The organism is Mycobacterium sp. E2327 (assembly GCF_001672675.1).
GTDB lineage: Bacteria > Actinomycetota > Actinomycetes > Mycobacteriales > Mycobacteriaceae > Mycobacterium.
In genome coordinates, this window is the sequence record NZ_LZKE01000222.1 from 1 (window position 1) to 57,671 (window position 57,671).

Consider the following 57,671-nt stretch of genomic DNA (forward strand, 5'->3'; position numbering starts at 1 on the left):
TCAGGGGAACGCTTTTCGAGCCGCGAGCGAGTCGCCGAGCGTCCACAGCGCAACGCCGATCAAAACGAGATCCTTGAGCAGGAATTGACCTGGCAGCGCGGACAGCACCGGAATGCCGGCGGCGTGGGTCGAGACAACCCCCGGCGTGGTGAACAAGAAGCTCAGCGTTCCCATGAATAGCACCACGGCAAGCGCGCTGCCGACCACCGATGCCCGCGGCCACACGGGTCGCAGCGCAATGAGAAGCGCCGCAACGATTTCCATCGTCCCCAGCCCACGTGCCACCGTGGTCACCGAGGCCACGTGATAGATCCAGCTCATCAGCGGGTTGTGCTCGATGAGCACCCGGGATTCCATCTTCACGTACTTGCCGAACCCGATCCAGGCCAGGACGATCACCAGCCCGTAACGGCTGATCAGCTGTCCCGCGCGGGTCAGCAACTCGGCCACCCGATCCGGCGTGAGGGCGGGCGACGGGGCGTGGTCGATCATCGAGAGGGATCCTTTCGCCGAGCGGGTCGGTGGGCGGGCAATCGTTCCCGAAAGACCACGGTCGGCGACACGTTTGGGTTCACTGACCCAAACGCTCGGACCCGGAAATTTACCGTCCCGCGTAACGGTCGCGCAGTTTGGCCAGCGTCGCCTCGATGCCTTCGGCGTTGGCTTTGCGGAAACCCATCAGCTCGTAGTACTTCAGCGCGTTCTTGATCGCGCCGGCCTCCCGGTAGTCGAACGTCTCGGTGACCCGCGTCCTCGTCGGTGACAGCGGTTCGAACTCCCAGCGCCAGCGGTGTCCCACGGGGTGGCGCCATTCGATCAGCTCGTTCGGTTTGAGGGCCGTCACCCTGCTGGTGATGCGATACGGCACGCCATACATCTTCATCTTGGTGGAAAACTTCGATCCCACAGCCATTTCCGCGGGGACACTGATGTTGTCGCCCACCGTGCCCGATCCGTCCAGTTCGTGGTGCCGCCGCGGATCGACGGCCATCGCATACAGCTCGGCGGCCGGGGCCTCCACTTCGACCGAGCGGCTCACCTGTCGGGGACCCGAGTCGACAAGGTTGACGGTCATGACGGTCTCCTTCCGGGTATCCGGCAGCGCGGACTCGACGCTACGCTTCGCCGGATTGAACCTTTACAACACTGTTGTTCAAACAACGACGTTCAGCGGGGAGGCGTTCGGTGAGCCAGTCGATTCCGGGACGGGTGGCGTTGATTACCGGCGCCGCGCGGGGACAAGGGCGGGCGCATGCGGCGCGGCTCAGTGCCGAAGGCGCCGACATCATCGCGGTCGACATCGCCGGGCCGTTGCCGCCCAGCGTTCCCTACGATTCAGCGACACCCGACGATCTGGCCGAGACGGCGCGACTCGTGAGCGCCAACGGCCGAAGGGCCATCACTTCGGCGGTCGACATCCGTGACCTCGAGGCGCTCACGGCGGCCGTCGACGCGGACGTCGCGGAATTCGGCCGCCTGGACATCATCGTCGCCAACGCGGGGATCTGCAGTCCCGCGCCGTGGGACCAAATCACCCCGCAAGCGTTTCGCGACACCATCGACACCAACGTGATCGGCACCTGGAACACGGTGATGGCCGGCGCTCGCCACATCATCGACGGCGGTCGCGGCGGCTCGATCATCCTCATCGGATCCGCCGCCGGCATCAACATGCAGTCGTTCATGATCCACTACACGGCGAGCAAACATGCGGTCGTCGGGATGGCGCGCGCCTTCGCCGCCGAACTCGGCCGCTACAACATCCGGGTCAACAGTTTGAACCCGGGAGCGGTCGCCACCCCGATGGGCACCGGCCGGATGCGCGACGCGCTTCGATCGGCCGCCGACAGCTACCCACACCTGCGGGGCATGCACAAACCGCTGCTGCCCGACGGCATCGCCCAGCCCGAAGACATTTCCGACGCGGTCGCGTGGCTGGTCTCGGACCAGTCCAGGTTGGTCACCGCCAGTCAGGTGTCGGTCGACATCGGCGTGGGCTACGTCTGATCGCATTCCGCCCCCGGTCCGCGCACTCCCACGCCCCGCCGACCAGGCACAATCGTTCGGCCTCATACCGTGTATCGGTGATGCCTATTCCGCAGGGGCGTAGGGAAAGGAGCGTCGTGACCACGCGCGAGTATCAGGTGAGCGGGATGAGCTGCGGGCACTGCGAGGCCGCCGTGAAGGACGAGGTGGGCCGGATCCCCGGTGTGGACGGCGTGGACGTCGACGCCGGCACGGGCAGGCTCGTCGTGCGGAGCACCCTTCCGGTCGACGCGAGCGCGGTGCTGCAAGCGGTCGACGAGGCCGGCTATCGGGCGGTCCTGGTCGCGTGACGGCGGACGCTAACACGGCCAACACCGTCGAGCTGGACATCGGGGGCATGAGCTGCGCCTCGTGCGCGGCGCGCATCGAAAAGAAACTGAACAGGCTGGACGGCGTCAGCGCCCAGGTCAACTACGCCACCGAGAAGGCCGCCGTCAGTCTCCCCCTCGGATACGACCCGCGGGAGCTGATCGCGGAGGTCGAAAGTGCCGGCTTCACCGCCGCGCTCCCGCAACCGGGACCCGCCGCCGAGACGCCCGCTCCTGCGGACGACGACGAGCTGGCGGCGCTGCGCACCCGCCTGCTCGGCGCGATCGTGCTCGCCGTCCCCGTGATCGCGCTGGCGATGCTGCCCGCCATGCAGTTCCGCGGCTGGCAATGGGTGTCGCTGGCCCTCGCGGCCCCGGTCGTCGGGTGGGCGGGCCGCCCGTTTCACGCGGGCGCGTGGGCCAGCCTCAAGCACCGCGCCGCCACGATGGACACACTGGTTTCGGTCGGGACGCTCTCGGCCTTCCTGGGCTCGCTGTACGCCTTGCTCCTCGGGACGGGACACGTCTACCTCGAAGTTGCCGCGGGCGTCACGATGTTCGTCCTGGCCGGACGCTACTTCGAGAAGCGCGCCAAGCGGCGCGCGGGAGCGGCGCTGCGGGCCCTGGTCGAGCTCGGCGCCAAGGACGTCGCCGTGCTGCGGGACGGGTCGGAGACCCGGCTGCCCGTCAACCAGCTGGCGGTGGGCGACGTGTTCGTGGTGCGCCCGGGCGAAAAGATCGCCACCGACGGAATCGTCGTCTCGGGCTCCTCCGCCGTCGATGCCTCGATGCTCACCGGTGAGTCGATCCCCGTCGAGGTAGGCGAGGGCGGCGCCGTCACCGGCGCCACCGTCAACGCCGGGGGGCGCCTGGTCGTGCGAGCCACCCGCGTGGGCGATGACACCCAGCTGGCGCAAATGGCCAGGCTCGTCGAAGCGGTGCAATCGGGCAAGGCCCGGGTGCAACGGCTCGCCGACCGTGTCTCCGGCGCGTTCGTCCCGGCCGTCATCGTCGTCGCGATGGTTACCCTCGCGACGTGGCTGGCTGGGGGCGCTTCCGTCACCGACGCGGTGACCGCGGCGCTCGCGGTGCTGATCATCGCCTGCCCGTGCGCGCTCGGGTTGGCGACGCCGACCGCCCTGCTGGTCGGCGCCGGCCGCGCGGCCCAGCTCGGCGTGCTGATCAGGGGACCCGAGGTGTTGGAGTCGACGCGCAAGGTCGACACGATCGTGCTCGACAAGACCGGCACCGTCACCACCGGCAGGATGACCCTGGTCGACGTGATTGCCGGGCCGCAAACGGACCGCGAAACGCTGCTGCGCTATGCCGGGGCCGTGGAGGACGCCTCGGAACATCCCGTCGCGCAGGCGATCGCCACCGCCGCCAGGGCGGAACTCGGCGCCCTGCCCGCGGCCCGGGATTTCGTGGCGGTGGGCGGGCAAGGCGTGCACGCGATGGTGGACGGCCATGCCGTCGTCGTCGGGCGGGAAGACCTGCTGGTCGACCGGGCCCAACGGCTCGACGCGGAACTGTCGGGAGCCAAAGCCCGCGCCGCGGCCGAAGGCAAAATCGCCGTCGCCATCGGGTGGGACGGCCGCGCGCGCGGCATCCTGGTGGTCGCCGATTCCGTCCGGCCCACCAGCGCCGAGGCGGTCCGGCACTTCAAGGCCCTGGGACTCACGCCCGTGCTGCTGACCGGCGACGACGAGACGGTCGCCCGGCGCGTCGCGGAGCAGGTCGGCATCGCGCACGTCGTCGCCGGGGTGACGCCCGCCGGCAAGGTGGCCGCCGTCGAACGGCTGCAATCCGAGGGCCGGGTGGTCGCCATGGTCGGCGACGGCGTCAACGACGCCGCGGCCCTGACACGCGCCGATCTGGGGCTCGCCATGGGGACGGGCACCGACGTGGCGATCGAAGCCGCGGATCTGACCCTGGTGCGCGGCGATCTGTGCGCCGCGGTGGACGCGATCCGGCTGTCCCGGCGGACCCTGCGCACCATCAAGGCGAACCTGTTCTGGGCCTTCGGCTACAACGTCGCCGCGATCCCGCTGGCGGCACTCGGCCTGCTCAATCCGATGCTGGCGGGCGCCGCGATGGCGTTCTCCAGCGCGTTCGTCGTCGGCAACAGCCTGCGACTGCGCACCTTCGCGGGCACGATGCGCACGGATCCTGTGGGATAGTTGTTCTGGCCTACCGCGTTCTTCAAGCCTTGGCCGGTGGGTTATTCGCAACCAGATTTGATTTAGCGAAGGTCACCGCCGTTGCCCCCATTCGTCGAACAGCTGTCCTTGCTGCATGGCTGGCTGCCGGTGGCGGTGCAAGCGCTCGCGCTGCTGGTCGTCGTCGGCGCGATCGGCGTGACGAGGCGCCGTTGGCGCGGCTGGGCGCTTCCGGTGGCGCTGGGCGTCGCGGGCCTGGCCACCGCGCTGTCGTATTGGTACATCACGTCGATCGGTGTGGCCGGGGACCCGGCCCCGGTGACGCTGTGGCTGTGGATCGCGACGAGCGGGCTCGCGGTCGCGGTACTGGCTCTCGGCTGGCCGGGCGCCCGCTGGTGGCGACGCGGCCTGGCGGTGGTTTCGGTGCCGCTGTGCGCGCTGTGCGCGGCCCTCGCGTTGAACGGCTGGGTCGGCTACTTCCCCACCGTGTCGGCGGCCTGGGACCAGCTGACCTCGCAGCCCCTGCCCGATCAAATCGATCGGCTCAGGGTCACCGCAATGCAGCTCGAGGGGACCAAGCCCGCCAAGGGCGTCGTGGTGCCCGTGACGACCAGCGCCGACGCGTCGCACTTCCCGCACCGCCAGGAACTGGTCTATCTGCCCCCGGCCTGGTTCAACAGCAATCCGCCGCCCCGGCTGCCGGCGGTGATGATGATCAGCTCGGCGTTCAACACCCCCGCCGACTGGCTACGCCCCGGCGGCGCATTCACCGCCATCGACGACTTCGCGGCCCAGCATCACGGCTTCGCCCCGGTGCTGGTGTTCGTCGATCCCACCGGCACGTTCGACAACGACACCGAATGCGTGAACGGCACCCGCGGCAACGCCGCCGATCACCTGACGAAGGACGTGGTGCCCTTCGTCGTCTCGAATTTCGGGGTGAGCGGCGACCGAGCCAACTGGGGCGTCGCCGGATGGTCGATGGGCGGCACCTGCGCGGTCGATTTGGCGGTCATGCATCCGGAGCTGTTCAGCGCGTTCGTCGACATCGCCGGCGACCGCAGCCCCAGCATCGGGACGAAGGACCAGACGATCGCCCGATTGTTCGGCGGCGACGGCGCCGCCTGGGCCGCCTTTGATCCCACCACTGTCATGACCCGACACGGCCACTACACCGGGCTGTCGGGGTGGTTCGACGTTCCCTCCTCGCCCGGTCCGCACGCCGTCGCCGAGGAAGCCAACTCCGCCATCGCCGGTCCCAGCGCCGACCCGGCCGCCAACCCCGAAGGCCAGGACGCCGCCGCCAACGCGCTGTGCGACGTCGCGACCACCAACGGGATCAGCTGCGCGGTGGTCACCCAGCCCGGCAGGCACGACTGGCCGTTTGCCGCCCAGGCGTTCGCCGCGTCGTTGCCCTGGCTGGCCGGGGCGCTGGGAACTCCCGGCACGGATCCCGTCGAGCTGCCGCGGCGCGGCGGCGGCGCGCCGCATTGACGCCAGCTATGCAAGACCGTTACCTTTTCGAGCCCCAATTCACAGCTGAACCTCCTGTAACGAACCCGGCGTATTGAAACCGGCACTGGTACCGTTCGCTGCTGTGGCGGCGGAGTTTGGCAACACAGGTACCCGGGGTACCGGGTCGCGTGTGCCGACATCCCACCGCAAAAGACCCGAGAGGCGCGTGACGTTCGCCGTCCCGAGTATCGGCGGCGGCTCCGCGCCGGAGCTGAGCCGGCGCCGTTTCCTTGGGGCCCTGGCGGCGGCGACCGTGGCCGGCGTGGGCGCGGCTCGCCTGGTGGTCGACCCGCAACCCCGGACGTTCGCCCAGGCGCCGCCAGCGAACGTCGCGACTTCCGGCCCGACTGCCCCGTCGGCCCTGTTGCCACCCCCGCCGGCGAGCGCCCGCATCCCGCTGCCGGGCGGCGGCGCGCTGACCAAGATCCCCGGCGAGGGCGATCTGCTCGCGCTGACCGTCGATGACGGCGTCAACAGCGAAGTGGTGCGCGCCTACACACAGTTCGCCAAGGACACCGGTATCCGGCTGACGTTCTTCGTCAACGGGGTTTACGACTCCTGGACCGAGAACCTGGACCTGCTCCGGCCGCTGGTCGACTCCGGGCAGATCCAACTTGGCAATCACACGTGGTCGCACCCGGACCTGACCACGCTGCCCAAGGACCAGATCGCCCAGCAGCTCACCCGCAACGACCAATTCTTGAAGAAGACCTACGGCATCGGCGCAAAACCGTACTGGCGGCCGCCGTACGCGAAGCGCAACGCCGCCGTAGACGCGGTGGCCGCCGACCTCGGCTACACCGTGCCGACCTTGTGGTCGGGGTCGCTGTCGGATTCGACGCTGATCCACGAGGACTACATCGTGAAGATGGCCGACGAGTACTTCACCCCGCAGTCCATCGTGATCGGCCACCTCAACCACCCGCCGGTCACGCACGTCTATCCGCAACTCGTCGACATCATCCGCGACCGAGACCTGCGCACGGTCACCCTCAACGACGTCTTCCTCAAAACGCCGTAGCAGTGCAGGGGCCGGATCCGCAGCGGCTTGGCGGCCTTGCCTGGGTCCGTCGCACCGGTGGTCGGCTGTCGCCCGCCGAGCGGCGCCGGCTTTTCGTCGCAATCGCGGTCGGTCAGTGGCAGAACGCGGTGGGCCGGGCCAAGCTCGCGCTGGGCCGGCTCCCGGCCGCGGCGGAGCGCGTCGATGTGGCCGCCTTCCCGATCCCCGATACCCGGTTCGCGCGCGAGGCCGAGCAGGCGTGCGCGGAATTGCCGCCGGGCCTTCAGGGGCACTCCTACCGGACATGGTTGTTCGGTCGGGCGCTTGCGAGTCTCGACGGGCGCGAGTTGGACAACGAGCTCTTCTATTGCGGCGCGCTCCTGCACGACTACGGCATCGTGAATCCAACGCCCGACCGCGATTTCACGCTCGGCAGCGTCGAGCGGCTGCTCTCGTGCGCCACCGCCGCCGGGCTGAACGACGAACGCGCGCAATTGCTCGCGGATGGCATCTGCGTGCACACGACGCCGGGCGTCAAGGTCGACACGGACGGCGCGATCGGCTGCTATCTGCAATGGGGCGCGATGGTCGACGGCGCCGGATTGCGGATATGGGACGTCGCTCCCCGCAACGTCGAGGCGGTGTTGCGGCGTTATCCGCGAGGCGATTTCAAGAGCGAGCTGATCGGCATGGCGCGCGCGGAGGCGGCCGCGGTGCCGCGGGGGCGCTTCGGGCTTCTGGTTCGTTGTGGACTGCCGTTGGCCGTGCGGATGGCGCCGTTCGACTCCTAGCGGGCCATGGCGGCAAGGCGCTCGTCGAGCGTGGCGTGAAAGTGCCCGATCGCGCTCTCGTGCCGGCCGAACTCGACGAATTCGTTGGCGCCCGAACGTAACCCGCGCTGGACGCCCTCGGACATCTCGTTGTCCTCGGCGAGACCCTGCTCGATGAGGCTGCCCGCGCCCACCAATCGTTTGGAAGGGTCAAGAGGCGCCCGCTCGGCGACTTCGGGTTTCACCATCGAATATGTGCTCACCGTGGTGCGATCGACGTCCACCGGGTCGATCACGACCACGGAAACCACGTCGGGAAATGTCGCCACCATGACGTTCGGGAACAACTGATAGACGTAGGTGATCCGCGCGTCGACGTTCCAGGTCGACTCCGGGCGGTCCCGGAGCCGCTCGATATTGCGGTACGGGAAGGTGAGTCGGCTGTTGGGGCCGAACGTCTCCACGACATTGAGGTCGTCGTATTGGACCGGGTAGAAGGTGTCACGGTGCGTTGAGCGCAGGTGATAGCCCTCCAGGAATTGTTCGACGAGCACCTTCCAGTTCATCGCCCGCACAGTCGAGTCCACATGCACGAGCCGCTGCGCGGGCAGCAATTTGTCGCGCCACGGGCTCCCCTCGGTCAGCGCGGCCATCAACTCGGCGTCGTCGAGGCCCGACGGTTCAAGCGAACCGATCACGATAAGCCCGTGCACCTCACGGCTCTCGACCTCGACCAACCCGCGGGTCGACGGGTCCAGGCCGGGGAACGCCTCGGCGTTGGGCACGTGTGAGAGCGAACCGTCCAGGCGGTAAGTCCAGCCGTGGTAGCGACACACCAGGGCGTGCGAGCAGCCGGCCTCCTCGACAAGCGCGAAACCGCGATGCCGGCACGCGTTGCGGAACACCCGCGCCCGGCGGTCGCGCCCCCGGACGGCGAACAGGGGGACGCCGAAGGCGGTCCGTTCGACGTGGTCGCCCGGGTTGGGGATCGCCGCCGAGGGAACGAAGACGCTCGGCATCGCGCGCAGCAACCGGAGTTCCTCGGCGAATCGACTTGGGTTCAAATAGTTTTCGACCGGCTCGCGCCAGGCGTCACCCTCGTCGGTGGTACCGGCGTCGATATGGGCGAGGACGCGCCGGACGATCTCCACATCGTCGGCGAGCACCGACTTGGTCGGCAAGCTCATGCGTGCCAGTATCACACTATGAACGTCACGCGTCAATGATTCAGTGATACCGTTGACAGCCGTGCCCGCACTCCCCCGGTCGCGAGCGAGCGACCTGATCGACCGCCGGCCGCTGAGCGCCCGTTCCGTGCTGGCGTCCGCGCTGCTGGGGTCCGACCGGGGCCGCCTCACGGTGGCGGAACTGGTGGCCGTTGCGTCGCTATTCGGCATCAGCCCCGGCGCGGCCCGCACCTGCCTGTGGCGGATGGTGTCCGCGGGTGAACTGACGGCCGACGACGGCAGTTACGCGCTCGCGGGCCGGCTGTCGGAGCGCCGCCAGCGCGTCGACGAGGCGGCCCGGATCGACGACACGGCCCCCCACCGTTGGGACGGAACGTGGGAACTCGCGATCGTCGCGCTGGAGCGCAGATCGGCGACCGATCGCCTGGACTTGAGAAAGGCCGCGACGGCCCTGCACCTGGCCGAGCTGCGGGAGGGCGTCTGGATCCGCCCGGACAACCTTGATCCGCAACGGTTTCCGGCGCTCACGGCCGTCCTGGACCAACAGTGCACCCGCTTTCACGGCGCCGTCACCGGCATCACAACCGCGCACGTGCGAGCGCTGTTCTCCCTAAACGAATGGGCCGACAACGCGCGGGCGCTCATCGAGGCCATGGATGCCACGCTCGACGCCGACCCGCGTGACGATTCGACCGAAAGCTTCACCTACGAGTTCGCGCTGTCGATCGCGGTGGTGCGCCATCTTCAGCTCGACCCGCTGCTGCCCGTCGAACTTGCAGGGGACGACTGGCCGGGCCACGACTTGCGCCGCGGCTACCGGCGTTTCGATCGCGCCTTCAAGCGGCGGATGAACGGTGCTTTTCGCCGGCAGTAGCCGACCTACAGGTTGTCGACGATGTCCTTCGCCTCGCGCAACCCCGCGCCGGTCAGCTCGCGGTACAGCTTGATCGCGGCAATGGCGTTCCCGGAGCGGGCGAGGGCGACGACTTCCGAGGGCACACCGTTCTCCAGCACACCCGATGTCGCGCCCACGTCGCTGCCGAACGTCGGGCACGGAACCCCGAGCCGATCCGAGAGCAGGCGCACCTGCTGTTCGAGCAGCGCGAGGCGGCGGTAGATATGGGGATCTTCCATCACCCGATGATTATGGACGCCGACCCCCGCCGGTGCCTGTTTCGCCGTTCCGACGCCTAAGCGGTGCCAAGCGACCCGGCCGGCAGGATGTTCTGGTTGATGTGGAACACGTTGGCCGGATCGTATACGGCCTTGATCTCGCTGAGCCGCTGGTAATTCGGGCCGTAGGTGGCGCGGACCCGGTCCTGGCCCTCGTCCATCATGAAGTTGACGTAGGCGCCGCCGGCCGAGTACGGGTGGATGGCTTCCCAGTAGTCCTTCGTCCAGCGCTTCAACGCCTCGGCGTTGGCCGGATCGGGGTCGACGCCCGCGATGACCTGAGAGAAGTTCACGTCCCGGTAGGCCCAGGGGGTGTCGGTCTGACCGACCCGGTGCACCGCACCGTCGATCGGATAGAGGTGCATCGTGGAGTGCATCGTCGGCAGCTCTTCGGTGAAGCGGGCGTGGGCCGCGACGGCGGCGTCGGGGATCGTGCGGATGAAGTCGCCGCGCCAATACCACTGCAGCCCTTTGGGATACAGCGCATCGAAGGTGGAGTTCAGCGCGGGATAGGGCGCCGCCATGAGGCCCTCGAAGGCCGGCCGCATCTGGCGGACCGGCGCGAACGCCTCGTCGGCCCCGGCGGGATCGCCGGTGTAGCACCAGATCACCGCGCACGCCTTCTGCAGGTGGAACGCCTCGGGGAACGGCGGCGCCGGCGGGACGGTCATGGTCGCGAAGAAGCCGTAGAGGTCCTCGTCCTGGGCGGGCAGGAAGTCCCGGTACCAGCTGAGGATGTCGGCGGTGGCCGATGCGGGCCACGCCGTCGGGCCGCACAGCACGGTGTGCTCCCGGTGCAGGCGGAACGTGAACGAGCTGACCACGCCGAAGTTTCCGCCGCCACCGCGCAGCGCCCAGAACAGGTCGGGGTGCTCGGATTCGGACGCCGTCACCACCCGGCCGTCGGCCAGCACGACCTCGGCCTCCAGCAGGTTGTCGATGGTCAGGCCGTACTTGCGGGTCAGGTAGCCGTGGCCGCCACCCAGGGTCAGCCCACCGACGCCGGTGCTCGAGATGATGCCCGACGGCGTCGCGAGGCCGTGCGCGTAGGTCGCGGCGTCCACCTGCGCCCACGTCGCCCCGCCCTGGACGCGGGCGGTCCGCCGATCGGGGTCCACGTGGACGCGGTTCATCGGCGACAGGTCGATGACGAGGCCGCCCTCGACGCAACCGAAGCCGGGTCCGTTGTGGCCGCCCCCGCGGACGGCGACCTCCAGGTGCGACGCCCTGGCGAACTCGAGGGCGCCGACGATGTCGCCGGTGGTTCCGCAGCGCACGATCACCGCGGGCCGCTTGTCGATCATCGCGTTGTGCAGCGCACGGGCCTCGTCGTATGCGGCGTCGTGGGGCAGGATCACCTGTGCCCCGAACCGGCCGCGTAGTTCGTCGGTTGCGGTTGTCACGCTCATCGCCCGCACCTCCTCTGGTTGCCTCGCAGGTTTGATGCCGCGACGCTACGAGGCCGCGAGGCCGCGCGTCATGACCACAACGAAGCATTTGCCAGGCCTCCAACGATAGTCAGATCTGACTATCGACCGGCCAAATCGGCGCGGTTACCTTGATTCCATGGCCCAGTGGGTGCCACCACCCCTTCCGGCGGAATTGCTGGCGCGCCGGCGCGGCCCGCTCGTCGGCCGCGCGGCGGAGCTCGCCGCGTTCGAGCAGGCGTGGGAACGCGTCCAAGGCGGCACCCGCCAGGCGGTTTTCATCGGCGGCGAGCCCGGAGCGGGCAAGACCCGCCTGGCGGCCGAGGTGGCCGGAACGCTGGCCGACCACGGCGTCCCGGTGCTTGTCGGGAGCTCGACGGCCGACGCGGACGTGCCGTACGCACCGTTCGCCGAGGCGCTGGACCGGCTGCTGCTCGCGGCCCCGCCAGGTTCGCTGGCCGATACCCTGGCCGACGCCGGAGCGCAACTGCGCCGGCTGTCCTCCCAGGTGGATCGGCATTTGCCCGACATCGGCCCGGCGGATGAGGTCGGGGCGCCCAGGCAGGCACTTTTCGACGCCCTGACGGGTTTCCTGCGCCGCCTGGCCGCCGACCGTCCGATCGCGTTGATCCTCGATGACCTGCATTGGGCGCAGCTGCCCACCCTCGTGATGCTCGAGCGCGTGGTGATCGGCTGCGCCGACGTCCAGATGCTGGTGGTCGCCACCTTCCGATCGACCGAACCGGACCGTTCCGACGAGCTCACCACCCGGTTGGCCGAGCTGCACCGCTTCGACGGGGTGCGGCGCCTGGATCTCGCTGGGCTGGACACCGAGGCGATCGCCGAGTTCGTCAGGCGGACCCAGCAGTTGGCTCCCGCGTCGGCGCGCAAGGCCGCCGCCTTGCTGCGCGACAAGACCGGTGGCAATCCGTTCTTCCTGACCGAGCTGGTCGGCGACCTTGAAGCCCGGGGTGGGCTGGCCACGCTCGGTGTGCAGCAGACCGTGCCGGCGTCGATCGGGGACGCCATTGCCCGCCGGCTCAGCGGGTTGGGCGCCGGCGTCCGGGCCGTCATCGAACAGGCGGCGGTGCTCGGCGAGACATTCGACCTGCCCGCCCTGATCGCCGCCAGCGAAACCGATCTCGCCGCGACGCTGGCGGCGGTCGATTCGGCCGAGGGCGTCGGCCTGATCCGGCCGGTTCGCGACTCCGACGGCGAGTTCTCGTTCGTGCACGCGCTCACCCGCGAGGCCGTGGTCGGCGGAATGGCGGCGTCACGGCTGCGGATCATGCACGCACGGGCGGCCGAAGCGCTCGAGGGCCGGGCGGACCCGTCGCTCATCCCCCGGTTGGCAAACCACTACCTACGGGCCCACGTGCTCGGCTACCACGAGCAGGCGCTGCGGTACGCCCACCAGGCGGCCCGGATGGCCGAACAAAGCCTGGCCTACGAGGACGCCGCGAGGTGGTTCGAGCGGGCGGCGTCGCTGCCCGAGCTGAGCCGCACCGACCGGGCGCGGCTGGACCTCGATGCGGCCGCCAACCACGTGCGCGCCGGCGATTTCGCGCGGTCGCGAGCGATTTATGAACGCCTGAGCGCGATGGACGATCCGCTCATCCGGCTGGGGGCGGCTGTCGGCTACGAGGAAGCGAATTGGCGTCGCGGACAGTCGGATTCGACGGCCGCCGACCTGCTCGCGTCGGCGCTGGAATCCTGCGGGCTGGAGACCGACGACCTGCGCTACCTGCAGGCGCTCGGCAGCTTTGGGCGCGCGCTGGCGTTCGCCGGGGAGGCGGCGCGAGCGCGCGAGGTGGGTAACCACGCCATCGACCGCGCGCGGGCCACCGGTGATCAGGCGGTGCTGATGCACACGCTCAAGACGAGCCTGTGGCATGGGCTCACCCCGGAGCTGTGCGAAGCCCAGGCGGAGCGATCGGCCGAAGTATCCCGCATGGCGCTGGAGCGCCGCGACTACGAGGTGCTCGGGGCGTCCTCGCACTTTCGCGCCATGGTCAGTTACCTGGCCGGCCGGCCCGACGACCTGGCCGCGTCGACCGCGGACATGCGCCGCGCGGGAAAAGCCATCGGGCAACCGGTGTTCGGGTTCGTCGGTGCGTGCGTCGAGCAGGCGCTGGCATATCTTCGCGGCGACTTCACCGGCGCCGAACGGTGGGCCGACATCGCTTTGCGCGCAGGCGATTTGTTCGACGCGGACGATACCGCGGGTTCCAACGGCGTTCAGATGTTCATGATCCGCCGGGAAACGTCGGACCTGAAGCGATTCGCTGGGTTCATCGACGGCAGCGAGACATTCGCGGGACGTTGGGTGCCCGGCCTGCTTGCGCTGTATACCGAGCTGAACTGCGAAGCGGGCATGACCCGAGCCCTCAACCATCTGCTCAACCGCAAACTGGGCGATCGCACCGACGAGGCGCAGTGGCCGATGGAGCTGGCGTTCATGGTCGAGGCGGCGCTGGAGCTAGGCAACCGCGAGGCTCTGCATTCGCTGCGTCCGTACATCGGGCGCTATGCCGGCAAGAACCTGGTCGCCGGCCAGTTCGTCGCGTTGTTCGGCAGCGCCGACCGTTACCTCGCCCGGATCGCGGCACTCGACGGCGACATCGAGGCGGCCGAGCGGCATTTCGCCGCGGCGCTCGAGATGGACCGTCGGATGGGCTCGGTGGTTCACATCGCCGAGACGCTGGCCCGGCACGCGTTGTTCGCGGCGTCACGCGGGCGCACGGAGGAAGCCCGGCGCCTTGCCGACGAGGCACGCGCGATCGCCACGTCGATCGGTCAGAACCGCGTCGTCGAGCTGGTGGACGCGGTGCTGGTGACGGGCCCGGACGGCTTGACGGACCGGGAGGTGGAGGTGTTGCGGCTGCTCGCGGAGGGCCTGAGCAACCGGGCGATCGGCGAACGCCTCTACATCAGCACCAACACGGCCGCCAACCACGTGCGCAACATCCTGATCAAAACGGGCGCCGCGAACCGCACCCAGGCGGCAATGTACGCCGCCGACCACGAGCTGCTCGGGTGACGACCCTCAGATCTCGGAGAGCTTGCCGTCGGGCATGACGCGGTCGCGGACCTCGACGATCACGTCGGCGGGCAGGCCAGCCCTCGCGGCCGCCGTCCTGATGGCCTCGGGTGAGGGCGCCTCGTAAAGGCAGTAGGTCTTGCGCTTGTCCGCCGACAGGAACGAGTACATCCAGCGAACGCCCTCGAGGTCGTTGATCCGGTTGATGCCGTCGGCGACCTCCAAGCTCGGTTCCATGTCCTCGGCAAAGTTGCGCTCGACCATGAAGATGGGCACGGCGGACTCCTGTCATTGTCTTGCGTCGAACTTACGCCGTGTCAATCGCGCACCGCGTCGGCCTCGCTGGCGAGCAACGTCTGCAGGGTGTCGCGCAATTCACCCAGCCGCTCGGGGCCCAGCAGCTGTTCCCACCGCTTCTCCAAAGCAACTGCGTTGGAACGCATCACGCGCAGCGCCTGGCGACCGCGCGGCGTCAGCTCGATGATCCTGGCCCGGGCGTCTTCGGGATCGGCCACTCGGGTGACATAGCCGTGCCGCTCCAGGCCGGCGATCCCCTGGGCCACCGCCTGGCGACTCACGTTGAGCCGGTCGGCCAGATCCGACGCGTGCAGGCCGCCGCCCGCCAGCGGCACCAGCGCAACCGCCTGCGCCGGCCGGATGCCGTCGAGGCCGGCAGCGGCGAACGCGGCCCGCAAGCGGGGCGCGCCCGAGGCGGCCACCAGGTTCACCAGCGCCGGGACGGTGGGCTTCCAGTGGCCGTCCGCAACACGTCGCATGGGAAGAGTGTGCCATCTGAGCAGATTTTGACAAGTAACTTGTCAAAATGCTGGCCGGCTGCCACGATTGGTTCATGCGATCGCTGTGCGCACGGGGGTTCGGTGTCTGTCTCGCTTCGATTTTGGTCGTGGTGCTCGGCGGGTGCGTGGGCGGCGGTCATGCGTTGGGAACGCCCGGCGCCCAACCGATTCCGGTCGGGCAGTCCACGCAATCCATCGATTCCGGCGGCGTCAGCAGGACCTTTCACCTGTACCGACCGCAGGGGTTGCCCGACGCGGCGCCCCTGGTGGTGATGCTGCACGGCGGCTTCGGCAACGGCGCGCAGGCCGAGCGGTCCTACAACTGGGACGCCGAGGCGGACACCGGGCATTTCCTGGTCGCCTATCCCGACGGGCTCAACCGCGCCTGGAATGCCGGGACCTGCTGCGGTGAACCGCAGCGCGCGAATACGGATGACGTAGGTTTCCTCACCGCGATGGTGGGGGTCATCGAACAGGAGATCCCCGTCGATCGCGCGCGCGTCTACGCCACCGGCATGTCGAACGGGGCCATGATGGCGCTGCGGCTGGGCTGCCAGAGCGACACCTTCGCCGCGATCGCCCCCGTCGCCGGAACGTTGCTCACCGACTGCTCCCAAGCGCGACCGACATCGGTGCTGCAGATTCACGGCACCGCCGACGACCGGGTGCCCTACAACGGCGGACCCGGAAAGGCTTTCGCCATCAACGGGAATCCACGCGTCGACGGCCCCTCGGTGGAGTCGGTCAACGCCACCTGGCGGTCCATCGACGGGTGCGGACCCCCGACCTCGACCACCGCCGGCAGCGTGACCACGCAGACGGCCGGATGCCCCGACGGGCGCACCGTCGAGTTGATCTCGGTGGCCGGCGCCGGCCATCAATGGCCCGGCGGCCAGCCGAGCCCGCTCGCGGAACTCGCCGGCATCCCCGAACCGTCGACGGCGCTCAACGCCACCGACACCATCTGGCAGTTCTTCGCCCAGAGCCATCGCTGACCATCTGTCCAGCGTCGACTCGTTTGGGCGATCGACGCGTTTTCGGTGCGATAACTCGACGCTCGCCGGTTTACTTGTCACGTGGAGCGCTTGCTGGAGCGTGAGGCCGTCCTCGCGAAGCTGGTCGCACTGGCCCGCGCCGTGCGAAAGGGCAAGGGCCACGCGGTATTGCTGCGCGGTGAAGCCGGCGTGGGCAAGACCGCGGTGATCACCCGCTTCTCCGCGGGCCTCGAGGAGATGCGGGTGCTGCGCGGCTGGTGCGACCCGCTGGCCGCGCCACGGCCGCTGGGCCCGCTACTGGACGCGCTGGGCGGGGTGGGTCCCACGGCGGCCCGGGCTTTAGATGACGCGATCGAATCGGGTGACACCGGCGCGCTGTACCGGCGGCTGCTGACGGTGTTGCGCGACGGACACCGCTGGGTCTGGCTGATCGAGGACGCCCATTGGGCCGACGGGGCGACCCTCGATCTCATGCGATTCCTGGCGCGGCGCATCGACTCGCTACCGCTGCTGCTGGTGGTGTCCTATCGCGACGACCAGCTTGACCGGCAGCACCCGCTTTCGGTCGCGCTCGGGGACATTGCGACGTGCGCGGGGGTCAGCCGCGTCGGATTGGAGCCGCTGAGCCGGGGAGCGGTTGCGGTGCTCTCCGCCGGCAGTGGTGTCAACGCGGACCAACTGTACGAACTCACCGGCGGAAACCCGTTCTACGCCACGGAAGTGCTGGCGGCCGGGGCGCAAGCGCTGCAGCGAAATGCGTTGCCGCGCACAGTGACCGAGGCCGTCTGGGGCCGCCTGGGGCGGTTGTCGCCCGCGGCGCGCGAGACCGCGCACGCGGTGGCCGTCTGCGGCCCACGGGTGCACCCGGCGGTGCTGGACAAGGCATGCCCGGCCGGCAGTGCGGGGCTGGCCGAATGCCTCGACGCCGGGGTGCTGCACACGGAGTGGGACGCGATCGGGTTTCGGCACGAGCTGGCCCGGCGCGCGACCATCGACCAAATCCCCGCCCATGAGCGCAAGGCCCTGCACGCCCGCGCACTGGACGCCCTTGCCGAACCGCCGATCGACCCGAACACGTTCGCAGCGTTGGCTTTTCACGCCGATCAGGTCGACGCCGCCGAAGCCGTGATCCGCTACGGCGTGGCCGGGGCCGAGCGCGCCGCGGCCCTCGGGGCGCCAAGGCAGGCCGCCGACCTGTTCGCGCTCGCGCTGCGGCGCGCCGACACCGAACCGGCCGAGCAGAGGGTCCAGTGGCTCGAGCAACACGCGGTGGCGTGCTACCTCTGCGGGCGCGGCGAGGCCGCCGTGTCGTCCTGGCGCGAGGCGATCGCGCTGCGCCAGGCGATGGGCGACCGGCTGGGCGAGGGCGACGACTTGCGCTGGCTGTCGCACGGCTTGTGGGGGCTGGGTCGGGTCAGCGAATCCGCCGACGCGGCACGCGCCTCCCTGCGCCTGTTGGAGGACGCCGACCCGTGTCCGCAGCTGGCCTGGTCGTTGGTCAACATGGCCGAGCAGGGCCTGTGGAATTTCGACCCGGCGTGCGCCGACTACGCGGCTCGGGCGATCACCGTCGGCACCCAACTCGGCGACGACGCGGCGGTGGTCCGCGCGCGCGGCTACACCGCGTTGGCCAATGTCGTGCGCACGGACACTGGCTGGGACGAACTGGAAGCGGTCTGGCACCAAGCGAAGGACGCCGACGCCCGCGGCGAGACCGCCGCCTTCTTCGGGGCGGTGAACGGCTACATCGCGGCGATGCACTACGACCCCGATCGGGCGGATCGCTACATCGCCGACACCGTCGCCTACTGCCGCGACCGCGGCATCTACCTCTTCGAGGGAATCGCCGACGGCGCCGACATGTTGGCGGGCTTGCATCGCGGCCAGTGGGATCGCACTATTGCGCGCGCCGAGGATCTGCTGACGCGCCCCGGGCTGACGCTGGTGAATTGGATCTCGCCGCGCATCACCCTGGCGCTGATAAACGCCCGCCGGGGCGAACAACCGGTCGCCTCGCTGCTCGACGACTTGGAATCCGACTACGAGATAGAGCAACAGCGGTTCTTCCCGATGTGGGCCGCACGCGCCGAAGCCGCCTGGCTGGCCGGCGACGACGACCTGGCTCGCAGCGTCGCGCAACGTTCACTGGCCAAGATGGGCGCGGACCACAATCCCTGGCTGATCTGGCAGCTGCGCCGGTGGGCTCAACTTCCCGGTGGCCCGCCGGAGCCCATCGCCGGCGACGGCCCAGTCACCCCGTTCCAGCTGGAGATCGGCGGTGACTGGCGCGGCGCCGCGGCGGCCTGGGAACGCCGCGGCTGCCCCTACGACGCGGCCATCGCCCGGCTCGGCGGCGACATCCCCGCGGCGGAATCGGCGCTGGCCACGTTCCGCGGCCTCGGCGCACGAGCGGCGGCCCGCCGTGCCCAGCAGCGCCTGACAACGCTGCGTGGTGATGCTCGTCGCGGCAAGGGCGTGGGCACGGTTTCCGACCCGGACGGGCTGACCCGACGGCAACGCGAGGTCCTCACTCTTATCGCCGCCGGGCACAGCGACGCCGAGGTGGCGACCAAACTGTCCATCAGCCCCAAGACCGTCGGGCACCACGTCGCCGCCATCCTCACCAAGCTCGGTGTCGACAACCGCACCCAGGCCGCGGCCCGCGCCCGAGGCACCGCCGGACCCGACGGCAGCCCCGGCCGTTGATTCTCTACGCGCCGAACGTCATTCGTCCAACATCGCGTCGATCAGCCGGTGCAGCACCTCCCCCGTCTCCCGGCGGGCGCGCTTTGGGTCGTCGGCGGTGGCGATGACCATGGCCGCCTCGTCGAGCGCGCCGATCAGGATGTGGGCCAACGGCCGCATCGGTTGCTCGGCGAGCTGCCCGGCCTTGACGGCCTCGGTGAGCAGCTGTTCGGTCATGCCCAGGCTGTAGCGCTGCGCGACGTCGCGGAAGGCCGGCCACCCGAGCACGCTGGGCGCGTCGAGCAGGATCAGCTGGCGTACCTCGGGATCGCCGGAAACGTCGAGCCACGCGTCGACCGCGGCCCGGATCGCGTCCGCGGGCGTCGTCGCCCCCGACCCGGCCACGATCGTGCCCATCCGGGCCATCACGTCCTGCTCGACGGCCTCGACCACCTCGGCGAAAAGCGTTGCCTTGTCGGCGAATTGGTGGTACATCGCGCCGCGGGTGACGCCGGCGGCCGTGGCGATCTCCGGCGTCCCGACCTCCGCGTAACCGCGCAGACCCCACAGGCGGCGGGCGGCCGAGATCAGCGCGTCGCGGGTCGCCGCGGAGCGCTCTTCCTGGGTTCGTCTCTTGATTTCCATACAGCCTGTTGGTAACTTACGAACAGACAGCCTGTTTGTAAGTGTACCTTTCGATATAGGAGTCAGCCATGTCGACGATCGACATTAGTGCCGGGACCATCCACTACGAAGCAACCGGACCCGAGAACGGCAGGCCCGTCGTCTTCGTGCACGGGTACATGATGGGCAGCCAACTGTGGCGTCAGGTCAGCGTCCGCCTCGCCGATCGCGGGCTGCGCTGCATCGCCCCCACCTGGCCCCTGGGCGCGCACCCGCAGCCCCTGCGGCCGGGCGCCGACCGCACCATTTACGGTGTCGCCGGCATGGTCGCCGAGGTGCTTGCCGCCCTCGATCTCGACGACGTGGTGTTGGTCGGCAATGACACCGGCGGGGTCGTCACCCAACTCGTCGCGGTGCACCATCCCGAGCGGCTGGGGGCGCTGGTGCTCACCAGTTGCGATGCGTTCGAACACTTTCCACCGCCGATCCTCAAGCCGGTGATCCTGGCGGCCAAATCCAAAACGATGTTCAAGACCGTCGCCCAGGCCATGCGCGCGCCGGCCGCGCGCAAGCGCGCCTTCGACGGCCTCGCATACACCAACATCGACGAACTCACCGAGGCATGGGTGCGTCCGGGGCTGTCCAACCCGGCGATCGCCCAAGACCTGCGCCAATTCAGCCTCTCGATGCGCACCGAGGTCACCACCGGCGTCGCCGCGCGACTGCACGAGTTCGACAAGCCCACGCTCATCGCCTGGTCGGCCGACGACGTGTTCTTCGAGCTCGCCGACGGCGAACGGCTGGCCGCGACCATCCCCAACGCCCGCCTCGAGGTCATCGAGAGGGCGCGCACGTTCTCGATGCTCGACCAGCCGGAGCGGCTCGCCGATCTGCTCTCGTCGATTGCGGTACGCACCTAGCTCGGGACGCCGCTTGGCGGGCGCTACGCTCGCGGCATGCAAAAGGTGCTGCAAGGCAGGCGGATCCTGGTAACCGGCGGAGCCACCGGTATCGGCGCGGCCGCCATCGGAGTCCTCACCGACGCGGGCGCCGAGGTGGTCGGCACCTACCACAAAACCCCGCCGCCGGATGAGCTGGCGAACACATGGCTGCAGTGCGACGCGCGCGACGGCGACGCCGTTACGGCGATGGTGCGGCAGGCCGCGGACCACCTCGGCGGGCTCGACGTCCTGGTGAACGCCGCGGGTCTGTGGCAGGCCGGAATTCCGGGCTACATCGGCGCCGACGACATCTCGTTCCTGTTGGACACCAACGTGAAGGCCACCATCCTGACCAATCAGGCCGCCTACTCGGTGATGAAAGAGCAGAACCCCAAGGGCGGCAGGATCATCAACTTCGGGTCGTCCGAAGCCGTGCAGGGCAGCGCGATCTCGGCGGTCTACGCCGCAACGAAGGGCGCGGTGCAGGCCTGGACACGATCGGCCGCGAAAGCCTGGGGCGCCGACAACGTCACCGTCAACGCGTTGGCTCCGGCAGTGCAGACACCGGGCTCCGACCGTTTCCGGGATTTCCTCGGTCCCGAAGCGAGCACCCTCATCGATCAGCAGATGCAGCTGATGATCCCGATCGGCGGGAAACTCGGAGATCCCGCGCGAGACGTCGGGCCCATGCTCGTGTTCCTGGCCGGCACCGGCTCGGGCTTCATCACCGGGCAACTGCTGGCCGTCGACGGCGGACTGATGATGGTGGGCGGCTAGAACGCAGGGCGGGGGACCGCCGCTAAGATAAGACGGACCGTCTCGTCTCGTAACCGAAGGTGGACCGCTGCGATGGCCGACGACACGATTCAGGCGCTACTGCGTAAGCGCCTGACCGACCCTGCTGTCGCCATCAAACACGGCCATTTGCAATGGACTTGGGATCAATACCTCACCGAGGCGACGGTGCGGGCCGCGGCCCTGATCGCCGCCGCCGACCCGCGTCGACCGATGCACGTCGGCGCCCTGCTGGGAAACACGCCGGAGATGTTGGCCCAGATGGCGGCGGCCGGGCTCGGCGGCTACGTGCTGTGCGGAGTGAACACGACGCGGCGCGGCGAGGCTCTGGCCGCCGACATCCGGCGGGCCGACTGCCAGTTCGTGGTCACCGATCCCGAGCATCGGCCGCTGCTCGACGGTCTGGACCTCGGAGGAACGCAAATCCTGGACACCTCGACCCCGCAGTGGGCCGAATTCCTGGGGGGCGCAGGCGAATTGGTCCCCCACCGCGAGGTCACCGCGACGGACGCGTTCATGATGATCTTCACGTCGGGAACCAGCGGTAATCCCAAGGCGGTCCAGGTGTCCCACCTGATGGCGGTGGTCGCCGGCCTCAGCCTGATGGGGCGATTCGGCCTGACCGAGCGGGACACCTGCTACGTGTCCATGCCGCTGTTTCACTCCAACGCGGTCGTCGCCGGATGGGCGCCCGCGGTGGCCTCCGGCGCCGCGATCGTCCCGGCGAAGTTCTCGGCGAGCAACTTCCTCGACGACATCCGCCGCTACGGGGCCACGTACATGAACTACGTCGGCAAGCCCCTGGCCTACATCCTCGCCACCCCCGAACGCGACGACGACGCCGACAACCCACTGCGGGTGGCGTTCGGCAACGAGGCCAACGACAAGGACATCGAGGAGTTCGCCCGCCGATTCGGCGTTCAGGTCGAGGACGGCTTCGGCTCCACGGAGAACGCGGTCATCGTGATCCGCGAACCCGGCACGCCGAAGGGGTCAATCGGCCGCGGCGTCGACGGGGTCGCGATCTACAACAGCGAGACCGTCACCGAATGCGCCGTCGCACGCTTCGATGCCAACGGGGCGCTGGCCAACGCCGACGAGGCGGTGGGCGAGTTGGTCAACACCGCGGGCTCGGGGTTCTTCACCGGCTACTACAACGACCCCGAGGCCAACGCCGAACGCATGCGCCACGGCATGTACTGGTCGGGGGACCTGGCCTACCGCGACGCCGACGGCTGGATCTACCTGGCCGGGCGCACCGCCGACTGGATGCGCGTCGACGGCGAGAACCTGGCCGCGGCTCCCATCGAGCGGATCCTGTTGCGGCACAGCGCCATCAATCGCGCTGCGGTGTACGCCGTCCCGGACGAACGGGTGGGAGATCAGGTGATGGCCGCGATCGTCCTCAACGACGGCGCCGAGCTCGACCCCGATGCGTTCGAAGCCTTCCTCTACGCGCAACCCGACCTGTCCCCGAAGGCCTGGCCGCGATACGTGCGCATCGCCGCCGACCTGCCCAGCACCGCCACCCACAAGGTGCTCAAACGCCAGCTGATCGCCGAAGGCGCGTCCGCCGGCCAGGGCGAAATCGTTTGGGAGCGTGACGGGCGCGGCACCGCCTACCGGCAGGCCACGTCTAACGCGGGTTCCGGGGTGCCCGACGGCGGATCTGCCCCTTCGCCCGTCGCACCCGTTTGACCGGATCTCGGCTTGTGCCGCCGGCGATCTCGTCGCGCAGCTGCGTGATGTTCGAGATCTCCGCATACAAACCGCGAATCGCGTAGTCGAGCACCGCGAATGAGCAACGCTGGTCCGGGTCATCGGCCAGGCCGAGGTCGCGAGAGCGCTGCCGCGACCACAGCGCCTCGTCCAGCCGGGCGCGGGTTGCCTCGAGATGGCGGTCCAGCGTGTCGACCAGGTGTTCCGGATTTTCGCCGCGCGCAAGCCAGGTCTTGAGGATGACGGGGTGTTTGATGACCACCCGATCCTCCGCCGGGAAGTGCTGGACCCACCGGCGCAGCGCATCCAGGCCCGAATCGGTGGTCTCGTACAACGTGATCGCCCGCTTGCCGGATTGGGCGCCGATCTCGCTGACCATGCCCCGCTCTAGCAAGCGGTTCAGCTCGCGCCGCACGTGGCTCACCGACGGCGACCAGTAGAAGTGGCCGACCGAAAGTTCGGCGCGCATCTTGATCTCACCGGCGGTGAGTTGCTCGTCGTTGGCGGCCAACACGCCTAGCACCAGGTAGGCCGTCGCCGGAAGGCCGTTGCTGGTGCGGGCGGGACTCATTGCAGTCCGGTGAAGTACGGCAGGGTGACGTCGGCGCCGACGGCGTGGAATTGCACCCGGACGCGCATGCCGATCGCCAGGTCGCCCGGGTCCACCCCGACGACGTTGGTCAGCATCTGGTAGCCCTCGTCCAGCGTGACGATCGCCGGCGCATAGGGAGGCTCGAATTCGGCGGTGACCGGGCGATGCACCACCGTCCAGCTGTAGATCTCGCCGAGCCCGCCGCTGCACTCCCACCGTAGTTCGGCCGAAAGGCATTGGCGGCAATGCTCGGTCGGCGGAAAGTTCGACAGGCCACACGCTTCGCAGTGCTGGTAACGCAACTCCCCCGCCGCACAGCCCTGCCAGAAGGGGACGCTGAGTTCGCTGCTGGCGTGGGGCACCGGCCCGGTCTGTGGCCGCAACGGTTCGGATGTCATAACGGCTCGTCTCCCAGGATCAGCACGGTGGTGAACAGGGCTCCCGCACCCCCGTTGCTGCAGAACGCGATGTGCGCGTTGGGCACCTGGAGGTCACCGGCCTGGCCGCGCAGTTGCTGAACGGCCCGGACGGCCCGCTGCATCATCTGCGGATTGGAGCCGGCGTGGCTGAAGGACATGGTTCCCCCGTCGGTGGTGACCGGGTGGCTGCCGTCGATCGCGATGTGGCCGTCGGCGACGAACGGTCCGCCCTCGCCGTCGCCGCAGAAGTTGAAAGCCTCTAGCTGGCGGATGATTTCGAAGGAGAACGGATCGTAGAGCTCCAGCACGTCGACGTCGTCGGGACGCAGGCCTGCGTGGGCGAACGCCCGCTCGGCCGCGCGCCTGCCCACGACGCCATTGACGTAGTGGCCGTGATCGCCGCGCCGGCCGGCGAGGTCCCACGCGGGCGGGTGCTGATACGACGGGCCGTGAAAGTCCGCGCCGCTGCCCAACGCGTAGATCGGTTGGCCGGCGATGTCCATCTGGTCGATGTTGGCCACGACGAGGGCGCAGCCGCCCTCGGAGGTGGTGGCGCAATCGAGGAGATGAAACGGGTCGGCGATCGGCCGCGACGCGGTGATGTCCTCCGGCGCGAACGGACCCCGTTGGTAGTAAACGGCTTCGGGGTTTCGCGACCCGTTGTTGCGAATGGTCGCCGCGACCATCGACAGTTGTTCGCGGGTGGTGCCGTAGACGTGCATGTGGCGCCGGGCGATCAGCGCGAACTCGGCGGTCGTGAACATCCCCCAGGGCGCGACGAATTCGTTCTCGGGCCGGGTCCACGGAGCAGTGGCCTGGTGGTCGCGGTATTCACCGGCTTGCGCGGCGACCAGGACGACGACGTCGGCCATGCCGTGCTCGATCGCGGCCGCGGCCTCGGTGATCATGCCGACCCCGAACGCCAGTCCCTGCCAGGCCGGTCCGAGGCGCAGGTCGTAGATCAACGCGGTGGACAGCGGGCCCGCGCTGATCCCGTCGACGTCCTCGAGGCTCAGGCCGGCGTCGGTGAGCGCCCCGTGAATGGCCTTGAGCGCCAGGCTTCGTGACGTTTCGCCGTCCAGTCGGCGGCCCTGCCGGGTGTTGTGCACTCCGACGATCGCCGCGGTCCGCTTCGCCGGGCTAGTTTTCATCCGCGACAACTCCCAGGTAGGTTCCGACGACGTCGTATTCGTGCCCGTCGCGTTCGATGGTGCCGATCGTCGTGGTCCGCGCGCCGCGGGGTGCGGCACCGGTTTCGACCACGTTGATCCGGACGTCGATCGGTCGTGCCGATTGCGGATCGGTGATCTCGACGACCATCGCCACCGCCCGTTCGCTCTCGTCCCACTCGACACCGGTGATCCGATGGCGGGCGGTCAACTCCATCACCACGGAGTCCTGGCGCACCAGGAACCGGACCGGGGCGCAGGGCTCGCCGTCGCGCGGCGGGACGCACAGCGTGACCGCCACGTCACAGGCCCGCCGGCCGTGCGCTGGTGGCCCCCGAGGCGCGCAGCTCCACCAGATCCCGTTGACTGCGCCCAAGAATTCCCGTCAGCACTTCGTCGGTGTGCTGGCCATACAACGGGGGCACCTGCCGAAGCCAGCGTCGTGGCTTCCCGACGAAGGCGAAGGGCATGCCGGTGCACAGGAACGAACCCGCGACGGGGTGGTCGATCTCTTCCCAGAAGCCTCGGGCGAGCAGTTGCGGGTCGCTCAGCAGCTCGGCGGCCGGCGTGACGCGCGCCGCCGCCAGCCCGCCGGCGCGCAGCGCCGTCACCGCGTCGGTCGCCGAACGCCGGGCGGTCCAGCCGGAAATGAGCTTGTCGATTTCGTCGGCCCCTTCGCGCCAGGCGGCGCTGTCGGGGCCGAGGTCGGGTCGCTCGATGAGCGCCGCCAACGACGTGCGAGCGGCGTCTCCCAGGGCGGCGAGCGCGACCCATTCGTCGTCGCCACGGCACGGGTACACGCCCTGGGGTGTCGCGCCCGGGCCCCTGTTTCCGTTGCGGCGCAACTCGATCCCGTTGCGCGAGTACTCGACCACCACCTCGGCCGCCACGTTCAGCGCAGCCTCGACCATCGTCGACTCGACAAGCATGCCGGTCCCGTCCCGGTCGCGAACCACGAGCGCCGCAACCGCGGCGAACGCGGCATGCAGCCCCGCCATCGGGTCGCATACCCCACGCGGGATCACCGGCGGGCCGTCGGCGTGTCCGGTCACCCACGCCATTCCGGTCGCCTGCTCCATCGTCTGGGCGAAACCCACGCGATCGCGCCACGGGCCGTCGAGGCCAAACGCGGGCATCCGCACCATGATCGCGCACGGATTGGCTGCGGTCACGGCATCCCAGTCCAGGCCGAAATTCTCCATCACCCGCGGTGAGAAGTTCTCGATCACCAGATCGCTCGCGGCGATGAGCTCCAAGGCGATAGCGCGCCCTGCGTCGACGCTGAGTTCGGCGCTGATTCCGCGCTTGTTGTTGTTGCTGCACAAGAACACCGGGCCCCACTCCCACCACTGGTCCCAGTCGGGTGGGCGGCCGGCGGACAGCCGCATGCCGTCGGGCCGGCGGACCCCCTCGAGCTTGATCACGTCGGCGCCGAGGCAGCCCAGGAATTGGGTGGCGACCGGTCCCGCCCAGAACGCGGTGAAGTCGGTTATCCGTATGTCGGACAACGGGAGTGCGTCCGCGTCAGCGGCTGGCGGGCGGTGGGGCCGCGGCGGCCAGTGGACACCACCGTTGTCCGCGCCCAGCAGCGGGGGCCGTCCGGGCGGCGTGGTCGCCATCGCGTCGCTCCGATACGGCACCCGCGGCTGCACGCCGCCGGGTCCCGATTCGACGAAGACGCCGCGTTCGACGAAGTGGTCGACCCTCTGCAGCGTGGCCGGGGTGCCGATGGGGGCCACCGGGATGCGGAAGGCCACCGCGAGGTCGATGATCTCTTGCGTGGTGCGGGTTTCCGTCCACTGCGTGACCATGCCGAGGAACTCGTCGCGGCGCTCGACCCGCCCGACGAACGACGCGAGCTCGGCGTCGTCGAGGAGGTCGGCACGATCGATCATCACCAGAAAGTCCTGGAACTGTTGCGCGGTGATGGTGCAGAAGCCGACCATGCCGTCGGCCGTGGGAACGATCGACGGCAATTCCAGGCTGCGTTGCTGCTGAAGGGAATCCGCGCCCAGCACGCTGGCCGACATGGCGGACAGCCCGCCCATCGCGATCGCCATCGCCTCGTAGGTCGAGACGTCGATGACCTCCCCGGCTCCTCCCCGGGCGGCGCGACGGGCTGTCGCGGCGGCGACGGGCGCGGCGAACGAGCCGGCCAGCCACTCACCGAGCCGCCCGCCCGCCTGTACCGGTTCGTCGCCCGGCCAGCCGCGGCCGTCGATCGAGCCGCACAGCGCCTGCAGGATGAACTCGTTGGCCAACAACTGTTGTTCGACGTAGGGCCCGGTGGTGCCGAACGGCGTCACCGCCACGATCACCGCCGACGGTCCGGTGTGCGCGGTGATGTCGTCGAGGGTCCAGCCGTCGGTCAGGTCGGTGAGCACGATGTCGGCGCCGGCCAGCAGCGCCGCCGCCCGCCCACGGTCGTTCACCGACTTCTTGCCGGCGGCCAGGTAGCCGAACAGCGCGCCAGCGGGCCCGCCGGCCGACCAGCTCCGCATCGAATCGCCCTGCGGTGACTCGATTTTCACGACATCGGCGCCGGCATCGACGAACATCTTGCCGCAGTAGGACACCGCGATGCCGTTGGACAACTCCAGCACCCGCCAGTCGGCGAACGGTGCCCGGGCGGCCACTCAGTTGCCCAGGCTGGTGGCGCGCCCGGCGATGCCCGTTATCTCGACCGTCGGCGGCGGCTGCCCCTGCGCCAGGGCCTGCAGACCGGCCTGCGTCATCCGGGTCCACGCGTCGAGGTCGCGCTGGCCGGCCGGGCGGCCGACGTGTGTGACCACGTCGACGTCGCTGGCCTGCGAGCGCAGATAGCCGACGCGGGCGTGCTCCTTGGGGATGTACCGGAAAGGGTCGAACGAGTATGCGGCCATGGCGTTTTCGTGTGTGATCTTGTTGATGACGGAATCGTCCAGGTGCCCCATGGTCTCGATGACGTCCTCCGGCGCGAACGGCCAGTTGCTGTCGGAATGCGGGAAGTCGGACTCCCAGCACAGCATGTCCTCGTTGAACCAGTCCATGTTGTGCACGCCGACCTTGTCGCTGATGAAGCAGGTGTAGAAGTGGCGATTGAACACATCGCTGGGTCCGGCATAGCCAGGTGGAAATTTCGCCAGCGTCCAGCCCGAGTGGCGGTTGTAGACGTGCTCGGCGCGCCAGAGGAAGTAGGGAATCCAGCCGACATCACCCTCAGTGAGCGAGAACTTCAGCTGCGGGAAGTCGGCCCAGAATTCGGCCCAGATCAGTTCGGTGAAGGTGAACATGCTCATCATCGACGACGCCGTCATCTGCACGCTGGGCGGTGCGTCCGTCGACACCTGCGGAGAGCGAGACGCCGAGCCGACATGGGTGCACAGCACCGTCTTGTTCTCGCAGACGGCCTCGAACAGCGGATACCAGTATCTGGTGTGAATGCTGGGCATTTGCAAGGCTTCCGGGTTCTCCGAGAATGTCACCGCGTGGCAGCCCTTGTCGGCCAGCCGCTTGACCTCCTTGGCGGCCTCGGCGACGTCGAAGAGCGGCAGGATGCCGCACGGGATGAACCGGCCCGGGTAGGCCGCACACCACTCGTCGACGTGCCAGTCGTTGTACGCCTTGATCATCACCAGGTTCACGTCACGGTCGGGGCCCTGGTTGAGCACCTGGCCCGAGAAGCCGGTGAAATTGGGGAAGTTCAGGCCCGCCAGCTGGCCGCCGGCGTTCATGTCCCGGACACGCTCGTCGACGTTGAAGCAGCCCGGCCGCATCTCGTCGTAGCGCGAGGCGTCGATGTTGTACATCTCGCGGGGCTTTCCGGCGACGGCGTTCAGGCCCATGTTGCGTCCGCGAACCTCGCCGTAGTACCACTGCTGGACGCCGTCGGGTTCGAGGACCACCCGGGGCGCCAGGTCCCTATATTTCGCGGGGACGTGCGCGTCGAACATGTCGGCCGGCTCGGCGATGTGGTCGTCCACGCTGATCAGGATCAGGTCGTCCTTGTTCATGCCGCACTCCTCTGCCGATATAGCGACTAGTAGACAATGATTCCTGTCACAGAGTCAACGGCGCGGCGTGCCGCGGCCGAACGCCAATTGCGCGTCGGTGTCGCAATTATTCAGCAACTGCAATCGCCGACGCGCCGCCCAGCCCGGCCGGCAAACGAAGGACTATTAGTCCGCACAACGCGGCGGCCGTCATCTCGTACGGGAATCCGGCAAGCAGATGTAGCCCGCCGAGCGTGGGCGCTATGTACGAATCCGAGCCGCATCACGTACGTAGGGCCCACACTCGGTGGCCACGCCGTGATCACCCGATCGCGATCGCGGCCAGCCCATCACGTACCCGGTCGGGTAGCGATCCACCATGGCTAAGCCAATCGTCCAGGGCGATACGCACGGCGGCCATGGCCAGCGCACCGATCAGCCGAGGCCTGGGATCCTGGGGGGCCAATCGGCTTATCCGCGGCGCGACGAGTTCGGCGATTGCAGCCTCGTACCGAACATAAATGCGTAGTGTCCAGGCATCCAGCGTGTCGGATGACCTTGTCAGGGTGGCTAATTCACGGACCTGGTCCTCGATTTCAGTGAAGCCGAGCGCGAGTTCATGGAAGGCGCCGACGACGGCCTCGCTGGCCGTCAGGCCCGCCGGCTGGGCGGCCAGCGCGTTGGTGATCCGGTTCAGCCAATGGGCGTTCATGCCCTCTGCGACGGCGTCTTCCTTCGAGCTGAAGTAGCGGAAGAAGGTCGCCCGCCCGATGGCCGCTGTGTCCGCGATCCGGTCCACGGTCGCCCCCGCCAGACCGACGCTCCCAACCAGCTCCGCCGCCGCCTCGGCGATGCGCTGACGCGTCGCCGTACGCCTGCGTTCGGCGAGCGGCATTCGCTCACGGTCTCCACGACAACTGCTTGCCAACGGATGAGACATAGTCTAAGCATAAGACTATGTCTCAAATGATGTCGGGACCGGCCGCTGAGGTCGCCCCGAAGACGCGCGCCGCGTGGCACTTCTTCCAGCAGATGCTGGCCGACGTCACCAAGATCGTGACCGAGGACGCCGAATCTGAACGGGAACTCCTCGAGGGGCTGCGCGTCATCGCCCGCGTCTCGTCGCTGTGTTCGCAACTGTCCGTCGAGGCCGACCCCGACCGGCCCGCGTTCTTCGATATGTGTTCTGCGACAAGGATGGTCGGCGGGCCCAACCCCGACGGCAACTACTACCTGGCGATGATCCGCGGTGATCGGAGCTACCGGATCACCGGCACCCGGGGCACCAGCGCCTATCTCGGGTTTCAGATCCTGGCCGGCACCGGCCTGACCCCACGGCGGATGGCCAACTACGTCAGCGATACCGGCCTGACGCTATGCGGCGACGAGTTCGCGCTGGTGCTGTCTTCGGAAGAACCCGCCGATCTCGCCGGCGCACAATGGGTGAAGAGTCCCGAGGACGCGTCCTCGGTCGTCGTCCGTGAGTACATCGGCGATCCCGCCTCCGAGACGTTGGCCACCATGCGCATCGACGCCCTGGACCCCGACCCCGTCGCGCCGTTGACCGACGACGAACTCGCCGACCAGTTCACGGCGATGGCGTGGTCGCTGATGAAGCTGGTCACGCTGCACCGCACCATCAAGCCCGAACTCCTGGAGACGCCCAACACGCTGTTGACCGCCGAGGCCGCCGACCTGGGTGCCGCCGACACCACGCCGGACAACCTGTACATGATGGGGACATTCCGGCTCGATCCCGGGCAGGCGCTGGTTCTCGACATCGAGCCGCCCGACACCCGCTACTGGAACGTGACGCTGGAAAGCCTGTGGCACGAGTGCCTGGAGCCGCGCCGCCGGCACAGCTCGGTGACAAGTCGCGCGGTGCGGCCCGACGCGGACGGGCGGGTGCGGATCGCCATCTCGGCGGAGGACTTCGGCATCGGCCACTGGCTCGACACCGGCGGCCGGCACCGCGGGTTCGTGGTCGTGCGCTGGCTGGACAACCCAAGCCCGCCCGACGTCTCGGTGTCGGTCCACGAGGGAAAGGTCCGGGCATGACGCTACAGGAGCGATTCGCCCCGGAGCGGCTGATCGCCACCGCCTGCGAGGAGGCCGGGAGTGACGACTTCGGCGACGACGGGTGGCAGGCCGGGCTGCAGCGGCTGACCGACGGGCTTGTCCACGAGGCGCGTTTGTCGGCGATCGGCGTGGAGATCGCCTACCTCGACGTCATGCGCGCCCTGAAGAACCGGCTCGGCGTAATCGACTGGCGCAAACAACATCCGGAGGTTGGCGGCAAGCCGATCACGGCGCCGATCTTCATCGTGGGCCAGCCGCGCAGCGGCACCACGATCCTCTATGACCTGCTCGCCCAGGACCCCGACCTGAGGGCGCCGCTGACGTGGGAGGTGGATGCGCCCTGCCCGGTCCCGCAGCCCGAGACCTATCACGACGACCCGCGGATCGCCCAGACGCAGGCCAGCATCGAACTCTCCGAGCAGATCATCCCGGGATTCTTGGCATTTCACCCGATGGGGGCGCTCGTCGGGCAGGAGTGCGTCCGCATCACGGCCAGCGAGTTCACCAGCATGATCTTCTCGGTGCAATACCGGCTGCCGAGCTACTACCGCTGGCTGCTGTACGAGGCCGACCACGCCGGCGCCTACCGCTTCCACCGAATCTTCTTGCAGCACTTACAGTCCGGCGTCCCCGGTCAGTGGCTCCTGAAATCGCCGGCGCACCTGTGGCACCTCGACACCCTGCTCGCCGAATATCCGGACGCGCTGATCGTGCAGACCCACCGCGATCCGCTCAACGTCATCTCGTCGATCGCCGCGCTGACCCACCACCTGCGGCGGATGGGCAGCGACGAATCCGACATCGCCGAGTGCGCGGCCCAGTCCTACGAAGAAGTGGTCGTCGGCCTCGAGCGCGGGATGGCCCTGCGCGACAGCGGCGCGGTGCCGCCCGGCCGCGTGGTGGACGTGCTGTTCACCGATTTCATGAACGACCCGTTGACAACGATCAAGGACATCTACCAAAAGCTGGGCCGCGAGCTGAAACCCGAGGCGGCCCAGCGGATGCGCGACTTCCTGGCCGCCCACCCCGGCGACGGCCGGGGCGGCCGATACACGTGGTCGGACACCGCCCTGGACGCCGCCGAGGTCCGCGACCGGGTGCGCGCCTATCAGGACCGCTACGGGGTACCGACCGAGCAACTGAAGTGACTCGTTGCCGCCCGGTCACATCCGGCACATACGTCACCGATTTCCGGCACATGTCGAAGTGCCCGCCTCGCAGCGACAATCCGTGAACGCGGCTGTCTCGAAGGCCGGTTGTCGCTGCGAGGCGGGCAGATCGAACATCGTTGCCCGCACATGCCATTGTGTCGGATGTGACGCGGCTGTTACTCGGCCGGCTCGTAACGCAGCATGGTGACGTCGTGCTCGGGATAGTCGCAGAACACCGGGCGCACCCGCATCCCGACCCTCAGGTCCGCCGGGTCGACGTTGACCATCTCGGTGGAAAACCTTGGCCCCTCGTCCCATTCGACGATGGCCAGCAGCTGCGGAACCGCGTCGGCGAAGTGCGGGCCGACGGGGCGGCGGGCCACCGTGAACGAGTACAGCTTTCCCATCCCGGATATCTCGCGCCATTCCAGGTCGTCGGCCAGGGTGTGCGGGGCACGCACCCGCGGATAGAACACGTAGCTCTGCGACGACGGCGAATACTGGATGACGATGCGGTGCTCGGCCAGCGCATCCCAAAACGGCGCGGTGGTCGGTGTTTTGACGGGCATCGGCCGCTCGAATGTCATCGTCAGTCTCCCTGCAGGATGAGCGTCGTCTGCTCGGACAGGATGCCACCGTTGCCGGAGACGAAGGCGCGGTTGCAATCGGCGACCTGAGCCGCGCCGGCGCGCCCCATGATCTGGCGGGTGGCGTCACACACATGGTGCATGCCGCCCGCCAATCCGGCCTGGCCGAAACCGAGTTGGCCGCCGGCGGTGTTGAGCGGGAAGTCGCCGCGGAAGGTCAGGTCGTGGTTGGCGACGAACTCCATGCCCTTGCCCTTCTCGCAGAACCCCGCGTCCTCCAGCGACAGCAGCACGGTGATGGTGTAGCAGTCGTAGATCGACACCATGTCCATGTCATTGCGGGTCAGCTCGGTCATCGCGAAGGCGGTGTCCGCGGCCTCCGCGATCGGGGTGTGCAGGAGATCCTTGGCGTAGGTCGGAGTTTTGAACGGCACGTGCTCGCCGAATCCCTTGATCCACACCGGACGATTGCGAGACCGCCGCGCCAGGTCGGCGTTCGCGACGACGACGGCGGCGCCCCCGACGCAGGGCATCACGATCTCGAGCATGTGCAGCGGGTCGGCGATCACCGGGCTGGCGAGGACGTCGTCCACGGTGAGCGGCTTGTCCTTCCAGATCGCGCCCTCCGTGTGGTTGGCGTTCACCCGCTGATCGACGACGATCTTGGCCATCGCCCGCTCGTCGTAGCCGTAGACGGCCGCGTAGCGCTGGGCGACCTGGCCGTACGGGCCGTTCTGGCCGAGGTTGCCGTACGGGATCTCGAATTCCGCCTGCGGGGAGCCGTATTGGTTGCTCGATGAGCCGAAGTACAGGGCGTCGCCGTAGGTTTTGGGCTTCTTCTTGGACATGGGAGTGATGTAACGGGCGGGCAGCGCGCACAGCACCGCCTCGCAGATGCCAAGCTCGATGGCGGCGGCCGCCCGCCACACCATGGCCGCGGCACTGGCCCCGCCGAGGTCCACGTGCTCGGCGAATCTCGCTCCGACGCCCAGGTATTCGGCGATCGTCGACGGGACGAAGATCTCCGACTCGGCCAGGTGCGAGGCCACGATGCCGTCGACGACCTCGAACGGCAGTCCGGCGTCGGCCAGCGCGGCGGCGCCGAGCTCGGCCCATTGTTCGATGGCGAACGGCGCGGGTGACGCCTTGCTCATGCGCTCGGGCGGCAACTCGACGTACCCGACGATCGCGGCTTCTCCACGTAATCCCATGCGGTGTCCTTATTTCCGGGGCAAACCGAGAATCATCTGCGCGATGATGTTCAGCTGGATCTCCCTCGTCCCGCCGCCGATCAGCTCGGCCGGCAGGTGCAGATAGGGTTCCACGACCGCGGCTTCGGGGTCATCGACCATCGCCACCTGCCCGGTCAGCTGCAGCGTGGCCTCGAAGGTGCGGCGCAGCAACACGTTCATCGCCACCTTGGCGATGCTCGAAGCCGGACCGGACGCCTGCCCGTCGAGCAATCGGATGGTTTCCCGCACGCCGAGCGCCCGGATGGCGTTGGTGTAGGCGTCGAGTTCGCCAAGCTCACGCAGGGCGTCGTCACGATCCGGCCCGGGTTGTGCGGCGAGGCGGCGGAGCGCGACAGCCCGGTCGAACTTGACGTATCCGCTGATGGCCGAACGCTCTTCGGCCATCGTGGCGATCGCCAGGCTCCAGCCGTCGGTAGGACCGCCCAGCAACATCTCGTCGGGAACGAAGACGTCGTTGAAGAACACCTCGTTGAAGTGCGCCTGTCCGGTCGCCGTCTTGATGGGCTGGATTTCGATTCCGGGCGATCGCATGTCGATGATGAAGTAGCCGATGCCGCGATGCTTGCTGGCTTCGGGGTCGGTCCGCGCCAGCAGCGCGCCCAGGTCGGCATACTGCGCCAACGAGGTCCAGATCTTGTGGCCGTTGATCCGCCAGCCGCCGTCGACCTTGGTGGCCCGGGTGGCCAGCGACGCCAGGTCGGAGCCCGCACCCGGCTCGCTGAACAGCTGGCACCAATGGATCTCGCCGCGCTGGGTCGCCGGGATCAGCTTCTCCTGCAGCTCTTTTGGTGCGGCGGTCAGCACCGAGGGCAGGATCCACTCGGCGATGTTCAGCGATGGCCGGACCAAGGCGGGCCGCTTGGCGAACTCCTCGTCGATGATGAGCTGTTTGAGCGGGCCCGCGTCGACGCCCCATGGCGCGGGCCAGTGCGGCGCCATCAGTCCGGCGTCCGCGAGCAGCGTGCGCTGCGGCCCGGAGGCCTGGTCCGGGTAATCGCCGTGCGGCGCGGGCGTGTCATTGCGCAACTGCATTGCCGCGTCGAGGGTTTCGGCGACCCAGGCACGAAACTCGGATTCCGCGTCACCCAGGTTGACGGACATGTCGCGGGTCTGGGTGCAGGTGAGCTCGCCCAGCCGCCGCGCCCAGCGGTTCGACGGACCGATCGATCCCGCCAGGCTGATGGCCCGGCGCCAGTACAGATGCACGTCATGTTCCCAGGTGAAGCCGATGGCGCCGAGCATCGTCAGCGCGTCGAGCACCAGGTCCGGAATCGGCGAGACGGCGATCGTCGCCGCCACGCCCGCGGCGAGGCGGTGCTGGTCGAGTGGTTCGTCCACGGCGCGGACCGCGTCCCAGGCCGCGGCGGTCGCCAACTCCGTGTTGACGAGCAGCATCGCCGCGCTGTGCTGCAGGGCCTGAAAGGTACCGATCACCTTGCCGAACTGCTCGCGGATTCGCAGGTGCGCGGTGACCGCGTCGACACACCACTGCGCGATGCCGGCCATCACGCTGGCCACCAATCCGACGGCGACGCACTCGGCCCGGTCGGCGTCGAGCCCCCCCAGCACGGCGGACTCGGCGGCGACGTATTCGCTCAGCCGCAAGATCCCCACATCGGTCACCAGGTCGGTGCCGCGCACGGATTCGGCTGCCGCCGTCGGCTGTGTGGTGTCAACCGCCACCCAGACGTCGTCGTCTTCCCCGGCCCGAGCGCACACCAGGACGACCCGCGCCGAACAGACGCCCGCCGTCACGTCCGACGCGCCGTTGACCACCCAGCCTCGGCCGTCGCGACGCGCGTGGAAGTCACCGGCACCGGGAAGGACGACCGCCGCGGGCAAGCCGGACGCGAGGTCGCGCACCAGTGACTCCGCGGTCGGGTTCGGATCGGCCAGCAGCGCAACGGCTCCCGCGGTCACGGTGGGCAGGAGCGGGCCGGGCAACAACGCCTTGCCGGCCGATTCCAGCACACACGCCGCGTCGATGAGCCGTCCGCCCTGGCCCCCGAGGTGCTCGGGCAGGTGTACCGCGTGAAAGCCGTTGGCAACCAACGCGTCCCACCACGTCGGAAGGCGTCCTGCGGCCAAGTCATCGAAGCTCTCGCGGGTCGCGGCGATCGGGGCGTGCCGGCCGGCGAACTGGGCGACGGCGTCGCTGAGGTCCTGTTGTTCCGGGGTCAGTCCCAGCGTCATGACCGCGACCCCGCGCGGCTGAGGCGACACGCCATCGAAGACCGCTGCCCCTTCCTTACAAGACGAACCGTCTCGTCTTGTGGCAGACTACGGGGCGGGTCAAGATATGTAAAGCGGACCAGATCCGGCCGACGACCGGGACACCTGGGGAGATGAGGATCACTTAGATGCCAACCGATCTCACCCAGGCGAGCTATCCGAGGCGGCGCAGCGAGAAATCGCACACGGCCATCGTGACGGCGACCCGAGAACTGCTTCTCGAGCGCGGATTCGACGGCCTGACCATCGAGGCGGTGGCCGCCCGGGCCGGCGTGGGAAAGCAGACCATCTATCGCTGGTGGCCCAGCCGTCCGGTGCTGGTCGCCGACGTCATGCTCGAGGACGCGGACAAGATCCTGGCGTCGGTGGACCACACCGACGACCTGGCGGCCGACCTCGCCGGGTGGGTACGCAAACTCGCCGCAACCCTGACCGCACCGCGGGGCTCGGCGATGCTGCGCATCCTGACCGTCGCCTGCATGGAGCACCCGGAAACCGCCGCCAAACTGCGGGCCGGGTTCAGTTTGCCGCTGCACGAAAGCGTCCGCAGCCGGCTTCTCGCGGACGGTATCGACGAGGCAACGGCCGAGTCGGCGGCCGACGCCATCGTCGGCGGTGTGGTGTACCCGATTCTCTCTGATGCACAGTCATATTCACGACGCCGAGCCGAGCGCACCACCCGGATCATCGTCGAGGCGCTCGGGGCCCGCCGCTGACCAAGAGCGCAGCGGACGCAGCAACGAGTTCTTCTTGTAGTAGTGCTCCGCCATTCTGCGCATGATGTTGTCGAGCACGGTTACCGCCTCGGGCAGGTAGGGACCCTTGTTAAGCATCACGCATTCGGCCCGTTCGCTCATCGCCGCATCGCTGATCTCGGCCCGCGACGGAAGGCCCGTCTTGGCGAGCTGCTCGAGCACCTGCGTCGCCCAGATCACCGGCAGGTGCGCCGCCTCGCACAACCAGAGGATCTCCTCCTGCAGCTCGGCCATCCGCTCGTAGCCGCATTCGACCGCCAGGTCGCCGCGGGCGATCATCACCCCGACCCGCGGTCGGCGCATCGCGGTGAGCAGCAGCTGCGGCAGGTGTTCGAAGGCGCGCCGGGTTTCGACCTTGAGCACGATGCCCAGCTCGTCAGCGCCGAGCCGATCGAGCTCGTCCAGCAGCCGCTCGACATCCGCCGGGCTCCGAACGAAGGACATGTCCACCAGGTCCGCCAGTTCGACGACGACGGCGAGGTCGGCGACGTCGCGGTCGGTGATCGCCGAAATCGGCAGCTCGGTGTCCGGCATGTTGATGCCCTTCGCGGCCTTCAGGCGAGCCTCACCCTCTTCGGGATGGTCGATGCGCACGGTGATGACGTCGGAATCGACGGACACCACCCGCCCGCCGATCCTGCCGTCGTCGAAATGGATCGCATCCTCCGGGCGGGCATGGTCGAACGCCTCGGGCAGCGTGCAACCGATCCGCGCAACGGGTTGATCACCGTCGACCGGGGCCGGCGAACAGTCGCGGGTCAGCCGCAGCAGGTCTCCGGCGCGCAGCACCAAGCTCTGCTCCTTCGCCGGGAGCGGACCCACTTCGGCCGGTTTTCCGCCGTCTCCGGCGTTCAGGGCCGTCCCGGTCACCAGGTAGGTGGTCTGCTGGGCGGTCAGCACGAATCCGCCTGCAGCGTCGACGGTCTCGAGCGCGAGCCGGCGTCTGGACCCGCGGGCGTCCCGCAATACCAGTACGTCGCCGCCGTCGCGGTTGGCCAGCCACCGTCGCGGGACGGTGATGACCGCCATGTCGGGTTGGGGCGGATCGGTCGGCTCCTCGGTCGACGTCAGCCAGGCGCGCGCCGGGGCGACTACCTGACCGAGGGCGTTCCGTTGTGGACGCAGTTTCGTGACGCGGGGACCCGGCTCCAGCGGCCCGGTACGCAGCTTGGGTCCCCCAAGATCCATTGCCACCAGACATGTTTCGCCGGCGCGGGTGGCCGCGTCTCGGACGTGGTGCGCCATCGCGCGCCACGCCGCCGCGTCGTCGTGCGCGCAGTTGATCCGCGCGATGTTCATGCCGCGTCGCACCAGCCCGCGAACCAGGTCGGCGTCGGTGGCGGCCTCCGACGGCAAAGTGACCATGATGCGGGTCGCGCGGTGCGGCGGGCGCGGGCCCAGCAGCTCCACCGTGTGTTGCCGCAGTATCTCGGGTCCCCGGCCGATGGGCACCACCGAGGGCGGCGGCGGCTCCCACCTTCCCTCCACGATGGCGGCGATGGCCGCGCGCACCGCCGAAAGCGTGGCGTGAACATGTGATTCGCTGCGGCCCAGCGATGAAAGCCCGAACTCCGCCAGGTCCGTCTGCAGCTCCCGCAAGTCGTATTGCCGAATGGCCCAGTAGTGGACCAGGTTTCGCGCGCTCGACCGATGCTCGGGCGCCACTGTGGTCAGCCAGTCCGCCCACGCGCGCTCGGCCTCGGACAGCCTGGTCAACAAGCCGTCGATCCGGTCGAGCAAACCCGCCAGTCGCCGCAGGTCACCTCCCCCGGCCATGCGGTCAGTGGGCACGACGACTCCTTCGTGGTTTTGTGGCCACATGGTGTTAACGTCCGCGTAACGGTAACGACCCGAAACATCAAGGCACACACCAAATTAGCGGCCGCTGCGGCGCCACAGCAGAGGAATTGGTCCCAAATCCGGGTGGCGCGGATCCAATGGGTAAGATCCCGCACGGCGACGGGAGCAGGCATGGACGAGGATTGTCTGAAGCTCAGTGCCTATCTGGCGGAGCGCCGGCGGACCGGCGAGGGCTTCGTCTCCGACGTGCTGCTCAACCTCTACCAACAACATCGGATTGCCAGCAGCGTAGTGCTGCGCGGCATCGGCGGATTCGGGACGGGGCGGCACCTGCGAACCGACGAGTCGCTGACGCTATCCGAGGACCCGCCCGTGGTGATCGTCGCCGTGGACACCCGCAAATCGATCGAGGCTCTGATCGATCCGGTGCTCGCGATCAAACAGCGCGGCCTGGTCACGCTGGAGCGCGCGCGGCTGCTGCGCGAGGACGTCAGGTTGCCGGAGCTACCCGACGACTTGCGCGAGGCCGTCAAGTTGACGATCTACCTCGGCCGCAAGGAGCGTGCCCAGGGGGTGCCGGCCTACGTCGCGGTCTGCGATCTGATGCACCGGCGCCGCATCGCCGGCGCCACCGTTTTGCTGGGCGTCGACGGCCTCATCCACGGACAGCGGCACCGCGCCCACTTTTTCGGTCGCAACGCCGACGTGCCGATGATGGTCGTCGCGGTCGGGTCCGGCGATCGGATCGCGCGGGTGCTGCCGGAGCTCGGCGACCTGCTCCGCCGGCCCATGTTCACGCTGGAACGGGTCCGCGTGTGCAAGCGCGACGGCGAACTGCTCGAACGGCCGCACGCGCTGCCGGGGGTTGACGAACACGGCCTGCCCCTGTGGCAGAAGCTGATGGTCTATACCTCCGAATCGGCGCTGCACGACGGGATGCCGATTCACCGCGCCATCGTCCAGCGGCTCCGTCAGCGCGAATCACCGGACGGCGCGACGGTGGTCCGGGGCATCTGGGGTTATCACGGGGACCACCGACCCCACGGGGACAAGCTGCTCTCGCTGAGGCGTCGCGTGCCGGCGGTCACGATCGTCATCGACACCCCGGCCAACATCGCGGAATGCTTTGACGTCGTCGACGAACTCACACAGCACGAGGGGCTGGTGACCAGCGAGATGGTGCCCGCGCTGGTGTCGGACGACGGCGAACCCGGCCGGGGCGGCCCGCCGATGGCCAACCACCGTTACTAGAGCCGGGCGTCAGCCCGCGACGGACGCGTCGTAGATCGACTGGATCGACTTGTCCAGGGTGGCGTTGAACTGCTCGTCGGACTGGTCGACCGAAAGTCCCTCGGTCAGCGCGCGGCTGAAGCTGGCGATCAGCCCGGTGTTCTTCGCCAGGAGCTCGTTGGCCTCCTCGCGCGAGTAGCCACCGGACAGCGCGACCACGCGCATCACCTTGGGGTGCTCGATCAGCGGACGGTAGAAGTTGACCTCGGTGGGCAGGCTCAGCTTGATCATCACGCGCTGACCGGCCGGCACGGTTTCGAGTTGCTTGGTGATCTCGTCGCGCAGGATGGCCTCGGCCTCGGCCTTGTCCGGGATCGAGATGGTGACCTCGGGCTCGAGGATGGGAACCAGGCCGTGCGACAGCACCTGATGGCCGACCTCGAACTGCTGGGCGACGATCGCCGCGATGCCCGTCGCGTTCGCCCCGCCGATCACCGACCGTTCCTTGGTGCCGAAGACGCCTTTGCTCACGGCCCGCTCGAGCAGCTCGTCCAGTCCCGGCATCGGCTTCATCAGCTGGACGTCGTCGGACGCCTCCGCCAGGCCCTTGTCGATCTTCAGGATGGGCACCACGCCCTTGGTCTCCCAGAGGTACGTGGTCGACGGCACCCCCTCGATGTCCCGGTCCATGGTCTGTTCGAACAGGATCGCCGCCAGCACCCGGTCGCCGTTGAACGCCGGGGAGGTGATGATCCGCGAACGCATCTGGTGGATGAGGTCGAACATCTCCGCGTCGGAGGAATACGCGTCCTCTTGAATCCCATATAGACGCAGCGCCTTGGGTGTCGAGCCGCCGCTCTGGTCGAGCGCTGCAATGAACCCCTTGCCCGACGTCATCCGGTCGGCCTGCTGCTGGTTCGGCATGGAACTTCCCCACTCCCTCGTGGCACTGTCGGGTGCCGATCATATTCGTCCGATCGGGGCGCGGGCGGGCAGGTCGTCAGTCGCCGGTGCACGTCGCGAAGTGCCGCGATCAGCATGATCAGACGCTACCGCCGTTACTTCGGCGCGTTGCCAGGGCGTCCACGACTTCGTCCGCGGTAAGAATCGCGCTCGCGTAGTTGGGGATATTGACCTCGAGCGCGGCGTGCATTTCCCGCTCCGAATAACTGGCGGTCGCGTCCTTGACCACCGTGACGTCGTAGCCGAGTTCGGCGCCGAATCGGACAGTGGCCTCGAGGCAGGTGTGCGCGATAAGTCCGATCATGATGAGCCGACGGATGCCGTGCCTCTTGAGCAGGAGGTCCAGGTCGGTGTTGGCGAAACCACTCGAACACCAATGCTCTTGGGCGACGATGTCGCCCGGCTTGGGCTCGAACCCGGGGTGCAGCTCACCGCCCCAGGTGCCGTATTCGAAGGTCCGGCGCGACCACGCCGCACGCTGGATCGGCGCGATGTACCTCCACGTCTCGTAGTCGCCGGGCCGATACCGATGGTGCAGCGCGTAGAACACGCGGATGCCGGCGGAGCGTGCGGCGTCGAGGACTTGCCGCATGTGTGCGACGCACTGGTTGGCCTCGGCGACGCCCTTCAGGCGATCCCACACCTTCCCGCCCTCGGAGATGAAGTCGTTGTACGGGTCGATCACAACGAGGCCCGTGAGGTCGCTCTCGTACGTCACGTCGGTCATGTTCGCACGACGCGGCCGTCACGCCACGGTGTCGTCCTGTCGCGGGGCGCGGCGTTTGATGGGCCACACCGCCATGCGATCGAGCAGCCCGTCGCGCAGCACCAGTGTGTGAAACAGCACGGCGCAGACGTGGGCGGTGAACGTCAGGAAGAGCAGGAAGGCGAACACGTTGTGGGCCTGCCGGAGCACCGCGTAGAGATCGAGGTCGTGCGGCGCGATGCCCGGTAGCCGCAGCGGCCCCGCCATGGTGATCGGGAATCGGGCGGCCGAGAGCATCGCCCACCCGATCAGGGGCTGGACGAGCAGCAGCGCGTAAAGCAGGTATTCCGACCACGACGCGATGCGGCGTTCGGCCGGGCCCATCGTCGCCAGGAACGGGGGCAACCGGTGGGCGAGCCGGTTCACCAGGCGCACCACGGCGAAGACGAGGATCAACACCCCCAGCGGGCGATGGATGGCCAGCAGCAGCGAGTAGTAGCTCAGCGAAGCGATCATGGTCACGCCGATCACCAGCTGGACGATGACCATCGGCGCCATCAGCCAGTGCAGAATTCGGGAGGGGACGGCGAAACGTGCTGGGGCGCTGGTGGTTTCGCTTGCGGTTCCGGTCATGACAGCACCTTGGTCACGTTGACCTCGCTGGGCGATTTGGGCTCCTCGGCGCGACGGGTGAAGGAGCGTGCGTAGACGGCCGACCTCGCCGGCGGCAGCGGGTCGTCCGACGCGGTGATGCCGTCCGGGAGGACCAGCGGGTCGAAGTTGATATCGCGCGCGTTGCCGGCTTCCTCGGTCTGCACCGCCGTGATGGTGATGGTGCCGGCATCGATGGTCCGCCGCGACTGGGGCCACGGCTTGGTTGCGTCGTGGGTCGGATCGCCCGGCTCGCCGACCGTGAGCACCAGCCGCCAGCTCAGCGGCCGTTGGGATGCCGTGCGGATGAGGTCGTCGAAAAGGTAGTCCTTGCCGTGCGGCGGCTGCGGGCCACCGCCGCCGCCGGCGTTCAGTGGCACCACCGACCAGCGCACCGGAACGGTGGCGCCGGCGCTGTTGGTGAACCAGAAGGCGTTCAGCCCATAAAACGTGCTGTCCGCGAACCCCGTGGTGGGCGGGGACTGCTTGATGATCTTCATCGCCGCGACGGTTTCGGGATGCCGATCGAGGAATGCGGCCAGCTTTTGCGGGTCGGGCTTGCCCGTCTCGGGCAGCGGCTTGGAGGCGAGCAACCGCTCGTAAAACCCCTCCGGGGTGCTGTCCGTGAAGACGGGGAAGTTGATCATCGCGGTGCGCCATTGCTGGCCGTCGGCCTCGAACAGCAGCCCGAGGCCGCGGACGGTGTCCGGTTTGTCCGCCTGGTCCGGCAGGCCGCCGCCCAGCGAGAACCGGCCGACGACCGGCACGGTTCCGGGCCGGAAGACCGCGGCCCGGCAAATGGCCGCGCCCGCCCCGTTGCTGGCAAAAGACCCCGTTGCGCTGAGTCCTTTGGCGTGGTTTCGGCGAAACCCGTCGTGGCGGCCGAAGACGTGCTCGAAGCGATCGGCGAACCGGGGTGGGGTGAGTGTGTCCTGCCGCAGCCAGCCGCCGGCATAGGCAAAGCCGCCGACGTCCACCGCCGCGAAGCCGGCGACGGCGCCCATGCCGAGCAGCGCGGCCCGCCGATTCAGTGCGACGCGATGGGGGTGTTCGGGCTTGGTCGTGTCAACTTCGTCTTCCGGGACGCCATGCTGATCACCGGCCCCCATACCTACCGTCCTTTCCCGCTTTTCCGGGCCAAGCCGCGCAGCCTGGGAACGACACTCGGTGCAAGCAATTCATCCACCTGGGGCTGCCGTGCGCAACACCTGCGGCGTCCTCACGCACATTGCGACCACGTCGCGGCGCCGGAATTCGTTCAGCGGTCGCCTAATGACAACCGACGTTGTAAGCACCCGCCCGGGGCCGGAGCCGCCCTGCCGATCTCCCGTGGCTTAAGATCGAATGATCACGTGCGGCTGCGCTCCGCCTAGCGGCGCAGGATCGATGGGGTGTTTGTCCTCTACATGGGCGTGTTACGCGGGTTGAGTCGACAGCCCCGGCTTGGCGGTAGCTGTTGATTTCTCTGTCCCCGCACCGGACGAATGTGAGTGATGAACCATGATCGAACAATCCGGCGACTCGGCCGATCCGATCGCCTTCGAGGTAGGAAAACGCCAGGTAGACCAGACGGTCGTACTCAGCGTCTCGGGCGAAGTGGACATGCTCAGTGCGCCGCAACTCGCCGAGGCGATACACACCGAGCTGGCCACCGGACCGGCGGGACTCGTCGTAGACCTGTCCAAGGTCGATTTCCTGGCCTCGGCCGGGATGACCGTCCTGGTGTCCGCGCAGGCGGACGTCGCGCCGCCCACTCGGTTCGCGGTCGTCGCGAATGGCCCGGCCACCAGCAGGCCTATCAAGCTCATGGGTTTGGACAATGTGTTGTCGCTGTACAGCACGCTCGACAGCGCGCTGTGCCGTGTCGCCGAAGGTGCAACCTCGCAAGAGCTCGCCTGACGCCCTAGGTGGCGGCCGCCAGGACCTGCTGAATGCGTTCGTCGCGCGGCAGCACGGGACCGTCGTCGAGATCTTCGTCGACGCCTAGCTCGGTCAGGCCGGCTTTGGTCATGAGCGAGGTGCCATAGGCGGCGAGTGCGAGCTTTTGGTCGTCGCTGTGGCCATCCTCGATGAGCATCGCGCCGATCAGGCAGATCACGGCCATCTTGTAGGCGTTGAACGCGCGATACCACGCGCGGTTGCAGAGCGTTATTCCGCTGACCGACTCGTAGTGCGCCAGCAGGGCGTCGATGCCCAGCGCCGCCGGGTGGGTGTTGATACCGACGGGCTGCATCCACAACATCTCGAGCCAACCGATGTCGGTCAATGGATCGCCCACGGTCGTCATCTCCCAGTCGAACACGGCGCTGACCTCGCCGTCGCGAAAGGCGAAGTTGCCGGGTTTGGCGTCGCCGTGCACCAGCGTGACCTTCGGACATGCCCGCGGCTTGCCGGCGCGCAGCGCCTCGTGGAGCCGTTCCAGGGCGGGCAGCCGGTCGCGCTTGACCCGGTTCATCTCGGTAACCCAGTGGTCGAGTTCGCGGTCGAGATGACTGCGACCGTCGTCCAGCCCGTCGAGCCCGGTCTGCACCAGGTCGACGGTGTGGATCGCCGCGAGTTGTTCGACCAGGCTCTGACACATCCGCACCACGGTCGAGTCCGCGACGTCGGCCGGCGCCTCCATCTCGTAGACCTGGCCGGCGGCCCGTTCCATCACGAAGAAGGGGCGGCCGAGCACGTCGCCGGTTTCTTCGAGCCACAGCGCCCGCGGAACACGGACCGCCGAGTCCGCCAGGGCGCGCAGGATCGCGAACTGGCGCGCGAGATCGTAGGGCTCCAGCAGCGCGGGTGGTTTGGGCCGCAGCCGCAGCACCGCGTCTTGGCTAGTGTCCCGGTCGCCGTGCCGGGTGACGACGCTCAGCATCATCATCTCGGCGGAATGTCCGAAGTCCACCCGGTCCAGCCCCTCGGCACGGACGTCGTCAGCGTCGGGTATCTGCGTGCGCAGCCAGGCCGTCAGGCGCTCTTCGGAGTTGGCATCCAGCGTCATTGGCGGACCGGATCGTCTTCTGCGGGCAGCCGGTCGACGGGTGTCTTGTCCTGGGTGAACGCCGACATGTCCATTGCCGTCCAGTTCGGATACCGTTGGTAACCCTGCCCGCCGAGCAGCAATTCGAAAACGCCCCAACCGATGTCGCCATCGATCTCGAACCGCATCAACTGGTCGAGCGCCATCGATTTGCCCTCGGTTTCCGCGAGCTGCTCGGGATCGGTGCTGTCCCAATGGAAATGGATGAAGTACGCTCCGTTGCCCAGGTCCTCGTATTGGCAATGCGCCATCGGAAGGCCGTAGTAGGCGTTGACTTCCTGGCGGGCGGCATCGGCGAAGACGCGGTAGGCGTTGCCGTCTTCGTCGGTGAAGACCAGTGTCGCGCGGGCGGGCCGCTTGTTGTCGCCGTCGAATTCCACCTCGTGCTCGATTTCGACGAATCGCTTCGACAGGGTGCCGTCGGCGTGAGTGATCCCGCCGTCAACGTAATTGACTGTGCCGTCGGAGGATTCGATGACCCATGCCTCGATGGCACGGTCGTCGAATCCGGCGTCGAGCCAAAGCCAGAAGTCGATCTTGTCCGAGACGCGCACGCCGAACGTGCGGTCGCGCCCGCCGTGGAACCCGTCCACGCTGATGCGCTCGCCGTCGATCGTGACCCAGCCGCTCCATCGTCCGGGTTCCTTCATGTGATACATGTCGGCCAGCAGTTGGCCGTCCTCACCGTGCACCTTCATCGGCAGCAGCTCCCACATCGGGGCGGTGGGCTCGTAGTAGAGCTCCCACTCGATGCCGGACTTGTTGGGGGCGACGTCGAGTCTCCACTTCTTCAGCGGCTCGACGCAGGTCCAGCTCATCGGCCCGGCGCGCAGGTCGGCGCGATCGGCGCCGGTCACGGGCCGGCCCGCCAAAAGGTCCCAGTGCCGGCCGTCCGCGAGGCTGACCTTGACGTATCCCAGCGCGGTCCCGGTGTTGGGGTTGTTGCCGTAGCCGCTGGCCAACAGCATGGTGCCGTCGGGCGACGCGGCGAAGAAGTAGCACCGGTCCGACCACGTCGGATCGGGATCGTGCACCCGGTCGAAGGTCGTCGGGAGCTGGTGGGTGAACGACTCGTCGGCGGCGGAGTACCCCATCATCGGCCTCTCTGTCCGGTTAATGACCTGGGCCACAACAAGATTCGATGCATTGCGACTGCACCGCGGTTGCCCGTGGCATCAGATACCGAAGTAGCACAACGCATCCCGTACCATCGGCGAGATGGAACCGAGCCGGTGGTGGGGCGCCGACCGCGCGATCCTCGACGACGAGGAGGCCCGCAGGCGGATCCTCGACGCCGCGGGGCGCTGCATCGTCCGCCGGGGGAACTCTCAGTTCCGGATGGGTGAGGTGGCCGACGAGGCCGGGGTGTCGCGGTCGACGGTGTACCGGTACTTCCCCGGCCGCGACGATGTGTTGCTCGGCCTGATGCTGATGCGAGTCGACAAAGCGCTTGGTGATCTGGTGCGCTCGCTGCCCGCGCCGGACGACCCGGTTCGGTCGGTGCCCGAAATGGTGTTGGCGCGGGTCGAGTCGGTGGCCGGCAATCCACTGAACGAGGCGATGTTCGCCGCGGAGAGCACCGCGGTGGCCGCGGCCCTGGAGAAGGGCTCGGAGCCCTTCGTGGAACTCCTGCTGCGGCACTACGAACCCCTGCTGAGCCGGTGGAAGCGGGCGGGGCGCCTCTACGACGACCTCGACTTTCGCTCGATCGTCCAGTGGTTGCACACCACCACGTTGTTTCTGCTGGGGCCGTCGTGGCGGTATCGCCCGGCCGTCGACAAACGCGAGTTCGTCGAGCAGTTCGTGGTGCGGGCCCTGGTGCCACCAATCAGACAATAATCACGTATTGTCTGATGTCCAGACGTTCGGGTATTTTTGTCTGACGGGACCCCGGGTCGGTTGAGTGACCCCTCCCGCCGGCACGGGGATCCCGAACCAGATCGGATGCATATGAAAAACCTTGCGGAACAAGCTTTTTCCCTCGTGGGCTTGGCCGCTCACCTGGGCCAGGGGGTCCGCCGGGTGGCCGCCGACGCGGTGGTGGGGGCCCGGCTGGGGTTGCCCCGGACGGTCGCTGACATCGACGCCCGGGTCCTGTCCAAGCTGATGGGAACCAGCGTCCGGTCGGTGCGCGTGCTCGACCGGGACGCCGGGACCTCGTCGCGGGTCCGGCTCGTGCTGACCGGCAAGAACGTCCCCGAATCGGTGTTCGTCAAGGTCGCCGCCGAAACCACCGCCACCCGCCTGATGGGCGAGCTCGGCCGCCTAGGACATACCGAGGTGCGTTTTTACAACGAACTGGCACCGCAACTGCACGGCCTGCCGCAGGCCTACGGCGCGGCGTTCGACACCTGGACGGGCCGTTACCTGCTGGTTCTGGAAGACCTGCCCGCCGGATCGTGCGAATTCCCCGACACCCTGCACCCGCTGTCCCCCGACCAGGCCAGCCTCATCGTCGAATTGCTGGCCGATCTGCACGCCACCTTCTGGGACCGCCTCCCGCGCGACCGCCGCGGCCCGCTCGGCTGGCTGTACACCCCGTCTGACGACGTCACGTCGTTGTTAACCGGTTCGCTGATGCACGCCTCGATCAAACGGCTCGCAGGACGCACCGAAATCCCCGTCGAGAACGGCGCTTTCATCGCCGACAACTACCGCGCCGTCGCCGCGCTGATCGACACGCCCCCGCACACCGTCATGCACGGCGACGCCCACCCCGGCAACATGTATTTCGACGGCGGCAAGGCGGGGCTGCTGGACTGGCAGGCGGTCCGGCGCGGACACCCCTCCCGCGAGCTGGCGTACACGCTGATCACCAGCTTGACCCCGGAGGACCGCATGGCGAACCAACGGGAGCTGCTCGACGACTACCGACGCGCCCTGGCGGCGGCCGGCGGACCGGACCTCGACCGCGACGAGCTGTGGCGGCGCTACCGGCAGGGCGCGATGTACGCGTATGTGGCCCCGCTGATCACCGCGGGGATGGGCGGAATGCAGGTCGAAGGCATCGCGATGGAGGGCCTGCGGCGCGGCGTGGCAGCGCTGGACGACCTGGAAACCATTGCGGCACTGAAGAGTTGTCTCTAGCCCCAAGTTCGCAGGATTCATTGACTGAAGGTGCCGGGAGGAATATCGTCAGTACTTACGCTACGCGGCGTAGCGTAATGCGCGGAGAGGCCCCTCATGTTCGATCTCAAGATCACCGGTGGCACTGTCGTCGACGGCACCGGCGCCGACCGCTATCGGGCCGACGTCGGCATCAAGGACGGCGTGATCGTCGACGTCGTCCGACGCGGTGCCGACGACCCCCCGCTGGCCGGTGAGGCCGCCGAAACCATCGACGCGACAGGGCATCTGGTGGCCCCCGGGTTCGTCGATATCCACACCCATTACGACGGCCAGGTGAGCTGGGACGGCCTACTCGAGCCGTCCAGCGGCCACGGCGTCACGACGATCGTGACCGGCAACTGCGGGGTCGGCTTCGCCCCCGTGCGGCCCGGCAGCGAGCAATGGCTGATCGAGTTGATGGAGGGCGTCGAGGACATCCCCGGCACCGCGCTCACCGAGGGCATCACCTGGGGCTGGGAAACCTACCCCGAGTACCTCGACGCGATCGGTAAGCAGAAGTTCGCGATCGACGTGGGCAGCCAGGTCGCCCACGGCGCCGTCCGCGCCTATGCGATGGGCGAGCGGGGCGCCCGCAACGAGCCCGCCACGCCCGACGACATCGCGGCCATGTCGCGGCTGGTCACCGAGGCCATCGAGGCCGGCGCGCTCGGATTTTCGACGTCGCGCACAATGGGCCACCGCGCGATGGACGGCGAGCCGGTGCCCGGCACCTTCGCCGCCGAGGAGGAACTGTTCGGCCTGGGCCGCGCCATGGCCGCGGGCGGTCAGGCCGTGTTCGAGCTGGCCCCGCAGGGGGCCGCGGGCGAGGACATCATCGGCCCGAAGAAGGAATTGGACTGGATGCGCCGGCTGAGCGCCGAGATCGACCGCCCGGTGTCGTTCGCCCTCATTCAGGTGGACGCCGACCCGAAGCTGTGGCGCGAGATGCTTGACCTCTCCGCGGATGCGCACGCGGCGGGCGCACGGCTGCACCCGCAGATCGCGGCGCGCCCGTTCGGCATGATGATCGGCTTCCAAGGGCATCACGGCTTCAGCCATCGGCCGACGTATCGCAAACTCGCGGCCGAATGCAGCCGCGCCGAGCTCGCGCAGCGCCTCGCCGATCCCGCGGTGAAGGCGGCCATCCTCGCCGAGGACGACCTGCCGGTGGACCCGACGCTGCTGTTCGACGGGATGTTCGCCTTGGTGCAGCACTCGCTGCACCGCCTCTACGCACTGGGCAACCCACCCGACTACGAGCCGACGCCCGACCGCACCGTCGCCGCGATCGCCAAGGAACGCGGCGAGGACCCGCTGGCCACCCTCTACGACCTCATGCTCGAGGCGAACGCGACCAACATGTTGATGCTGCCGCTGTTCAACTACGCCGACGGCAACTGCGACGCGATCCGGGAGATGATGCTGCACCCCGCCGGCGTGCTGGGACTCTCCGACGGCGGCGCACACTGCGGAATGATCTGTGACGCTTCCTATCCCACCTTCCTGCTGACGCACTGGGCCCGGGACCGTCGGCGGGGCGAGAAGCTGCCGCTCGAGTACGTGATCCGCAAGCAGTCCCGCGACACCGCGCACCTGTTCGGCCTCACCGACCGCGGAACCATCGAGGTCGGCAAGAAGGCCGACATCAACGTGATCGACATGGACGCCCTGCGACTGCACCCGGCGGCGATGGCCTTCGACCTACCGGCCGGCGGCCATCGGATCCTGCAGGGCGCGAGCGGCTATGCCGCCACGATCGTCAGCGGGACGGTGACCCGCCGCAACGACGTCGACACCGGGGCGCGCCCCGGCCGCCTGGTGCGCGGAGCGCGTTAGGGCTCCGCGCATGAACGCGTCAGTGGGCAACCCCGCTCGAACCCGCCCCCATGCCCAAGAGGACGCGATCGGCACCCCGCCCGCCTGCCCGACCCTGGTGCCGGCCGAGCGCTACTACTCGCCGGCGTTCGCCCAACTCGAGGTCGAACGGATGTGGCCGAAGGTGTGGCAGCTCGCCTGCATGGTCGACCACGTCGCCGAGCCGGGCGACTACTTCGAGTACCGCTGCGGCCCCTACGGGGTGCTGATCGTGCGCGGCGCGGACGGCGTCTTGCGCGCGTTCCAGAATGCCTGCCGCCACCGCGGCAACTCGCTGTGCACCGGCTCGGGTTCCGGGCTGCGCGAGCTCAAGTGCGGGTATCACGGGTGGACCTGGGACCTCGCCGGCACGCTGAAGCGGGTGCCCGACCGCAAGGGCTTCGGCTCGCTGCGGCTGTCCGACTTCCCGCTGATACCCGCCCGGGTCGACACCTGGGAGGGGCTGGTCTTCGTCAACCTCGATGTCGGCGCGATGCCGCTGCTCGAGTACCTCGAGGCGGTGCCCGACGACATCGCGTGGTGCCACCTGAGCGACTTCCGCTGCTACGCGACGCTGACCATCGACGTCGACGCCAACTGGAAGACGATCGCCGACGGCTACAGCGAGACCTACCACATCCAGACGCTGCATCCCGAGCTGCTGCGCTGCGTCGACGACGTCCATGCGCCCCAACAGATCTGGGGCCACACCGGAAAGTCGGACCAGCCTTACGGCGTACAGAGCCCCCGCTTCGAGGGCGCGCTGAGCGACGAAGAGGTCTGGGACGCCTACGTCTACACGCAGGGCGCCCTGATGGGCGCGGCCGAAGGCACGCCCTTCCCCGCCGACGAACGCCGGCCCGGGCAGACCGTCCAGGACTTGATCGCGGCGCGCACCCGCGCCTTCGCGGCCAGCCGCGGAGTGGACCTCGACTGGGCCGACACCGACCGGGTCACCCGGCTGCACCAGTACAACGTGTTCCCCAACATGACATTTCTGGCCAACGCCGACCACCTGACGCTGATGTGCTCGAGGCCCGGAGCCGATCCCGATCACGGCGAAATGGTCATCTTCCTGATGACCCGGATGGCGCCGGGCGCACCGCGGTGCAAGCCGGCGGACGTGCGAAGCACCGCCGGGGAGGCCGAACCGGGCTTGGTGCTGACCCAGGACATCCGGTTGCTCGCGGGCTTACAGCGCGGCCTGCACCAACCCGGGTTCACCCACCTGGCGCTCTCGAGCGAGGAACGGCGCGTCATCAACATGCATCGCAACCTCGAGCGCTATCTGGACTTGCCCGAGTCCGAGCGGATGAGCGGCGGTGAAAAGGTGCCGCCGGAATTCGATTAGACCTCCCGGAATCGGGTAGGCGCGCATTAGACTCCCGGCTTGTGACGAGTCCGTCCGATGCCTGGGGCTACGAACGGCGGCAACTCTTGCATCAGGTACAGATGCGATGTCAGGCACTCGGCCGCAGGCGGGCGCGGCGGCTGTGTCACCATTTCGAGCGCGTCGGCGTCCACACCGCCCCCGAACGCCTGCGCCAGATGGTGGCCGGGGGGCCCGTCGCCGACGATGAAGTGACGGATGTGAATTTCGCGTTGATCGCGATGCAGCTCAATCGCGAGGCCCGGGGCGCGAGGGTCAAGCGCCTCAAGCGCCAGGGCACCCGCTCGCTGCTGTTCATGGGCCTGGTCCTGGTGGTACTCAACTTCCTCTTCTGTATCGCCTACGTGTTGCTGAACCTGGCCCAGCAGGCCACCCCACTGTGAATTCGGGCTATTAGGTCGCCGTCACTGCGGTCGCCGCACCTCTTGACGTTTTCAGCGCGGGGCGACGATCCCGTTGTCGTAGGCGTAGACGATCGCCGCGGCGCGATCCCGCAGGTCGAGTTTCCCGAAGATCCGGCCGATGTGACTTTTGACGGTGACACCCGAGATGCAAAGTTCGTCGGCGATTTCGCTGTTGGACAGTCCCTTCCCGATCAGCGTCAGCACGTCCAACTCGCGCGTGGTGAGCTGTGCGATCTCGTTGCCCCGCCGTTCGCAGGCGTCGGGGGCGGCCTTGCGGTAGGTGGTGAGGACGCGGGAGGTGACCGCGGGATCGAGGTAGCTGTCTCCCCGGGCCACCGTCCGCACGGCGCGGATCAACTCCTCGGCCGACGAGTCCTTGAGCACGAATCCGGCGGCCCCGGCCCGCAGCGCCCCGGACAGCAAGTCGTCCTCGTTGAATGTGGTCAACGCGAGCACTGGCGTGCCGCCGGCCAACCTTCGCGTCGCCTCGATCCCGTCGACCCGCCGCATTCGCAGGTCCATCACGACGACGTCGGGCCGGTGCGCGGCAACGGCGGCGGGCACCTCGTCCCCGTCGGCGCATTCGGCGACGACGTTGAATCCGTCCTTGCGGCGCAGGATCCGGCGCAACCCGGACCGCACCAAGTCCTGGTCGTCGACCAGCAGCACCGCGATCTCGGCCTCGTCGATCACAACTTGCACCACGGCGGCCGCCAGCCCGTGTCGCCCGCTTCGAGCGGGATCTCGGCACGCACCGACCACCCGTCGCCCGTCGGGCCGACGTCGATCGCGCCGCCCAGCAGTTCGACGCGCTGGCGCATGCCGCTCACCCCGCGCCCTTCCGCGCACGGGGCCGCGGCCACCGCGGCCGGCAGCCGATTGTCGATGACGAGGCTTGCCGAGACCGCTGAGACGCTCAGCGCCACCGTGGATTTCGAGTCGGGGGCATGTTTGGCGATGTTGGTCAGCGATTCCTGGGCGATGCGATACAGCGCGTGACCGACGGCCGCCGAGACGCGCGGGGTGGGACCCTCGACGCGCAGTGTGACGGCCAGACCGGCTCGCTCGTAATCCCCGACGAGTAGCCGGATGTCGTCAACGCCCGGCTCGGGCGCGATCTTCATTGGCGAATCGTTGAGCAGCCCTACGGTCCGGCGGATGTCGGCCATCGCCTGCCGGCCCAGCCGCTCGGCCTGTTCGAGCGCCTCGACCGCGTCGTCGACGTCGCGATCCTGCTGCAGCGCCCGCCGCGCACCGGTCACGTGCAACAGCGTGATGGACAGCGAGTGGGCGATGACGTCGTGCACTTCTCGGGCGATGCGCCGACGCTCGTCGGCGGCGGCGTGCTCGGCCAGCGCCTCCTGCGCGCGTATCTGCTCGGCCAGCAGCAGCCGTTGGCTGCGCATGATGTAGCCGAGCAGCCAGCCCGCCGCAACGAAACCGAGGTATAGGGCGACAGCGTCCAGGCGGTGAAGCGCGGCCGCCGCGAGCAGCAGCCCGGCCGCCGACGCGGCTGCCAGCAAGCCGCCCGCGATGGAGCTCAAGGTCGCGACGGATAGGACCATGAGCACCAGCAGCGCCGGGGCGAAATCGGCATGAACGGGTGTCGGCGTGCCGAACAGCATGATGGCGGTGGCCGTCGACCAGGTTGCCCACATCAGCAGCGGGCTGAGCTTCATGTTGAAGAAAAAGAACAGCAGCGTCGGTGAGACCGACACCGCGAGCGCCGCCAGCACCACGGGCAGGCCGGCGGTTGGGCGTTGCAGGATCGCGATCACCCAGGCGCCCACCTCGGTGACGTCGACAGCGACAAACGACGTCCAGGTGATACCCAAGGGGATCAGCTCGCTGCGCCGGCCAAGCTGCTCCCGCAAGTAATCCGCGGCGGCACGCAACATCGTCCAATCCTAAGAGAGCTCCGCTCCTCGCAACATCATGCCGAGGTCGGCACCCGTCTCCGCCCCTGGTAGGAGGCAAAGACCGAACCTCGGCACGACGCGCGGCAGAGGTCCGCCTTCCTAACGTCGAGGCATGACATGGACACTGCTGCACGACCGGATGGCCTTCATGGCCAACGTGATCAAGGCCGCCGAGACCGATCCCGAGGCGGCCCTCGCGCTGGCCGACGGTTCGTCCGAGGTGTCTCGGCTGTTCGGCGACGAGGAAGGCCTACTGCTATCGCTGCGGCAGCGCTGGATGACGATGCTCGTCGCCAAGCTGGATCAGGCGGTGCACGACGGCGTTGCGGCCGAACGGGTGCGGGCCGACCTCGCGGCCGCCGAGCCCGGGCTGCACGCCCTGCTGGAGATCGCGTCCCGGCGCTCGCTGCGGGTGCGTTCCCTGTCCGGGGACGAGCGACGGGTCATGGAGTTGCTGGGCGGACCCAGCGATCGGCAGACCGTTGCTTGACGGCACGGGAATGCTCTCGCGCCTTAGCGGCCGATACGCGACCCTGATCGTCGGCCTGTGGGTCCTGGCAGCGGCCGGCGCGAATCTGGCCATCACACAACTGGAGCGGGTGGTGGACACGCACGCCCGCGCGTTCATGCCCGCCGAGGCGCCGAGCTCCGTCGCCGCGTCCCGCGCCGCCGGGCTGTTCGGCCAAAAGCCAAGCAACAACTTCGTTTATGTTGTGCTGGAACGTGATCAGCGCCTCACGCCGCGCGACCGCCAGTTCTATGACGCGCTGACTGCGGCCCTGTCCGCCGATCGCGCCCACGTGAACGCGTTGACCGACTTGTGGTCACACCCCGCCACGGCCGCGGGCGCCCAGAGTTCCGACGGGCGGGCCGTCAGCCTGATGGTGCGGCTCGCCGGAATGCTCGGCACGTCGGAGGCCCGCGATTCGGTGAATGCCGTGCGCGGCGACGTGTCCAAGCTGTCACCGCCGCCGGGCCTGCGCGTCCTCGTCACGGGTCCCGGCGCCACCATCGTCGACGAATTCTCCGCGATCGACCGGCAGATGCTCATGATCACCGCCGCCACCGTCGGTGTCATCCTGCTGTTGTTGCTGTTGATATCCCGATCGCCGATCGCCGCGGCGATACCCCTGACCTCGGTCGGAATCGCGCTGGCCCTGGCCCGTTCCGTGGCCGCGGCCGTTGGCCAGGCCAATGTCGTTGAGGTGTCGCTGTTCTCGGCGGCGCTCATGGCGGCGATGACGCTGGGCGCGGGCACCGACTACGCGATCTTTCTCATCGGCCGCTACCACGAGGGCCGGCGCCGCGGTATCGAGCCGACGCAGGCGCTGGCCGAGGCCTACCGGGCCGTCGCGCCGGTGGTCATCGGATCGGCGCTGACGGTGTCGGTTGCGTTGGGATGCCTTGGCTTAGCCCGGGTGGGGATGTTCCGCAGCGCCGGGATACCTTGCGCGATAGGGGTTTTAGTCACCATGGCCGCCGCGCTGACGCTGACACCGGCGCTGATGGGCCTGGCCCTGCGCGGGGGGTTTCTCGAGCCGCGGCCCTCGGCGACGTCGCGGCGCTGGCGGCGCGTGGGAGCAGCGGTGGCGCGCTGGCCCGGCCCCATCCTGGTCACCGCGGGCGGCTTGACCCTGCTGGCGGCGCTGCCGCTGGCGGGCACCCGGATCGGCTGGAACGAACCGGCCGCCACCCCCGCCGTCGCCGAATCCAGCCGCGGCTACGCGGCCAGCGACCGGCACTTTGCGTCGAATTCGCTCCTGCCCGAAATCGTCACCATTCAGGCCGACCATGACCTGCGCACCCCGGCGGGGCTGATCGCGGTGGAACGGATCACGCGCCAGATCATGGCGATCCCGGGTGTGCGCATGGTGCAGTCCGCGAGCCGCCCCGACGGCAGGGTGCCCGACGAGGCGACGTTGACGTATCAGACCGGAGTGCTCGGCCGTCAGCTCGGGGACACGATCGACTCACTGACCCAACGGCTGAACCGGGTCTCCGAACTCGACAGCGCTCTGGCGCAGACGCAAACCGCGGTGGACAGGCTCGGGGGTGGATTGCGTGGCGGCAGTGCGGGTTTGGCCGACATGTCCGCCGCCGCTGACGACATGCGCAGCGGCATGGACGGCGTGCAACGCTCTGTCACGACAGTATCGGGTTACCTCGACCCGCTGCGGGATTTCGTCGCTCGCACCCCGGGCTGCGATGCCAACCCGATCTGCTCGACGGTGGACCGTGTGCTCCAGCCCGTCGACAACCTGGTGCAGACCTCGACGCGGCTCGGCGACGGCGCGGCCAAGCTGACCAGCGGGTCAAGCGTCGCCGCGACGGCCATCTCGAGCTTGCCACAGACCGTGAATTTGATGAAAGACGCCCTCGCACAAGCGCGCTCGGCCACTCACGAGTTGCTGAGCCTGAGCGACACGATCGGGCCGCAGCTGCACCAGCTGACCGACTACCTGACCGAGATCGCCACCCAATTTCAGGGCAGCGCCGCGTCCGGTTTCTACCTGCCGCAACGCGCGCTGAGCGACCCGCGGTACGTCGAGGTCCTGCACCAACTGATCTCGGCCGATGGCCGCGCCACCTACCTGCTGGTCTACGGCAACGGCGACGAGTGGGGCGCCGAGGGCGCGGCGCGCGCGGATCGGGTGCGCACCGCGATCAACGAGGCCACCAAGGAGGGAACGCTGGCGCCGACGGGAGTCGACGTGGCCGGCGTCGGCCCCGTGACCGCCGATCTGCAGCACTTTGTCGCCCGTGACAGCGCATTGCTCGTGGGTGCGGCGCTGGTCCTCATCTTCCTGATCGTCACGGCGATGCTGCGAAGTCCGGTGGCCGGGCTGGTCGTCGTCGGCACCGTCGTCGCCTCCTACGCGTCGGCACTGGGCATCAGCGCGCTCATTTGGCAGCGCCTGCTTGATCACGAGCTGCACTGGGCGGTCGCCCCCATCGCCTTCATCGCATTGATCGCCGTCGGCGCGGACTACAACCTGCTGCTGGCGTTGCGGATCAAGCAGGAGGCAACCGCGGGAATCAGAACGGGCATCATCCGCGCGTTCGGCGGCACCGGCGGGGTAGTCACGACCGCGGGCATCGTTTTCGGGCTCACCATGCTCGCGTTGCTGGGCAGCAGCGTGCTCAGCATTGCGCAGATCGGCACGACCATCGCGATCGGGTTGATGATGGACACGCTGGTCGTGCGGGCGCTCGTTGTGCCGTCCATCGT

Annotated in this window: 52 protein-coding genes (1 of these 52 running past the window's edge); 25 read left to right on the plus strand and 27 right to left on the minus strand. The window is 68.5% G+C overall.

Going from position 1 to position 57,671, the window contains the following annotated elements; genetic code table 11:
• Together A5712_RS25270 and A5712_RS25275 are read right to left on the minus strand one after the other, a co-directional pair.
• A complete protein-coding gene (locus A5712_RS25270) occupies positions 1-492 on the minus strand; it encodes a DUF417 family protein (protein WP_068111625.1) in 492 nt (163 codons plus the stop codon).
• 109 nt (positions 493-601) lie between these two features.
• Positions 602-1,075, minus strand: a complete 474-nt coding sequence (locus A5712_RS25275; RefSeq protein WP_068111630.1) for an SRPBCC family protein — start codon at positions 1,073-1,075, stop codon at positions 602-604.
• A 110-nt stretch (positions 1,076-1,185) separates the two neighbouring features.
• Here A5712_RS25275 and A5712_RS25280 point away from each other — a divergent pair, with 110 nt between their 5' ends.
• The 6 genes from A5712_RS25280 (at position 1,186) to A5712_RS25305 (ending at position 7,819) form a co-directional block, all read left to right on the plus strand.
• Positions 1,186-2,007: a mycofactocin-coupled SDR family oxidoreductase gene (locus tag A5712_RS25280; RefSeq protein WP_068111633.1), complete on the plus strand. Its 822-nt coding sequence runs from the start codon at positions 1,186-1,188 to the stop codon at positions 2,005-2,007.
• Between the two features lie 116 nt (positions 2,008-2,123).
• On the plus strand, positions 2,124-2,336 hold the full coding sequence (locus A5712_RS25285; protein WP_068111636.1) for a heavy-metal-associated domain-containing protein: 213 nt from the start codon (positions 2,124-2,126) through the stop codon (positions 2,334-2,336).
• Positions 2,333-4,534 (plus strand): cation-translocating P-type ATPase, encoded by a 2,202-nt coding sequence (locus tag A5712_RS25290; RefSeq protein ID WP_255404422.1) that lies wholly within the window; start codon positions 2,333-2,335, stop codon positions 4,532-4,534. The genes A5712_RS25285 and A5712_RS25290 overlap by 4 nt, the downstream gene beginning before the upstream one ends.
• An 81-nt stretch (positions 4,535-4,615) precedes the next feature.
• Positions 4,616-6,007 carry an alpha/beta hydrolase family protein gene (locus A5712_RS25295; RefSeq protein WP_068111638.1) on the plus strand — a complete coding sequence of 464 codons (1,392 nt, stop codon included), beginning with the start codon at positions 4,616-4,618 and terminating at the stop codon, positions 6,005-6,007.
• Between the two features lie 232 nt (positions 6,008-6,239).
• Complete coding sequence (locus A5712_RS25300) at positions 6,240-7,049, plus strand: polysaccharide deacetylase family protein (protein WP_068112000.1); 810 nt, start codon at positions 6,240-6,242, stop codon at positions 7,047-7,049.
• A gap of 2 nt (positions 7,050-7,051) precedes the next feature.
• Positions 7,052-7,819: a hypothetical protein gene (locus A5712_RS25305; protein ID WP_068111639.1), complete on the plus strand. Its 768-nt coding sequence runs from the start codon at positions 7,052-7,054 to the stop codon at positions 7,817-7,819.
• Here A5712_RS25305 and A5712_RS25310 read toward each other — a convergent pair.
• Complete coding sequence (locus A5712_RS25310; protein WP_068111642.1) at positions 7,816-8,985, minus strand: SRPBCC family protein; 1,170 nt, start codon at positions 8,983-8,985, stop codon at positions 7,816-7,818. The two genes, A5712_RS25305 and A5712_RS25310, sit on opposite strands and share 4 nt — an antisense overlap.
• Positions 8,986-9,046: 61 nt before the next feature.
• On the opposite strand from A5712_RS25310, the gene A5712_RS25315 reads away from it, so the two are divergent.
• A complete protein-coding gene (locus A5712_RS25315; protein WP_068111646.1) occupies positions 9,047-9,859 on the plus strand; it encodes a PaaX family transcriptional regulator C-terminal domain-containing protein in 813 nt (270 codons plus the stop codon).
• 5 nt (positions 9,860-9,864) lie between these two features.
• Here the strand turns inward: A5712_RS25315 and A5712_RS25320 are convergent, their stop codons facing one another.
• A complete protein-coding gene (locus A5712_RS25320) occupies positions 9,865-10,119 on the minus strand; it encodes a ribosomal protein L7/L12 (protein ID WP_068111648.1) in 255 nt (84 codons plus the stop codon).
• A gap of 56 nt (positions 10,120-10,175) precedes the next feature.
• The gene (locus A5712_RS25325) at positions 10,176-11,567 is read right to left on the minus strand and encodes an FAD-binding oxidoreductase (protein WP_068111651.1); all 1,392 of its coding nucleotides are present in this window, start codon (positions 11,565-11,567) and stop codon (positions 10,176-10,178) included.
• Between the two features lie 157 nt (positions 11,568-11,724).
• Between A5712_RS25325 and A5712_RS32550 the strand changes: the two genes are divergently transcribed.
• Positions 11,725-14,625, plus strand: coding sequence for a helix-turn-helix transcriptional regulator (locus tag A5712_RS32550; RefSeq protein ID WP_068111655.1), 2,901 nt, complete (start codon positions 11,725-11,727; stop codon positions 14,623-14,625).
• Between the two features lie 6 nt (positions 14,626-14,631).
• Here A5712_RS32550 and A5712_RS25335 read toward each other — a convergent pair whose 3' ends face one another.
• Together A5712_RS25335 and A5712_RS25340 are read right to left on the minus strand one after the other, a co-directional pair.
• Positions 14,632-14,901, minus strand: coding sequence for a DUF4242 domain-containing protein (locus tag A5712_RS25335; protein ID WP_068111658.1), 270 nt, complete (start codon positions 14,899-14,901; stop codon positions 14,632-14,634).
• A 41-nt stretch (positions 14,902-14,942) separates the two neighbouring features.
• Positions 14,943-15,401 (minus strand): MarR family winged helix-turn-helix transcriptional regulator, encoded by a 459-nt coding sequence (locus A5712_RS25340; protein WP_068111661.1) that lies wholly within the window; start codon positions 15,399-15,401, stop codon positions 14,943-14,945.
• Positions 15,402-15,475: 74 nt separating this feature from the next.
• Between A5712_RS25340 and A5712_RS25345 the strand changes: the two genes are divergently transcribed.
• Positions 15,476-16,417, plus strand: a complete 942-nt coding sequence (locus A5712_RS25345; protein WP_068112003.1) for a PHB depolymerase family esterase — start codon at positions 15,476-15,478, stop codon at positions 16,415-16,417.
• 81 nt (positions 16,418-16,498) lie between these two features.
• A complete protein-coding gene (locus tag A5712_RS25350; protein WP_082973657.1) occupies positions 16,499-19,123 on the plus strand; it encodes a LuxR family transcriptional regulator in 2,625 nt (874 codons plus the stop codon).
• Positions 19,124-19,141: 18 nt separating this feature from the next.
• Here the strand turns inward: A5712_RS25350 and A5712_RS25355 are convergent, their stop codons facing one another.
• A complete protein-coding gene (locus tag A5712_RS25355) occupies positions 19,142-19,747 on the minus strand; it encodes a TetR/AcrR family transcriptional regulator (protein ID WP_068111664.1) in 606 nt (201 codons plus the stop codon).
• A gap of 68 nt (positions 19,748-19,815) precedes the next feature.
• On the opposite strand from A5712_RS25355, the gene A5712_RS25360 reads away from it, so the two are divergent.
• From A5712_RS25360 to fadD1, 3 genes are all read left to right on the plus strand, one after another.
• Positions 19,816-20,646 carry an alpha/beta fold hydrolase gene (locus A5712_RS25360; RefSeq protein ID WP_068111666.1) on the plus strand — a complete coding sequence of 277 codons (831 nt, stop codon included), beginning with the start codon at positions 19,816-19,818 and terminating at the stop codon, positions 20,644-20,646.
• Positions 20,647-20,682: 36 nt separating this feature from the next.
• Complete coding sequence (locus A5712_RS25365) at positions 20,683-21,444, plus strand: SDR family NAD(P)-dependent oxidoreductase (protein WP_068111669.1); 762 nt, start codon at positions 20,683-20,685, stop codon at positions 21,442-21,444.
• Positions 21,445-21,516: 72 nt separating this feature from the next.
• The gene (gene fadD1 / locus A5712_RS25370) at positions 21,517-23,160 is read left to right on the plus strand and encodes a fatty-acid--CoA ligase FadD1 (protein ID WP_068111672.1); all 1,644 of its coding nucleotides are present in this window, start codon (positions 21,517-21,519) and stop codon (positions 23,158-23,160) included.
• Here the strand turns inward: fadD1 and A5712_RS25375 are convergent.
• The 7 genes from A5712_RS25375 to A5712_RS25405 form a co-directional block, all read right to left on the minus strand.
• On the minus strand, positions 23,099-23,752 hold the full coding sequence (locus tag A5712_RS25375) for a PadR family transcriptional regulator (protein ID WP_068111675.1): 654 nt from the start codon (positions 23,750-23,752) through the stop codon (positions 23,099-23,101). The genes fadD1 and A5712_RS25375 overlap by 62 nt on opposite strands.
• Positions 23,749-24,171 carry a Zn-ribbon domain-containing OB-fold protein gene (locus A5712_RS25380; RefSeq protein WP_068111677.1) on the minus strand — a complete coding sequence of 141 codons (423 nt, stop codon included), beginning with the start codon at positions 24,169-24,171 and terminating at the stop codon, positions 23,749-23,751. Before A5712_RS25380 ends, A5712_RS25375 begins: the two co-directional genes overlap by 4 nt.
• Positions 24,168-25,343, minus strand: a complete 1,176-nt coding sequence (locus A5712_RS25385; RefSeq protein ID WP_068111679.1) for a thiolase family protein — start codon at positions 25,341-25,343, stop codon at positions 24,168-24,170. The genes A5712_RS25380 and A5712_RS25385 overlap by 4 nt, the downstream gene beginning before the upstream one ends.
• Positions 25,333-25,662 carry a hypothetical protein gene (locus A5712_RS25390; protein ID WP_068111681.1) on the minus strand — a complete coding sequence of 110 codons (330 nt, stop codon included), beginning with the start codon at positions 25,660-25,662 and terminating at the stop codon, positions 25,333-25,335. Before A5712_RS25390 ends, A5712_RS25385 begins: the two co-directional genes overlap by 11 nt.
• Before the next feature lies 1 nt (position 25,663).
• Positions 25,664-27,997: a CoA transferase gene (locus A5712_RS25395; protein WP_068111684.1), complete on the minus strand. Its 2,334-nt coding sequence runs from the start codon at positions 27,995-27,997 to the stop codon at positions 25,664-25,666.
• Positions 27,998-29,353, minus strand: a complete 1,356-nt coding sequence (locus A5712_RS25400; protein WP_068111687.1) for an amidohydrolase family protein — start codon at positions 29,351-29,353, stop codon at positions 27,998-28,000.
• A 301-nt stretch (positions 29,354-29,654) separates the two neighbouring features.
• Positions 29,655-30,227: a TetR family transcriptional regulator gene (locus A5712_RS25405; protein WP_156766768.1), complete on the minus strand. Its 573-nt coding sequence runs from the start codon at positions 30,225-30,227 to the stop codon at positions 29,655-29,657.
• 74 nt (positions 30,228-30,301) lie between these two features.
• On the opposite strand from A5712_RS25405, the gene A5712_RS25410 reads away from it, so the two are divergent.
• Together A5712_RS25410 and A5712_RS25415 are read left to right on the plus strand one after the other, a co-directional pair.
• Positions 30,302-31,390: a DUF1214 domain-containing protein gene (locus A5712_RS25410; protein WP_369830435.1), complete on the plus strand. Its 1,089-nt coding sequence runs from the start codon at positions 30,302-30,304 to the stop codon at positions 31,388-31,390.
• Positions 31,387-32,559: a sulfotransferase gene (locus tag A5712_RS25415; protein ID WP_068111692.1), complete on the plus strand. Its 1,173-nt coding sequence runs from the start codon at positions 31,387-31,389 to the stop codon at positions 32,557-32,559. Before A5712_RS25410 ends, A5712_RS25415 begins: the two co-directional genes overlap by 4 nt.
• A gap of 179 nt (positions 32,560-32,738) precedes the next feature.
• On the opposite strand, the gene A5712_RS25420 is transcribed toward A5712_RS25415, so the two are convergent.
• The 3 genes from A5712_RS25420 to A5712_RS25430 are packed head-to-tail and all read right to left on the minus strand — an operon-like array spanning position 32,739 to position 36,595.
• The gene (locus tag A5712_RS25420; protein WP_068111694.1) at positions 32,739-33,149 is read right to left on the minus strand and encodes a Zn-ribbon domain-containing OB-fold protein; all 411 of its coding nucleotides are present in this window, start codon (positions 33,147-33,149) and stop codon (positions 32,739-32,741) included.
• A 2-nt stretch (positions 33,150-33,151) separates the two neighbouring features.
• Positions 33,152-34,360 carry a thiolase family protein gene (locus tag A5712_RS25425; RefSeq protein WP_068111695.1) on the minus strand — a complete coding sequence of 403 codons (1,209 nt, stop codon included), beginning with the start codon at positions 34,358-34,360 and terminating at the stop codon, positions 33,152-33,154.
• Between the two features lie 9 nt (positions 34,361-34,369).
• Entirely contained in the window at positions 34,370-36,595 is a 2,226-nt protein-coding gene (locus tag A5712_RS25430) for an acyl-CoA dehydrogenase (protein ID WP_068111697.1), read from the minus strand.
• 167 nt (positions 36,596-36,762) lie between these two features.
• Between A5712_RS25430 and A5712_RS25435 the strand changes: the two genes are divergently transcribed.
• Positions 36,763-37,350, plus strand: coding sequence for a TetR/AcrR family transcriptional regulator (locus A5712_RS25435; RefSeq protein WP_068111699.1), 588 nt, complete (start codon positions 36,763-36,765; stop codon positions 37,348-37,350).
• Here the strand turns inward: A5712_RS25435 and A5712_RS25440 are convergent.
• Positions 37,288-39,165 carry a pyruvate kinase gene (locus A5712_RS25440; RefSeq protein WP_068111702.1) on the minus strand — a complete coding sequence of 626 codons (1,878 nt, stop codon included), beginning with the start codon at positions 39,163-39,165 and terminating at the stop codon, positions 37,288-37,290. The two genes, A5712_RS25435 and A5712_RS25440, sit on opposite strands and share 63 nt — an antisense overlap.
• Positions 39,166-39,360: 195 nt before the next feature.
• Here A5712_RS25440 and A5712_RS25445 point away from each other — a divergent pair, with 195 nt between their 5' ends.
• Complete coding sequence (locus A5712_RS25445; RefSeq protein WP_068111704.1) at positions 39,361-40,440, plus strand: DUF190 domain-containing protein; 1,080 nt, start codon at positions 39,361-39,363, stop codon at positions 40,438-40,440.
• A gap of 9 nt (positions 40,441-40,449) precedes the next feature.
• On the opposite strand, the gene A5712_RS25450 is transcribed toward A5712_RS25445, so the two are convergent.
• From A5712_RS25450 to A5712_RS25465, 4 genes are all read right to left on the minus strand, one after another.
• Positions 40,450-41,343 carry a fructose bisphosphate aldolase gene (locus A5712_RS25450; RefSeq protein WP_068111708.1) on the minus strand — a complete coding sequence of 298 codons (894 nt, stop codon included), beginning with the start codon at positions 41,341-41,343 and terminating at the stop codon, positions 40,450-40,452.
• 118 nt (positions 41,344-41,461) lie between these two features.
• Entirely contained in the window at positions 41,462-42,109 is a 648-nt protein-coding gene (locus A5712_RS25455) for an isochorismatase family cysteine hydrolase (protein ID WP_068111712.1), read from the minus strand.
• A gap of 18 nt (positions 42,110-42,127) precedes the next feature.
• Positions 42,128-42,721, minus strand: a complete 594-nt coding sequence (locus A5712_RS25460) for a cytochrome b (protein WP_068111714.1) — start codon at positions 42,719-42,721, stop codon at positions 42,128-42,130.
• Positions 42,718-43,848, minus strand: a complete 1,131-nt coding sequence (locus A5712_RS25465) for a catalase family peroxidase (protein WP_369830433.1) — start codon at positions 43,846-43,848, stop codon at positions 42,718-42,720. Before A5712_RS25465 ends, A5712_RS25460 begins: the two co-directional genes overlap by 4 nt.
• A gap of 391 nt (positions 43,849-44,239) precedes the next feature.
• Between A5712_RS25465 and A5712_RS25470 the strand changes: the two genes are divergently transcribed.
• Complete coding sequence (locus A5712_RS25470; RefSeq protein ID WP_068111717.1) at positions 44,240-44,638, plus strand: STAS domain-containing protein; 399 nt, start codon at positions 44,240-44,242, stop codon at positions 44,636-44,638.
• Positions 44,639-44,642: 4 nt separating this feature from the next.
• On the opposite strand, the gene A5712_RS25475 is transcribed toward A5712_RS25470, so the two are convergent.
• Positions 44,643-45,728, minus strand: a complete 1,086-nt coding sequence (locus tag A5712_RS25475; RefSeq protein WP_068111719.1) for a phosphotransferase family protein — start codon at positions 45,726-45,728, stop codon at positions 44,643-44,645.
• Complete coding sequence (locus tag A5712_RS25480) at positions 45,725-46,861, minus strand: hypothetical protein (RefSeq protein ID WP_197519500.1); 1,137 nt, start codon at positions 46,859-46,861, stop codon at positions 45,725-45,727. Before A5712_RS25480 ends, A5712_RS25475 begins: the two co-directional genes overlap by 4 nt.
• A 124-nt stretch (positions 46,862-46,985) precedes the next feature.
• Between A5712_RS25480 and A5712_RS25485 the strand changes: the two genes are divergently transcribed.
• From A5712_RS25485 to A5712_RS25505, 5 genes are all read left to right on the plus strand, one after another.
• Positions 46,986-47,606: a TetR/AcrR family transcriptional regulator gene (locus A5712_RS25485; protein ID WP_068111726.1), complete on the plus strand. Its 621-nt coding sequence runs from the start codon at positions 46,986-46,988 to the stop codon at positions 47,604-47,606.
• Between the two features lie 111 nt (positions 47,607-47,717).
• On the plus strand, positions 47,718-48,854 hold the full coding sequence (locus A5712_RS25490) for a phosphotransferase (RefSeq protein WP_197519496.1): 1,137 nt from the start codon (positions 47,718-47,720) through the stop codon (positions 48,852-48,854).
• A gap of 96 nt (positions 48,855-48,950) precedes the next feature.
• Positions 48,951-50,711 carry an amidohydrolase family protein gene (locus tag A5712_RS25495; RefSeq protein ID WP_068111732.1) on the plus strand — a complete coding sequence of 587 codons (1,761 nt, stop codon included), beginning with the start codon at positions 48,951-48,953 and terminating at the stop codon, positions 50,709-50,711.
• 10 nt (positions 50,712-50,721) lie between these two features.
• Positions 50,722-52,080 carry an SRPBCC family protein gene (locus A5712_RS25500; protein WP_068111735.1) on the plus strand — a complete coding sequence of 453 codons (1,359 nt, stop codon included), beginning with the start codon at positions 50,722-50,724 and terminating at the stop codon, positions 52,078-52,080.
• A 41-nt stretch (positions 52,081-52,121) separates the two neighbouring features.
• The gene (locus tag A5712_RS25505; protein WP_231982244.1) at positions 52,122-52,502 is read left to right on the plus strand and encodes a hypothetical protein; all 381 of its coding nucleotides are present in this window, start codon (positions 52,122-52,124) and stop codon (positions 52,500-52,502) included.
• Between the two features lie 51 nt (positions 52,503-52,553).
• On the opposite strand, the gene A5712_RS25510 is transcribed toward A5712_RS25505, so the two are convergent.
• Both A5712_RS25510 and A5712_RS25515 read right to left on the minus strand, forming a co-directional pair.
• Positions 52,554-53,216 (minus strand): response regulator transcription factor, encoded by a 663-nt coding sequence (locus A5712_RS25510; protein ID WP_068111738.1) that lies wholly within the window; start codon positions 53,214-53,216, stop codon positions 52,554-52,556.
• Positions 53,213-54,421 carry a sensor histidine kinase gene (locus A5712_RS25515; RefSeq protein WP_068111743.1) on the minus strand — a complete coding sequence of 403 codons (1,209 nt, stop codon included), beginning with the start codon at positions 54,419-54,421 and terminating at the stop codon, positions 53,213-53,215. Before A5712_RS25515 ends, A5712_RS25510 begins: the two co-directional genes overlap by 4 nt.
• Before the next feature lie 133 nt (positions 54,422-54,554).
• On the opposite strand from A5712_RS25515, the gene A5712_RS25520 reads away from it, so the two are divergent.
• Entirely contained in the window at positions 54,555-54,932 is a 378-nt protein-coding gene (locus A5712_RS25520; RefSeq protein ID WP_068111745.1) for a hypothetical protein, read from the plus strand.
• Between the two features lie 10 nt (positions 54,933-54,942).
• Positions 54,943-57,671, plus strand: the 5' portion of a protein-coding gene (locus A5712_RS25525) for an RND family transporter (RefSeq protein WP_369830434.1). The gene runs 106 nt beyond the window's last position; 2,729 of the gene's 2,835 nt are visible here — the first part of the coding sequence; it begins with the start codon at positions 54,943-54,945; its stop codon lies beyond the right edge, outside the window.

Bases quoted from the DNA above. Each gene is read 5' to 3' on its own strand.
- A5712_RS25270 (WP_068111625.1), bottom strand. From the start codon at position 492: ATGATCGACCACGCCCCGTCGCCCGCCCTCACGCCGGATCGGGTGGCC.
- A5712_RS25275 (WP_068111630.1), bottom strand. From the start codon at position 1,075: ATGACCGTCAACCTTGTCGACTCGGGTCCCCGACAGGTGAGCCGCTCG.
- A5712_RS25310 (WP_068111642.1), bottom strand. From the start codon at position 8,985: ATGAGCTTGCCGACCAAGTCGGTGCTCGCCGACGATGTGGAGATCGTC.
- A5712_RS25320 (WP_068111648.1), bottom strand. From the start codon at position 10,119: ATGGAAGATCCCCATATCTACCGCCGCCTCGCGCTGCTCGAACAGCAG.
- A5712_RS25325 (WP_068111651.1), bottom strand. From the start codon at position 11,567: ATGAGCGTGACAACCGCAACCGACGAACTACGCGGCCGGTTCGGGGCA.
- A5712_RS32550 (WP_068111655.1), top strand. From the start codon at position 11,725: ATGGCCCAGTGGGTGCCACCACCCCTTCCGGCGGAATTGCTGGCGCGC.
- A5712_RS25340 (WP_068111661.1), bottom strand. From the start codon at position 15,401: ATGCGACGTGTTGCGGACGGCCACTGGAAGCCCACCGTCCCGGCGCTG.
- A5712_RS25345 (WP_068112003.1), top strand. From the start codon at position 15,476: ATGCGATCGCTGTGCGCACGGGGGTTCGGTGTCTGTCTCGCTTCGATT.
- A5712_RS25355 (WP_068111664.1), bottom strand. From the start codon at position 19,747: ATGGAAATCAAGAGACGAACCCAGGAAGAGCGCTCCGCGGCGACCCGC.
- A5712_RS25360 (WP_068111666.1), top strand. From the start codon at position 19,816: ATGTCGACGATCGACATTAGTGCCGGGACCATCCACTACGAAGCAACC.
- A5712_RS25365 (WP_068111669.1), top strand. From the start codon at position 20,683: ATGCAAAAGGTGCTGCAAGGCAGGCGGATCCTGGTAACCGGCGGAGCC.
- fadD1 (WP_068111672.1), top strand. From the start codon at position 21,517: ATGGCCGACGACACGATTCAGGCGCTACTGCGTAAGCGCCTGACCGAC.
- A5712_RS25375 (WP_068111675.1), bottom strand. From the start codon at position 23,752: ATGAGTCCCGCCCGCACCAGCAACGGCCTTCCGGCGACGGCCTACCTG.
- A5712_RS25380 (WP_068111677.1), bottom strand. From the start codon at position 24,171: ATGACATCCGAACCGTTGCGGCCACAGACCGGGCCGGTGCCCCACGCC.
- A5712_RS25385 (WP_068111679.1), bottom strand. From the start codon at position 25,343: ATGAAAACTAGCCCGGCGAAGCGGACCGCGGCGATCGTCGGAGTGCAC.
- A5712_RS25400 (WP_068111687.1), bottom strand. From the start codon at position 29,353: ATGAACAAGGACGACCTGATCCTGATCAGCGTGGACGACCACATCGCC.
- A5712_RS25405 (WP_156766768.1), bottom strand. From the start codon at position 30,227: ATGCCGCTCGCCGAACGCAGGCGTACGGCGACGCGTCAGCGCATCGCC.
- A5712_RS25410 (WP_369830435.1), top strand. From the start codon at position 30,302: ATGTCGGGACCGGCCGCTGAGGTCGCCCCGAAGACGCGCGCCGCGTGG.
- A5712_RS25415 (WP_068111692.1), top strand. From the start codon at position 31,387: ATGACGCTACAGGAGCGATTCGCCCCGGAGCGGCTGATCGCCACCGCC.
- A5712_RS25420 (WP_068111694.1), bottom strand. From the start codon at position 33,149: ATGACATTCGAGCGGCCGATGCCCGTCAAAACACCGACCACCGCGCCG.
- A5712_RS25425 (WP_068111695.1), bottom strand. From the start codon at position 34,360: ATGGGATTACGTGGAGAAGCCGCGATCGTCGGGTACGTCGAGTTGCCG.
- A5712_RS25430 (WP_068111697.1), bottom strand. From the start codon at position 36,595: ATGACGCTGGGACTGACCCCGGAACAACAGGACCTCAGCGACGCCGTC.
- A5712_RS25435 (WP_068111699.1), top strand. From the start codon at position 36,763: ATGCCAACCGATCTCACCCAGGCGAGCTATCCGAGGCGGCGCAGCGAG.
- A5712_RS25440 (WP_068111702.1), bottom strand. From the start codon at position 39,165: ATGGCCGGGGGAGGTGACCTGCGGCGACTGGCGGGTTTGCTCGACCGG.
- A5712_RS25445 (WP_068111704.1), top strand. From the start codon at position 39,361: ATGGACGAGGATTGTCTGAAGCTCAGTGCCTATCTGGCGGAGCGCCGG.
- A5712_RS25450 (WP_068111708.1), bottom strand. From the start codon at position 41,343: ATGCCGAACCAGCAGCAGGCCGACCGGATGACGTCGGGCAAGGGGTTC.
- A5712_RS25455 (WP_068111712.1), bottom strand. From the start codon at position 42,109: ATGACCGACGTGACGTACGAGAGCGACCTCACGGGCCTCGTTGTGATC.
- A5712_RS25460 (WP_068111714.1), bottom strand. From the start codon at position 42,721: ATGACCGGAACCGCAAGCGAAACCACCAGCGCCCCAGCACGTTTCGCC.
- A5712_RS25465 (WP_369830433.1), bottom strand. From the start codon at position 43,848: ATGGGGGCCGGTGATCAGCATGGCGTCCCGGAAGACGAAGTTGACACG.
- A5712_RS25470 (WP_068111717.1), top strand. From the start codon at position 44,240: ATGATCGAACAATCCGGCGACTCGGCCGATCCGATCGCCTTCGAGGTA.
- A5712_RS25475 (WP_068111719.1), bottom strand. From the start codon at position 45,728: ATGACGCTGGATGCCAACTCCGAAGAGCGCCTGACGGCCTGGCTGCGC.
- A5712_RS25480 (WP_197519500.1), bottom strand. From the start codon at position 46,861: ATGGGGTACTCCGCCGCCGACGAGTCGTTCACCCACCAGCTCCCGACG.
- A5712_RS25485 (WP_068111726.1), top strand. From the start codon at position 46,986: ATGGAACCGAGCCGGTGGTGGGGCGCCGACCGCGCGATCCTCGACGAC.
- A5712_RS25490 (WP_197519496.1), top strand. From the start codon at position 47,718: ATGAAAAACCTTGCGGAACAAGCTTTTTCCCTCGTGGGCTTGGCCGCT.
- A5712_RS25495 (WP_068111732.1), top strand. From the start codon at position 48,951: ATGTTCGATCTCAAGATCACCGGTGGCACTGTCGTCGACGGCACCGGC.
- A5712_RS25500 (WP_068111735.1), top strand. From the start codon at position 50,722: ATGAACGCGTCAGTGGGCAACCCCGCTCGAACCCGCCCCCATGCCCAA.
- A5712_RS25515 (WP_068111743.1), bottom strand. From the start codon at position 54,421: ATGTTGCGTGCCGCCGCGGATTACTTGCGGGAGCAGCTTGGCCGGCGC.
- A5712_RS25520 (WP_068111745.1), top strand. From the start codon at position 54,555: ATGACATGGACACTGCTGCACGACCGGATGGCCTTCATGGCCAACGTG.